The organism is Adlercreutzia sp. ZJ176 (genome assembly GCF_011038975.1).
In the GTDB taxonomy this organism is placed as follows: Bacteria; Actinomycetota; Coriobacteriia; order Coriobacteriales; family Eggerthellaceae; genus CAAEEV01.
Genome location: NZ_JAAKEC010000012.1, coordinates 1 through 57,671, shown reverse-complemented (window position 1 = coordinate 57,671; position 57,671 = coordinate 1). Strand labels below are relative to the sequence as shown.

General features: G+C 67.6%; 47 protein-coding genes (1 of these 47 running past the window's edge). 4 read left to right on the top strand and 43 right to left on the bottom strand.

What is annotated here, in order from left to right; genetic code table 11:
- From G7Y50_RS07770 to G7Y50_RS07755, 4 genes are all read right to left on the bottom strand, one after another.
- Positions 1–927, bottom strand: the 5' portion of a protein-coding gene (locus tag G7Y50_RS07770) for a heterodisulfide reductase-related iron-sulfur binding cluster (protein ID WP_165054424.1). Its footprint begins 3 nt before the window's first position; only the first 927 of its 930 coding nucleotides appear in the window; the start codon lies at positions 925–927; its stop codon lies off the left edge, out of view.
- Positions 928–1,286: 359 nt separating this feature from the next.
- Entirely contained in the window at positions 1,287–2,264 is a 978-nt protein-coding gene (gene nrfD, locus G7Y50_RS07765) for an NrfD/PsrC family molybdoenzyme membrane anchor subunit (RefSeq protein WP_165054427.1), read from the bottom strand.
- Positions 2,264–2,842 carry a 4Fe-4S dicluster domain-containing protein gene (locus G7Y50_RS07760; RefSeq protein WP_165054430.1) on the bottom strand — a complete coding sequence of 193 codons (579 nt, stop codon included), beginning with the start codon at positions 2,840–2,842 and terminating at the stop codon, positions 2,264–2,266. The genes nrfD and G7Y50_RS07760 overlap by 1 nt, the downstream gene beginning before the upstream one ends.
- Positions 2,843–2,854: 12 nt before the next feature.
- Positions 2,855–5,749 carry a molybdopterin-dependent oxidoreductase gene (locus G7Y50_RS07755; protein WP_165054433.1) on the bottom strand — a complete coding sequence of 965 codons (2,895 nt, stop codon included), beginning with the start codon at positions 5,747–5,749 and terminating at the stop codon, positions 2,855–2,857.
- Between the two features lie 429 nt (positions 5,750–6,178).
- On the opposite strand from G7Y50_RS07755, the gene G7Y50_RS07750 reads away from it, so the two are divergent.
- On the top strand, positions 6,179–7,015 hold the full coding sequence (locus G7Y50_RS07750) for an MBL fold metallo-hydrolase (RefSeq protein ID WP_165054436.1): 837 nt from the start codon (positions 6,179–6,181) through the stop codon (positions 7,013–7,015).
- A gap of 109 nt (positions 7,016–7,124) precedes the next feature.
- On the opposite strand, the gene G7Y50_RS07745 is transcribed toward G7Y50_RS07750, so the two are convergent.
- From G7Y50_RS07745 to recN, 11 genes are all read right to left on the bottom strand, one after another.
- Entirely contained in the window at positions 7,125–8,273 is a 1,149-nt protein-coding gene (locus G7Y50_RS07745; RefSeq protein WP_165054439.1) for a toxic anion resistance protein, read from the bottom strand.
- An 18-nt stretch (positions 8,274–8,291) separates the two neighbouring features.
- Complete coding sequence (locus tag G7Y50_RS07740; protein ID WP_165057019.1) at positions 8,292–9,581, bottom strand: 5-bromo-4-chloroindolyl phosphate hydrolysis family protein; 1,290 nt, start codon at positions 9,579–9,581, stop codon at positions 8,292–8,294.
- Between the two features lie 176 nt (positions 9,582–9,757).
- Positions 9,758–12,229: a phenylalanine--tRNA ligase subunit beta gene (pheT, locus tag G7Y50_RS07735; protein ID WP_165055795.1), complete on the bottom strand. Its 2,472-nt coding sequence runs from the start codon at positions 12,227–12,229 to the stop codon at positions 9,758–9,760.
- A gap of 218 nt (positions 12,230–12,447) precedes the next feature.
- Positions 12,448–13,509, bottom strand: a complete 1,062-nt coding sequence (gene pheS / locus G7Y50_RS07730) for a phenylalanine--tRNA ligase subunit alpha (protein WP_165055793.1) — start codon at positions 13,507–13,509, stop codon at positions 12,448–12,450.
- A 608-nt stretch (positions 13,510–14,117) separates the two neighbouring features.
- Entirely contained in the window at positions 14,118–14,564 is a 447-nt protein-coding gene (locus G7Y50_RS07725) for a type II toxin-antitoxin system HicB family antitoxin (RefSeq protein ID WP_165057016.1), read from the bottom strand.
- Between the two features lie 91 nt (positions 14,565–14,655).
- Positions 14,656–14,808 (bottom strand): type II toxin-antitoxin system HicA family toxin, encoded by a 153-nt coding sequence (locus G7Y50_RS07720; RefSeq protein WP_165055789.1) that lies wholly within the window; start codon positions 14,806–14,808, stop codon positions 14,656–14,658.
- A gap of 285 nt (positions 14,809–15,093) precedes the next feature.
- A complete protein-coding gene (locus G7Y50_RS07715) occupies positions 15,094–15,864 on the bottom strand; it encodes an energy-coupling factor transporter transmembrane protein EcfT (RefSeq protein WP_241156534.1) in 771 nt (256 codons plus the stop codon).
- Positions 15,861–16,715 carry an energy-coupling factor ABC transporter ATP-binding protein gene (locus G7Y50_RS07710; protein WP_165055787.1) on the bottom strand — a complete coding sequence of 285 codons (855 nt, stop codon included), beginning with the start codon at positions 16,713–16,715 and terminating at the stop codon, positions 15,861–15,863. Before G7Y50_RS07710 ends, G7Y50_RS07715 begins: the two co-directional genes overlap by 4 nt.
- Positions 16,712–17,551 (bottom strand): energy-coupling factor ABC transporter ATP-binding protein, encoded by an 840-nt coding sequence (locus G7Y50_RS07705; RefSeq protein WP_165055785.1) that lies wholly within the window; start codon positions 17,549–17,551, stop codon positions 16,712–16,714. Before G7Y50_RS07705 ends, G7Y50_RS07710 begins: the two co-directional genes overlap by 4 nt.
- 23 nt (positions 17,552–17,574) lie before the next feature.
- Positions 17,575–18,162, bottom strand: a complete 588-nt coding sequence (locus G7Y50_RS07700; RefSeq protein ID WP_241156532.1) for a tryptophan transporter — start codon at positions 18,160–18,162, stop codon at positions 17,575–17,577.
- 606 nt (positions 18,163–18,768) lie between these two features.
- A complete protein-coding gene (gene recN / locus G7Y50_RS07695) occupies positions 18,769–20,403 on the bottom strand; it encodes a DNA repair protein RecN (RefSeq protein ID WP_165055770.1) in 1,635 nt (544 codons plus the stop codon).
- A gap of 85 nt (positions 20,404–20,488) precedes the next feature.
- Here recN and dtd point away from each other — a divergent pair, with 85 nt between their 5' ends.
- The gene (gene dtd, locus G7Y50_RS07690) at positions 20,489–20,935 is read left to right on the top strand and encodes a D-aminoacyl-tRNA deacylase (RefSeq protein WP_165055768.1); all 447 of its coding nucleotides are present in this window, start codon (positions 20,489–20,491) and stop codon (positions 20,933–20,935) included.
- A gap of 86 nt (positions 20,936–21,021) precedes the next feature.
- Here dtd and G7Y50_RS07685 read toward each other — a convergent pair whose 3' ends face one another.
- The 6 genes from G7Y50_RS07685 to G7Y50_RS07660 form a co-directional block, all read right to left on the bottom strand.
- A complete protein-coding gene (locus G7Y50_RS07685) occupies positions 21,022–21,354 on the bottom strand; it encodes a DUF1002 domain-containing protein (protein ID WP_165057014.1) in 333 nt (110 codons plus the stop codon).
- Between the two features lie 43 nt (positions 21,355–21,397).
- On the bottom strand, positions 21,398–23,548 hold the full coding sequence (gene uvrB / locus G7Y50_RS07680; RefSeq protein ID WP_165055764.1) for an excinuclease ABC subunit UvrB: 2,151 nt from the start codon (positions 23,546–23,548) through the stop codon (positions 21,398–21,400).
- 7 nt (positions 23,549–23,555) lie between these two features.
- Positions 23,556–24,152, bottom strand: coding sequence for a dephospho-CoA kinase (gene coaE / locus G7Y50_RS07675; RefSeq protein WP_165055762.1), 597 nt, complete (start codon positions 24,150–24,152; stop codon positions 23,556–23,558).
- Positions 24,153–25,187 (bottom strand): tRNA 2-thiouridine(34) synthase MnmA, encoded by a 1,035-nt coding sequence (gene mnmA, locus G7Y50_RS07670; protein ID WP_241159502.1) that lies wholly within the window; start codon positions 25,185–25,187, stop codon positions 24,153–24,155.
- 138 nt (positions 25,188–25,325) lie between these two features.
- Positions 25,326–26,552, bottom strand: coding sequence for a 30S ribosomal protein S1 (rpsA, locus tag G7Y50_RS07665; RefSeq protein WP_165055760.1), 1,227 nt, complete (start codon positions 26,550–26,552; stop codon positions 25,326–25,328).
- Between the two features lie 301 nt (positions 26,553–26,853).
- Entirely contained in the window at positions 26,854–27,105 is a 252-nt protein-coding gene (locus G7Y50_RS07660; RefSeq protein WP_165055758.1) for a TIGR03905 family TSCPD domain-containing protein, read from the bottom strand.
- A gap of 395 nt (positions 27,106–27,500) precedes the next feature.
- Between G7Y50_RS07660 and G7Y50_RS07655 the strand changes: the two genes are divergently transcribed.
- Positions 27,501–28,043, top strand: coding sequence for a GNAT family N-acetyltransferase (locus tag G7Y50_RS07655; protein WP_165055756.1), 543 nt, complete (start codon positions 27,501–27,503; stop codon positions 28,041–28,043).
- A gap of 124 nt (positions 28,044–28,167) precedes the next feature.
- Here G7Y50_RS07655 and dxs read toward each other — a convergent pair whose 3' ends face one another.
- From dxs to accB, 6 genes are all read right to left on the bottom strand, one after another.
- Positions 28,168–30,048 (bottom strand): 1-deoxy-D-xylulose-5-phosphate synthase, encoded by a 1,881-nt coding sequence (gene dxs, locus G7Y50_RS07650; protein WP_165055754.1) that lies wholly within the window; start codon positions 30,046–30,048, stop codon positions 28,168–28,170.
- A gap of 20 nt (positions 30,049–30,068) precedes the next feature.
- Positions 30,069–30,389: an exodeoxyribonuclease VII small subunit gene (locus tag G7Y50_RS07645; protein WP_165055801.1), complete on the bottom strand. Its 321-nt coding sequence runs from the start codon at positions 30,387–30,389 to the stop codon at positions 30,069–30,071.
- Positions 30,389–30,940, bottom strand: coding sequence for a transcription antitermination factor NusB (gene nusB, locus G7Y50_RS07640; RefSeq protein ID WP_165055752.1), 552 nt, complete (start codon positions 30,938–30,940; stop codon positions 30,389–30,391). The genes G7Y50_RS07645 and nusB overlap by 1 nt, the downstream gene beginning before the upstream one ends.
- Before the next feature lie 90 nt (positions 30,941–31,030).
- Positions 31,031–31,384, bottom strand: coding sequence for an Asp23/Gls24 family envelope stress response protein (locus tag G7Y50_RS07635; protein WP_165055750.1), 354 nt, complete (start codon positions 31,382–31,384; stop codon positions 31,031–31,033).
- Entirely contained in the window at positions 31,381–32,733 is a 1,353-nt protein-coding gene (gene accC, locus G7Y50_RS07630; protein WP_165055748.1) for an acetyl-CoA carboxylase biotin carboxylase subunit, read from the bottom strand. The genes G7Y50_RS07635 and accC overlap by 4 nt, the downstream gene beginning before the upstream one ends.
- Positions 32,733–34,619: an acetyl-CoA carboxylase biotin carboxyl carrier protein gene (accB, locus tag G7Y50_RS07625; protein WP_165055746.1), complete on the bottom strand. Its 1,887-nt coding sequence runs from the start codon at positions 34,617–34,619 to the stop codon at positions 32,733–32,735. Before accB ends, accC begins: the two co-directional genes overlap by 1 nt.
- Before the next feature lie 477 nt (positions 34,620–35,096).
- Between accB and G7Y50_RS07620 the strand changes: the two genes are divergently transcribed.
- Positions 35,097–35,951 (top strand): DegV family protein, encoded by an 855-nt coding sequence (locus tag G7Y50_RS07620; protein ID WP_165055744.1) that lies wholly within the window; start codon positions 35,097–35,099, stop codon positions 35,949–35,951.
- A 95-nt stretch (positions 35,952–36,046) separates the two neighbouring features.
- Here G7Y50_RS07620 and G7Y50_RS07615 read toward each other — a convergent pair whose 3' ends face one another.
- From G7Y50_RS07615 to G7Y50_RS07540, 16 genes are all read right to left on the bottom strand, one after another.
- Positions 36,047–39,601, bottom strand: a complete 3,555-nt coding sequence (locus G7Y50_RS07615) for a response regulator (RefSeq protein WP_165055742.1) — start codon at positions 39,599–39,601, stop codon at positions 36,047–36,049.
- A gap of 246 nt (positions 39,602–39,847) precedes the next feature.
- Positions 39,848–40,420, bottom strand: coding sequence for an elongation factor P (efp, locus tag G7Y50_RS07610; protein ID WP_165055740.1), 573 nt, complete (start codon positions 40,418–40,420; stop codon positions 39,848–39,850).
- Between the two features lie 116 nt (positions 40,421–40,536).
- Positions 40,537–41,748, bottom strand: a complete 1,212-nt coding sequence (locus G7Y50_RS07605; RefSeq protein ID WP_165055738.1) for a Xaa-Pro peptidase family protein — start codon at positions 41,746–41,748, stop codon at positions 40,537–40,539.
- Entirely contained in the window at positions 41,729–42,157 is a 429-nt protein-coding gene (aroQ, locus tag G7Y50_RS07600) for a type II 3-dehydroquinate dehydratase (RefSeq protein ID WP_165055736.1), read from the bottom strand. The genes G7Y50_RS07605 and aroQ overlap by 20 nt, the downstream gene beginning before the upstream one ends.
- The gene (gene aroB, locus G7Y50_RS07595; RefSeq protein WP_165055734.1) at positions 42,154–43,263 is read right to left on the bottom strand and encodes a 3-dehydroquinate synthase; all 1,110 of its coding nucleotides are present in this window, start codon (positions 43,261–43,263) and stop codon (positions 42,154–42,156) included. The genes aroQ and aroB overlap by 4 nt, the downstream gene beginning before the upstream one ends.
- Entirely contained in the window at positions 43,245–43,808 is a 564-nt protein-coding gene (locus G7Y50_RS07590; RefSeq protein WP_241156529.1) for a shikimate kinase, read from the bottom strand. The genes aroB and G7Y50_RS07590 overlap by 19 nt, the downstream gene beginning before the upstream one ends.
- A gap of 66 nt (positions 43,809–43,874) precedes the next feature.
- The gene (aroC, locus tag G7Y50_RS07585) at positions 43,875–45,044 is read right to left on the bottom strand and encodes a chorismate synthase (protein ID WP_165055731.1); all 1,170 of its coding nucleotides are present in this window, start codon (positions 45,042–45,044) and stop codon (positions 43,875–43,877) included.
- Between the two features lie 189 nt (positions 45,045–45,233).
- Positions 45,234–46,469, bottom strand: a complete 1,236-nt coding sequence (locus G7Y50_RS07580) for an ATP-binding protein (RefSeq protein ID WP_165055723.1) — start codon at positions 46,467–46,469, stop codon at positions 45,234–45,236.
- Between the two features lie 245 nt (positions 46,470–46,714).
- Positions 46,715–47,647: a shikimate dehydrogenase gene (locus tag G7Y50_RS07575; protein WP_165055719.1), complete on the bottom strand. Its 933-nt coding sequence runs from the start codon at positions 47,645–47,647 to the stop codon at positions 46,715–46,717.
- Positions 47,644–48,213 carry a YqeG family HAD IIIA-type phosphatase gene (locus G7Y50_RS07570; RefSeq protein ID WP_165055715.1) on the bottom strand — a complete coding sequence of 190 codons (570 nt, stop codon included), beginning with the start codon at positions 48,211–48,213 and terminating at the stop codon, positions 47,644–47,646. Before G7Y50_RS07570 ends, G7Y50_RS07575 begins: the two co-directional genes overlap by 4 nt.
- A gap of 16 nt (positions 48,214–48,229) precedes the next feature.
- The gene (mltG, locus tag G7Y50_RS07565) at positions 48,230–49,372 is read right to left on the bottom strand and encodes an endolytic transglycosylase MltG (protein ID WP_165055707.1); all 1,143 of its coding nucleotides are present in this window, start codon (positions 49,370–49,372) and stop codon (positions 48,230–48,232) included.
- Positions 49,373–49,377: 5 nt separating this feature from the next.
- Complete coding sequence (gene ruvX, locus G7Y50_RS07560) at positions 49,378–49,806, bottom strand: Holliday junction resolvase RuvX (protein WP_165055703.1); 429 nt, start codon at positions 49,804–49,806, stop codon at positions 49,378–49,380.
- Positions 49,807–49,968: 162 nt separating this feature from the next.
- A complete protein-coding gene (gene alaS / locus G7Y50_RS07555) occupies positions 49,969–52,605 on the bottom strand; it encodes an alanine--tRNA ligase (RefSeq protein WP_165055701.1) in 2,637 nt (878 codons plus the stop codon).
- 135 nt (positions 52,606–52,740) lie between these two features.
- Entirely contained in the window at positions 52,741–54,336 is a 1,596-nt protein-coding gene (locus tag G7Y50_RS07550) for an AI-2E family transporter (protein WP_206214806.1), read from the bottom strand.
- Positions 54,337–54,341: 5 nt separating this feature from the next.
- Positions 54,342–54,998 (bottom strand): DUF948 domain-containing protein, encoded by a 657-nt coding sequence (locus G7Y50_RS07545; RefSeq protein ID WP_165055699.1) that lies wholly within the window; start codon positions 54,996–54,998, stop codon positions 54,342–54,344.
- A gap of 100 nt (positions 54,999–55,098) precedes the next feature.
- On the bottom strand, positions 55,099–56,538 hold the full coding sequence (locus G7Y50_RS07540) for a replication-associated recombination protein A (protein ID WP_165055697.1): 1,440 nt from the start codon (positions 56,536–56,538) through the stop codon (positions 55,099–55,101).
- Between the last annotated feature and the right edge of the window lie 1,133 nt (positions 56,539–57,671).

Here is a 57,671-nt window from a genome sequence, read left to right as displayed (position 1 = left end):
CCTCCCCAGGCCCTTGAAGGCGCGGCCGCTTCCCTCGTCCTCGACCACGCCCATGGTGTCGTCGAACAAAAAGCGCAGCTTCATCCACGCGCCCACGGTCGCCCAGTTGACGCGCCACGCGTAGAGAAGCTCGAGGAAGTGCACCACCTGCACGGAGCTCTGCGCCATGTTCAGCTGGAACGTGCAGCTCATGCACGCCGTGACGATGGCGTCGGCGCCCACCGCGAGCGCCTCCTCGCCGTTTCGGCGCGCGCACTTGTCAGCCGCCTCGAACTTGCCCGCCGCGCGCGGGAGCGACCCGCAGCACAGCGAGCGGGAGCGCGCGTGCTCGGGCTCGGCGAAGAGCCCCTCGGGCAGAAGCGCGCGCAGGCCGCGGGCGAACTCGCCGGTGGCGCGGTCGGGGCACGAGTCGTGCGTGCAGAGGAGCACGGGCGCGGAGGCGTCGCCCTTCACCTGCTCGGCCACGGTGGCGCGGTCGATGCGGTAGCCCAGGTCGGCCAGCACCTGCGGCAGGGCCACGATCTCGACGCCCTCCACGCGCTCATCGCCCGAAAGCGCCTGGCGCAGCGCGGTCACGCAGTTCGGGCACGCCGCCACGATGCGCGAGATCGCGCTCTTCGCGAGGTGGTCGCGCAGCTGGGCCTCGAAGCCCGCGCGCACCTCGTCGCCGTCGGGCTCGTAGGACAGGATCTTGCCGCAGCACAGAAGCGAGATGCCGTCGACCGCGCCGGACGACTTGAGCGTGTCGTACACCGCCGCCACGAGCGGCATCGCGTAGTTGATGAACGAGCAGCCCGGGAAGAAGAGCGTCGTGCACGCGGGCAGCTCCTCGCCCTCCGCGCGACGCGCCAGGCGCGCCTCGCCCGTCTGGTAGTCGAACGTGACCGCGTTGCCCGTCAACGCGTCCGCAAACGTGTAGTCCTCCATGAAGCCTCCCCTTCGTTGCCTTCCCGGGAAGCGCGCCGCGCGACGTCAGCCGCCGCTTGCGGGCAGCGCGCCGCGCGCCTCTCGGGAACGCAACAGGTGGGGCCCGACAGAAAACCTGCCGAACCCCACCAGATTAGATCAACAAGACCTGACGATGACGAATGTCACGACAAGGATCGCAGCTCCCCTGTCGTTCGTAACGTCAGCGAGAAGCCCTGAGGTGCTTCGGATAGCCCCGCCTTGGGGCCAAGCGGCCTTCGCGCCGCGCCGCGCCCCAAACAAGGGGCTAGGCGAAGTGCATCAGGGCTTCACAGCGTCAAGCAGTTCCGCCCGTTCCGTCAGAACGGGCGGAACGAACGCTAAAAGATGTTCTCGCCGTAGGTCCACTTGTGCACGAACTCGGCGTCGGGCTTCGCCACGCGCTCGTAGTAGCGGATCTCGCCCGGGATGGGGGCGCGATCGTCGGTGTTGACCACGAGGAAGCGCAGCAGGCAGCCGCCGATGAGCACGAGGATGGGGGCGATGAGCTGGGACGCGGCGCCCGAGCCGCCCACGTACAGGGCGAACGGGATGACCAGGCCCACGAGCACCATGCCGATCCAGAACAGCGGCGCGTAGGAGCCGCACACCCAGCGCTTCGCAGCCTTCTTGGCAGTGACGTTGCCGGCGCCCAGGAAGGAGAGCACCATGGTCATCAGGATGATGAACTCGGTGATGACCAGGATGATGTCGACCACGTGCAGGATCTCGAGCACGACCTCGGACACGATGAGCGTGCCGAGCGTCACCTCAGCCGGCCAGCCGCCGATGGACAGCACGACAGCCGCGCAGCCCGTCGAGATGGCGGACACGGTGAACAGCACCGGCAGGGCCGGGGTCGCCCAGAACGCATGCGCCTTCAGAGTGGAGAGCATGATGCCGGTGTACATCATGATGCACAGGCCGAAGAAGCCCGCCACGCCCAGGAAGAAGCCGGCAGCCGGCTTGAGCAGGTCAGACAGGCCCGCGAAGATCGGCCAGGCGTCGCCCAGGTAGGCCAGGAAGAACAGCAGCGCGAACACCGCGGCGATGACCAGGAAGGTCGCGCCCCACTTGATGATGGAGGTCGCCGTGGTCCACACGCGCCAGAACACGCCGGGCTGGCCCAGGTCGATGACGAGGAACACGCAGCCGATGGCGATGCACACGAGCGAGACGAGCACGGGCATCGCGAAGACCTCGGCAAAGCCCGGCACCACGAAGGTGTTGAAGATGGCGGACAGGAACAGAATGCCGCCAGCCAGACCGCCCAGGAAAAGGTACAGGGCGATAGGCGGTTCCCAATAATGATGCTTCATTATGCCTTGCCTCCCAACTCAGGAATGTAGTAGATCTGAGGCTCGGTGCCGAACTCCTCGAAGAGGCGCTCGGTCTTCACAGAGCCGATGAGCTTCGAGACCTCGCTCTCGGGGTCGTCCAGATCGCCGAACACGCGCGCCTTCTGATGGCAGGTGAGCACGCAGTACGGCTGGGCGTCCGGGTCGAGCTGGCGCTTGTCGCGGCAGAAGGTGCACTTGCGCACGAAGCGGTGCAGGCGGGACTCGAGGTGGGACGCGTCGCGCATGCCGTAGGGGCAGGCGTTCACGCACACCTTGCAGGACAGGCACTTCTTGGGGTCGACCCACACGGTGCCGTCCGGGTCCTGCTGGCTCGCGCCCGACGGGCAGCAGGGAACGCACTCGGGGTTCTCGCAGTGCATGCACAGAAGCGGCGTCCAGCTCTTGTGGACATGCGGCCACGTGCCCTGCGCGCCCTCGGTGACGACCGGGTTGTAGATGATGTCGAGCGGCAGCTTATTCCAAGTACGGCAGGCAACCGTGCAGGAATGGCAGCCGATGCAACGGCGCTGGTCGATGACCATTACGTAACGTGTCATGTTCAGCTCCTCCTATTCTGCCATCTCTTGGTATTCCATGGTGTAGCGCTTGCCAGTCTCCATGTCGATCAGGCAGTTCGCCGTGGGGTCGTACGCCCAGCCATAGTAGGCGTCGTAGTAGACGTTGGTCTCGGGATTGATGAGCCAGCCGGAGTTGTTGTCGTAGATCAGCTCGTCGCGGCCGGGAAGCGTGGCGTAGCCCTCTTCCTTCCACACCAGCTGCTCGGGAACCGCGTACGGAGCCTCGGCGCCGGGATAGAGGCGGTAGGCGCCCATGTACTTGATCTCCTCGCGCTCCATGGTGTAGCGCTTGCCCGTCTCGTCGTCCACGAGGCACTCCTCGCCGGCGTCGTAGCGCCAGCCGGTGTACGCGTCGTAGTACGCCTTGTTGCGCGGGTTGATGAGCCAGCCGGAAGCGTCGAGCTTGTAGTTCGTGCCCTTCTGGTACAGGGTGTTGTTCTGCCACACCCAGTCGTAGCCCTCGGGAACCTCGCCGCCCTCGTACTGGGGCATCTCGAACGGGATGTCCTCGCGAGCCAGCGGGCGAGAGCTCGGCATCTCGTGGATGCCCGGCTCGGCGACGCTGCCCGGGATGGAGAACTGGGTGTCCTCGGGCTTGTAGTCATGGTCGAGCTCGGTGCACTTGTACACCTTGCACAGCAGGCCGCGGTTGGCCCACGAGCCGCCCATCGGGTCGCAGTGCTCCTCGTCGACCGAGGTCAGCACGTTGACGTTGGACTCGAGGCAGCCGAACGGGTTGTCGAGGTCGGCCGAGCCGTCGCGCTCGGGGAACCACCAGCCGCGCGGCGCGAACACCACGCGCGGATCCACCTCGGGCTCCACGTTCGCGCGCATCTTGATGCGGCCGCGGCGCGTCTCGATCCAGCACCAGTCGCCGTACTCGATGTCGAGCTTCTCGGCGAGCTCGGGGTTGATCGAGAAGTACGGGTCGGGGTACAGGTAGCGGATGCCCTGCATCTGGAAGTGCTCGGAGTGGTGGTACGGCATGAAGCCGCCGCCGGTGGTGAGCACGATCGGGTACTCGTCGAGCAGCTCAGGCGTGTCGATCGGGTTCTCGATGGTGCCGATGTAGGTGGGCATGCCCGGGAAGCCGAGCTGGCGCATGATGGTGGAGTTCAGCTCAACCTTGCCGGACGGCGTCCAGAAGCCGCCGTTCTTCTCGAACTTGCTCTGGTGCAGCGGCGGGTAGTACATGCGCACGTTGTCCACGAACTCGTTGTAGTTGGAGACCGGCAATCCGATGCCCTTGAGCACCTCGTAGTAGGCCTCCTCCTCGGTCTCCCACGGCCAGTTCGCCGGATCCTGGCCGCAGGCCAGGCCGAGCTTGCGCCAGAACACCATGTCGGTGTGGCGGTCGAACTTCGGCTGGATGGCGCGGCGGCCGCCCATGAGGGAGTCGGTGGCGCCGTAGTGGGTGACGATGGTCGGACGCTCGAGCGCGCCGGCGGCCGGGAAGACGTAGTCGGCGAACAGCGCCGTCGGGGTCATCCAGTAGTCGACGACTACGAGGAACTCGCAGGCCTTGAGGGCGGCCAGCGTCATCTTCGCGTCGCCGTAGGAGTTCACCGGGTTGGTGGCGTTGCAGATGAGGGCGCGCACCTGGTACGGGTCGCCCGTGAGGATGGCCTTGAACACGCTCGGGCCGTGGGCCTCGCAGAACCACTCGGTGGGCAGCGTCTTGCCCCACGTGCGGCGCGCGGTGTCGGAGATGATCTGATAGCCGGGCCAGGAGGTCAGCTTGTAGCGGCTGATCTGCTTGGCCTTCTGCTCCTCGGGCAGGCACTCGTTGAGCTCGAGCTCCTCGTCGGTGAGGAAGTTCAGGGCCGGGCCGGGCATGCCGTCGCCGCCAGGGACGTCGAGGTTGCCGGTGACGGCGCGCAGAAGCGCGATCGCATGGGAGCCGGTGGTCGACGCGCGGCCGATCTGGTCCCACGTGCAACCCCACTGGATGCAGCCGGGCTTGTTGGTGGCGTACATCATGGCAGCCTGGCGGATCTGCTCAGGCTCGAGCCACGTGATGGGGGCAGCCCACTCGGGCGAGTACTGCGCCAGGTGGTCCATGAGGTCATCGAAGCCGTCGCACCACTTGCCGATGAAGTCGTAGTCGGCCATGCCGCCGTACACGATGGTGTGCAGCATGGCGAGCGCCAGCGCGGCGTCGGAGCCGGGGCGCAGCGGCAGCCAGAGGTCGGCCTTCGAGGCCGTCTCGGAGTAGCGCGGGTCGACCATGATGATCTTCAGACCCGCCTTCTGCAGGTCGGTGTAGCCGTGCATGCCGCCCAAGGTGGAAGCGCCCGGGTTCATGCCCCACAGGATCAGCGACTTCGCGCCGCCCAGGTCGGTCTCGAACGGCGACCAGCCGGCCACGCAGGTCTCAGCCATGAACGTGGGGATCCAGCACAGAAGCGCGTTGTGGAAGCCGTTCGGCGTGCCGAACTGGTTCAGGAAGCGGCGGCGCGCCCAGTCGTCGGTGCGCGTGGTGCCGCCGGCCGAAGCCACGGCCTCGGCGCCGCTCTCGGCCTTGATCTGGTTGAGTCGGTCGGCGACCTCCTGGATGGCCTGATCGTAGTCGATCTGCTCCCACTTGCCCTCGCCCTTCTCGCCGACGCGCTTGAGCGCGTGGTTGATGCGAGCCGGGTGGTTCACATGCAGAAGCGCGCTGGTGCCGCGGCAGCACAGGCCGCCCTGGCTCGAGTAATTAGGATCGCCCTCGATCTTAATTACGTCGCCGTCCTTGACGTAGGCAAGAACGCCGCAGTTGGCATGGCAGAAGTAGCAGAGTGACTTGATCATCTCAACGCCGTCGGCGTGGATGTCAACCTCAGTCGACTCGGTGTCAGGACACAGGATGTCCTTGAGGCCCGTCGACGTCTTGGAAATTTCCATCTACCTTCCCCTCTTCTTCTCGTCTCTTACTTGCATCACCAATGAATGAGCGCACCGCGAGCGCGAGCGCGCCCTCATGTCCGCAAATTGCCGCAACAGTGTAGCCGAGAAGAGGGCTCGGGGCATCGAACCCGTAGGATGGAAAAGGCCGGAAGGCCTACACCCTAAGGTACGAGCCGGGATGCCCGCCGCTTGGGCGCTGAGCGCGGCGGTCAGGCTTATCCCCTGCTCAGACGCTCTCTCCCAACGTCACGGCACAGGACGCACCTAACCAAGTACGGGATTATACCGATTGCGTTCAGTAGTTGCCACCACCCTTTATTCTTTTCCGACAAGTGGAGCTCAGGCGGCTATAATCGAGATGGGTGCGCGATGGGCGAACGCCGTCGACCCGCCCGTGCAGACTGTTCCACCCTAAGGAGAAAGCGCATGCCCCAGCACACCTTCACCTTCATGGGCACCGCCGCCGGCTGCGGCGTGCCCTCGTTCTTCTGCGACTGCCCCGCCTGCGAGGAGGCGCGCGCGAACCCGGCGCTGCGCCGCGGCGACTGCGGCGTCATGGTGCGCGGGCAGGCCGACGAGGAGGGGCACGTCCCCACGCTCGTGATCGACACGCCGCCCGACGCGCGCCACCAGCTCCTGCGCGAGGACGTGCGCCACGTCGACGAGATCCTGTTCACCCACGCGCACTTCGACCACATCGGCGGCCTCGGCGAGTACGAGTACCTCGTGCAGCTCGTCCAGAAGCGAGAAATGCCCGTCTTCGGCTCCGAGGCGGCGCTCTCGGGGATCGCGGGCGAGTTCCACTACATGACCTACTGCCTGGACCTGCACGTGATGGAGCCCTTCGACGTCCACGAGTTCGACGGGGTGCGCTACACCGCCTGCCCCGTGACGCACGCGCCGGGAACCTACGGCTACCTCATCGAGACGCCGGGCGACGCGGCCGCGGGCACGCCTGGCACGCGGATGTTCTACGCGTCCGACACCGCGCGTCTGCCCGAGGAGACGGCCGCGCGCGTGCGCGGCTGCGACGTCCTGGCGCTCGACGCCACGTTCTGGAAGCGCAACTGGAGCCCGAACGACCACCACTCCATCCAGGAGTGCATCGAGGAGGGGCTCGCGCTCGGCGCGAAGAAGATCTACCTCACGCATATGTGCATGCACTACGACGAGCCCATCACCTACGCCGAGCTGGCAAGATGGCTCGAGCAGTACGAGGGCCGCGTGGAAGCGGCCCTCGACGGGATGTCGTTCGAGATCTGACGGCGGCTGCGGGGCGGGAGCGATCGCGGGGCGACCGCGGGACGCGCCGCGCGCAGGGGCGCTGCCCGCCGTCCCGCCGCTGCGCGTCCCCGCGGCCCGCCGCGCGCGACTACCTCAGCTGCAGCAGCTTGTCGCGCAGCTCGGCCTCCATCTTGCGCATCTCGCCTTCCGCCTCGGCGCGCTTGGCGCGCCCCTCCTCCTGGATGCGCATGACCTCGTCGAACGTCTCGATGAGGCGCTCGTTGGTGACGCGCAGCGTCTCGATGTCCACGATGCCGCGCTCGCTCGCCTGCGCGACCTCCACCGTGGAGGACTTGAGCTTCTCGGCGTTCTTCCGCAGAAGCTCGTTGGTCATGTCGGTCACCGCCTCGTGCGCGCGCAGGGCCGCCTCGTTGTTGGCGAGGCCGAGCGCGAGCACCATCTGCCCCTTCCACAGAGGGATCGCGTTCACGAGCGTCGTCTGGATCTTCTCGATCATGAGCATCTCGTTGTTCTGCACCAGGCGGATCTGCGGGGCGGTCTGCAGGGCGATGGTCCGCGTGAGGTCCAGGTCGGAGAGCTTCTTCTCGAAGCGGTTGCACGCCGCCTCGAGCTTCTGCGCCGCCTCAGCGTCCTCGGTGCGCCCGGTCTGGCGCGCGCGTGCCACCAGCTCGGCAAGCTGCCCGGCACGCACCTCCTCCAGGCGGCGGCGCCCCGCGATCAGGTACATGGTGAGCTCCTTGAAGTACGTCAGGTTCAGCTCGTAGAGCTTGTCGAGGGTGGCGGCGTCCTTCATGAGCGTCATCTGGTGGCCTTCGAGCGCGTGCGTGATCTTGTCGATGTTCGCCTCGGTCTTGTCATAGCGCGCCTTCATGGCGGCGAGCTTGTTCGTCTGGCGCTTGAAGAGGCCGAGCAGCCCCTTCTCCTCCTCGACGTCAAAGCCCTTGAGCTCGGTGACCACGCCCGTGATGAGGTCCCCCACCTCGCCGAGGTCCTGCGTGCGCACCTTCTCGAGCGCCATCTCGGAGAAGTCCGCCATCTTCTTCTGCGCGCCGGCGCCGTACTGGAGCACCTGCTGGGAGTTGGCGACGTCGATCTGCCGGGAGAACGCCTCCACCTGCGCGCGCTCCTCGTCGGTGAGCACGTCGTCGAGCGCGGGGGCGGCGGCGGGGGCCTGGGCGAGGGTGGCCTCGAGCACCTGCGCGGGCTTCTCGTCGGCAAGCGGCTCGAGCGTGAGCTTCGGGGCGGGGACGCCGTCGAAGGTGAGGTCGTCGGTCATGGGGAGGTTTCCTTTCTCTTATCTCTTCCCGAAGGGGCCCTCGGTCAGGCCCTCCTGCGCGAGCACGGCATGCAGCACGCTGACGTCGGAGGACACGTCGAGGGTGAGGTCCTGGAACGTCTCGTCGAGGAGCTTCTCGAAGGCGCCATGCAAGGTGTCGAGGGCACGCTCAATCTCCTGGCGCGAGCTGGCGACGTTGCCGAGCTGGGAGGGCTGGTCCTCGAGGTCGTCGTAGGCTTCCAAGAGCTTCACGGTGGTGGGCAGGTAGTAGCTGTTCAGGCGCTCGAGGCCGCCTGCCGCCGACGGCTCGTCCGCCACGCGCGCCAAGATGCGCTCGACCACCTCGGCGAGGGCGGCGATCTTCGCGCTCACCGCCGCGTCGTCGATGCGCGCGTCGAGCTCGCGCATCTGGCCCAGGAAGCCGCCTCCCTGGCTGACGAACGCCCGCGCCTCGGCCGGCAGCTCGCCTCGCGCGCGCGCAGCCTCGGCCTCGAGGCGCGAGCGCTCGCGCGCCGCGCGCTCCTCGGCGAGCTGCTGCGCGCGGGCTTGCTGCACCTGGCGGTAGAGGAGGTAGGCGTCGTCGGTCACCATGAGGCAGGTGCCCTCGTCGTCGAGGTGCCCCTGGGGAAGCAGCCCGCGCTTCAGCATCTGGCGCGCCGCGGCGAGCGCGCGGGCGTCGCTCATGCCGAGCTGCCGGGCGAGCTCGGAGACGTCGCACACCTCGCGCGAGCCGAAGACGCGCTGGAACGCCTTCGCGCGGCTCGCGAGGCGCAGGCGCCCCACGCCCGCGGCGAGCAGCCAGCCGGAGAGCGCGGCGAAGGCCGCGGAGAGCCCCGCGACGGCCACGCCCGCGCCCGCCAGCGGCACCACCAGCGCGATGACGAGCGCCACGAGGAACGAGACGGTGAGCATGCCGCCGAAGGCGGCCATGACGACGCCCGACGCCGTGAGCCCCGCGGTGGAGCGGAAGCGCGCGCTCGCGAGGGCGGATCCCGCGCGCTCCCTCAGGACGCGCGCGAGGTCCGGCTGCGCGGGGCGCGCGTTTGTCTGGGCGGCCTCCCGGTACGCCTGCTGGCAGGCGTCAGCTGCCTGGACCGCGGCGCTGCCGGCTTTGCCGAGCCCCACCCCGACGAGCTTGGCCACCTGGGAGACTGACTCCTCGATGGTGTGGCACATCTGGGCGAATTCCTCGGGCGACATGCCGCCGGTCGGCGCGCCGGCGCCGCCGGGCTGCCGGCCGCCCGCGGGCTGCCGCCGCCGGCCGTCGGCGTTCGGGCCGCGGCCTTCGTAGGGGTTCTGCAAGCTCACCAACTGCCTCTCACGCGGGCGCGCCGAGGCGCCGCCCGCATCAATCGTCTGACCTGCTTGGGATTCTACCACGACAAGCAGGGAGGGGCCGCAGGCGCGGCCCCTCTCCAAATACCCCCTATCAAAGGGACGCGCAGGCTCAAAGCGCCCGCGCCGTCCCCGCGCGAGCCCGCCGGCTAGCCGCGCACCTCGGCGCCGGTCGCCTTGCACACCTTGGTCACGAGGCGGTTGTGCGCCTTCTCCACCTCCTCGCTCGTGAGCGTGCGGTCCGCGGCGCGGTAGGTGAGCGCGTAGGCCATCGACTTCTTGCCCGCGCCGACGCGCTCCTCGTCGCGGTACACGTCGAACAGCTGCACGCTCTCGAGCAGCTTGCCGCCCGCCGACGTCATGCACTGGAGCATCTTCTCGTGCGCGACGTCCTCGGCCACCACGAACGCCTGGTCAACCGACACGGCCGGGAACGTGGGCACGTCCACGTAGGGGCGCGCGGGGCATGACGCCTTCACGAGCGCGCCCAGGTCGAGCTCGAAGGCGACCACGGGCGCCGTGGCGTCGAACGCGTCGACCGCGAGCGGGTGCAGCTCGCCCACCCAGCCGATCACCGTGCCGCCGGAGAGCATCTCGGCGGCGCGGCCGGGCTGCAGGTGCGGCGCGTCCTCGGACGCAAGCGCGCGGAAGCGCACCTTGGGCAGCGCCAGCTCGCGCGCGAGGCTCTCGAGCACGCCCTTGCCGTCGAAGAAGTCGAACGGCACCGCGGCGGTGTTCCAGCCCGCCTCGTGCATGGCGCCGGCCATCACCGCCGCCACCTTCTTGCGCTCCTTGGGCTTCTTGCGGCCCTCGGCGGTGGAGAACACCGTGCCGATCTCGTAGAGCTGCACGTTGTGCACGCCGCGGCTCTGGTTGTAGGCCACGCTGCGCAAAAGGCCGGGGATGACGGACTGGCGCATCACCGACTGGTCGGCGTTGAGCGGGTTGAGGAGCTCCACGGGCGCGCCGAGGCCCTCGGGGCTCATGCGCAGGCGCGCAAGGTCACCCGGCTCGGCGAACGAGTAGGTCATCGTCTCGTTCAGGCCGCACGCGCGCAGGGTGTCGTTGATGACGTCGCGCTTGCGCTGCTCGTCGGTGCGCACGCCCACGCGGTCGGGGCTCGCGGGCAGCGTCGGCGCGATGCGGTCCATGCCCCACAGGCGCAGCACCTCCTCGTACAGGTCGATCTCACGCTCGAGGTCGGGGCGGAACGTGGGGGCGACGACCGCGAGCACGTCGGCGTCGGCGGTGTCGGCCACCTCGCAGCCCAGGCGGGCGAGGACGTCGACCACGAAGTCGCGCGGGATGTCGGCGCCCATCATGCCGCAGAAGCGCGGGATGCGGAAGGCGAGGCGCGCCGGCTCAGACGGCGCGGGCCACACGTCCACGCAGCCGCTCTCGTTGCCGGCCGCGGCGCTCACCGTGCCGCCCGACACCGCGGCGATGAGCGCGGCGGCGGCCGCCGAGCGCTCCACCATGCCCTGGTCGTCCACGCCGCGCTCGTAGCGCAGGGAGCTCTCGGAGATGAGCCCCAGGTTGCGGCTCGTGCGGCTCGTGCGGCCGGCCTCGAAGGTGGCGGCCTCCAGGAAGATGTCGCACGTCTCGTCGGTCACCTCGGTGTCGAGCCCGCCCATGACGCCCGCGAGCGCCACCGCGCCGCGCTCGGGCGTGGCGATGACGGTCATGTCGGGGGTGAGCACGCGCTGCTCCCCGTCGAGCGTCGTGAGGCGCTCGCCGTCGCGCGCCGCGCGCACCACCACGTGGGCGCGCCCATCAGCGCCTGTGAGCTTGCCCAGGTCGAACGCGTGCAGCGGCTGGCCGAGCAGGAACAGGACGTAGTTCGTGACGTCCACGATGTTGTTGATGGAGCGCTGGCCGATGGCGGCGAGGCGCTCGACCATCCAGTCGGGCGAGGGGCCCACCTTGCAGCCGCGGATGACGCGCGCGGTGTAGCGCGGGCAGCGCACGGCGTCCTCGACGGTCACGCTCACGGCCTCGTCGACGGGCGCGCCGCTCGCGTCGAGCGAAAGCTCGGCCGCCATGGCGCCAAGCGGGTCGCGCCAGTTTTGCCGGTACATGGCGCCCACCTCGCGCGCGAAGCCCACGACGGACAGGCAGTCCGGGCGGTTCGGCGTGATCTCGAGGTCGAGCACGGTGTCGGTCATCTTCAGGTAGTCGGCGATGGGCTCGCCCACGGGCGCGTCCTCGGGCAGGACCCAGATGCCGGAGTGGTCGGAGCCGAAGCCGAGCTCGCGCTGCGAGCAGCACATGCCGCAGCTCGCCACGCCGCGCAGCTTCGACTTCTTGATCTTGAGGTCGCCGGGCAGAACCGCGCCGACGGTGGCCACCGGCACCTTGATGCCGGCGGCGATGTTCGGCGCGCCGCACACGATCTGCACGGGCTCGCCCGCGCCCACGTCCACCGTGACCACGTGCATGTGGTCGCTGTCGGGGTGCGCCTCGCACGTGAGCACGTGCCCCACGACGATGCCGTCGAGCGCCGCGCCCGTCTTCTCCACGCCCTCGACGCCCGTGCCCGTGAGGTCGAGCTTGTCGCAGAACGCCTTTATGTCAGTCGGCACGTCCACGTACTCGGACAGCCACTTCAAAGATACCTTCATGTGTGTTCTTCCTTCTTCTCCAACCCGCCTGCCGAAGCATGCGGGCAAAGGGGGACTTGCATCCGGAAAACTCCTGCGTTGGCAAGCGTCGCAGCCAGCTGAGGGCTGAGGCGGTGCTCACCAAGCGAGTTCCGCACGAGCCGAAATGCTCGGCGAGCATTTCGAGCGAGCAGGACTGTCTGAGCGACTGGGCTCCGCCTCAGCCCTCAGCGCCCGGCTTAGAACTGACGCAGGAAGCGCATGTCGCCTTCGAGGAGCATGCGCAGGTCGGGGACGTTGTACTTCAGGCAGGCGATGCGCTCCACCCCCATGCCGAAGGCGAACCCCGCATACACCTCGGGGTCGATGCCGCTCATCTCGAGCACGTTCGGGTCCACCATGCCGCAGCCGAGGATCTCGAGCCAGCCGGTGCCCTTGCACATGCGGCAGCCCTCGCCGTGGCAGATGCCGCAGCTCACGTCCACCTCGGCCGACGGCTCGGTGAACGGGAAGTAGTGGGCGCGGAAGCGCGTCTTGCGGTCGGGGCCGAACACCTGCTTGCACACGTAGTCAAGCGTGCCCTTGAGGTCGCCGAAGGTGATGCCCTTGTCCACCACCAAGCCCTCGATCTGGTGAAACTGCGGCAGATGCGAGGGGTCGGCCACGTCACGGCGGTACACCTTGCCCGGCGCGATGATGTAGATGGGCAGCTCCTGGTCCTCCATGACGTGCACCTGCACGCCCGAGGTCTGCGTGCGCAGAAGGACGTCCGACTCGCCGCGCACCTGGGAGGTGTCGCCGGAGAGGTCGTGCACGTAGAACGTGTCCTGCATGGAACGGCTGGGGTGGTCGGCCGGGGCGTTCAACGCCGTGAAGTTGTAGTAGTCGGTCTCCACCTCGGGGCCCTTCGCCACCGAGTAGCCCAACCCGAGGAAGATCTCGGAGAGCTCGTCGATGATGCCGTTGATGAGGTGGCGCGTGCCCATCTGCTGGGCGCGGCCCGGCAGCGTCACGTCGACGGCCGCCGCGTCGATGGCCGCCTCGAGCTCGGCGGCGTCGAGCGCGGCCTTGCGGGCGCCGAGCGCCTCCTCGACGGCCACGCGCGCCTCGTTCACGGCCTTGCCGACCGCCGCGCGCTCCTCCTTGGGCACGCTGCCCATCGAGCGCAGGTACCCGGTGAGCGTGCCCGACTTCCCGAGCACGGCCACGCGCACGGCCTCGAGCGCCGCCGACGTCTCCGCCGCGGCGATGCTGGCAAGCGTGGACGCGCGCAGCGCGCTCAATTCGTCTGTGATCGCCATAGTTGCTTTCTGCCTTTCTTCTTCCAACAAAAAAAGAGCCCTCTCGCGTCCCTGGTTCCCGAAACGCGTGATTTCGAGTCCAAGGACGAGAGAAGGCTCTCGCGGTACCACCTCGGTTGGCGCGCATCTGCGCGCTCCCCCGCCTCCGCCTGCGCCGCCGCGACGCTCATGGCGTCCGCGTGACTGCCGCTGGCAAAGGGCGGAGGCGCCGCATGCCGCGCCCGCTCATTGCGCCCTGTGACGGGAGCACCCGTCATGCCCTACTCGACATCTCGCGCCGCGTCTGCTTTCAGGCATGCTGCTCGGAAGGGAATTGGCGTGCGCGATGGGCCCGGACCCTTTCAGCCGGTGAGGTCCGTCTCTGGGGGCGTCGCCTGCGCGCCACTGTCTTCGTCAACGCATGTAACAGCGCAGTATAGCACCTTTTTCCCCGCGCAGGGCGTCAAAGCTACAGGAAGCGGTACTTCACGGTCCTGAGGCCCCAGGCTCCCTAAGCAGCGTGCTCCCGCGCCTCGAAGCTTGCAGCCAAGAGCACCGAATCACCTGAGCTCAATCCCAGGGATCCTAAAGCCAGCATCCACCGACTCCCAAGCAAGCTACGTCCATGGCTATGCGCATACCTTGTCCTTCCTCGGCCGACCCGCCTTCGGCTTCTCTGCTATGCGCGCCTTAATGCTGTCAAGCGTCACGTACACGTCACGCCCCACGCGGAAGCTCGTCAGGAGTCCCTCCTTCGCCATTCGAGAGACCCGCGACGGCGTCACCCCGAGAAGCGCCGCAGCCTCCTTGGCGCTCACCTTCTCAATGGCGTCGAGGCTCACGTCAACTGCCACGAGAAGCATGCGCCCCCCTCTTCGAGGGTCGGCGCCAAGCGAAGGGGAAGGTATAGCCTCGCCGTTCATCAGGCGATATTCAAGCTCAGTCCTGAGCCAGTCTGCCGCCATATCCGAAGCCTCCGCCAAGCTCTTCCCTTGCGTCGCACCGTCGAAGTCAAGGGGAACAGCGACGAACCACCCCTCGCTCTCTACCAACTCGAACTCAAACACATAGCGCACAACGCACCTCCTCGACATCAGCCCGCCAAACTGGCGCCTCATTCCGTTCCGCACACGGCGTCTGGCCCCAACCCGCGACCCAGCCCTCGCATCATTTGAGACCGGCTTGCTTCCTTATCTCGCTCGCCGTAACTTCCCTGAGTTCGCGATGATGCGGAACCACCGTCCTAAAACCAGGCTTGACGAACACCTCGTGATTCCTTCCGCCCCTGCTTACGAACCCCGCTTCGATCAGCTCCCTCACGAGATCACGCCTCTTGACCATAATCGCCTCTCTAAATTATACATTTAAGTTGATAATTTAGAAGCATCCGCAAGGAAACCGTAAAAGACGCATGGCGATCCTTCCCTGCAGAAAAAACGCGCTTCGCAAAGGCTGTCCCCCGATACACGAGGTTAGGACCGATCATCCAGCCGCAAGAGCATTATATCAAACATTTGTTTGGCATACAAGTGTTTTACTCCATAGCGCAAACTGATTCCCCAAGCGGGAGCGCTTGACCTCATCGCCCCGCGCAGGGCGTCAAAGCTACAGCAGCAGGCCCAGCGCGACGGCGGCCGCCACGAGCGCGGCGCTCGCCGCCATCGCGGCCACGTCGATCGTCGCGAACGGGTAGTCCTTGTAGCCGCTCTCGCGCGTGCGCAGGTTGAACCCGCGCACCTCCGCCGCGATGGCCGCCGAGTTCGTCTTGCGCACCGAGCTCACCAGCAGCGGCACGCACAGCGGCACCATCAGGCGGATCCGCTTCGCGAGCGAGCCGTCGAACTCCACGCCGCGCGCCGTCTGCGCCTCCATGATGCCCGCCATGTCGTTCATGAACACGGGGATGAAGCGCACCGTGGAGGTGAAGGCGAAGGCGTACTTGTAGGGCACGTGCAGCACCTTCACGATGGCGTTGGCCATGTCGGTGAGCTTGGTGACGTAGAACACCAGGAAGAGCGGCACCGCGCAGGCCACGAGCCGCACCACGATGAGCACGGCCGCGCCTATGCTCCCCGTGCCGACGTACCCCCACGGCAGCGCCACGAGCACGTCGCCTGAGGGCGTGAACAGAAGCGCGATGAGCGCGAGCAGCAGCGAGAAGGCGCACACCGCCTTCGCCAAGCCGATCGTCTGCGCCACCATGTCGCACCGCGCGGCCAGAACGGCGTCTACGACGAGCACGAGCGCCAGAAGCGCGGGGCTCGACGTGGCGAAGCAGGCGATCACCAGCAGAAACGCCGACGCCAGCTTGGCGACGGGGTTCATGCGGTGCAGGAAGCTGTCACCGGGTACGTACTCCAGAAAGCCGCCGCTCATCGCGCGTCCTCCCCTCTCGTCGCGCTTGAGCCCACGGCGTCCGCGAGCGCGCGCTCCATCTCGTCAAGCGTGTTCGCCCATGCCACCGGCGTGCCCGCACAGCCCGCGAGCTCCTCGCCCAGGCGCATCGACACCCCCGCCACCTGGGGCGGGAGCAGATGCGCGCGCTCGAGCACCGCACGGTCCCTCAGCACCTCGAAGGTGGGGCCGTCGGCCACCACCTGGCCGGCCGTCATGGCGATCACGCGGCGCGCGTAGTCGCCCACCACCTCCATGTCGTGGCAGACCATGATGACGGTGGTGCCGCGCGCGTTCATGGCGGCGATCGCGTCCATCACCTTGCCGCACTCGCGGAAGTCGAGGCCCGTGGTAGGCTCGTCGAGCACGACCACGGGCGGCTCCATCACGATGATGGAGGCCAGCGCCAGAAGCTGGCGCGTGCCGCGGTTCAGCAAAAACGGCTCGGCGTCGGCGTCGAAGCCGAAGCGCTCGATCATCGCGTCGACGCGCGCCTCCGCCTCCGAATCCGCGCGCCCGAGCACCTTGAAGCCGAACAGGAGCTCCTCGCGCACCGTCTCGCAGCAGATCTGGCGGTCGGGGTTCTGGAACAGAAAGCCCACCTTCGCCGCCAGCTCGCTGGTCTTGAGGTCGCGTGTGGACGCCCCGTCGATGAGCACTTCGCCCGACGTGGGCTTCAGAAGCCCGTTCACCAGGCGCATCGTGGTCGACTTGCCGGCGCCGTTCGTGCCCACGAACGCCACGAAGTCGCCGTCGGGCACCGTGAAGCTCACGTCGCGCAGGACCGGCAGCTCCTCGGCGTAGCTGGCCGACACGTTTCGAAACTCGATCATGCGAGCACCTCCTTGCAGGCGGCGACCGCCTCGTCGACGTTGCGCGCAGCCGGGCCCGCGTACAGGCCTCGGCGGCGCAGGCGGTTCACCAGGCTCGTGGCGCGCGGGCAGTTCACGCCGATCTCGAGCAGCTCGTCAGAGTGCGCGAGCACCTCGGCGGGCGCGCCCTTGAACACGACGGTGCCGCCGTCCACGATGAGCAGCTCGTCGGCGTACTCGGAGAGCAGGGCGATCTTCTGCTCCACCACGATGACGGTGGTCCCGTGCTCGCGCGCGTAGCGGCGCAGAAGCTCGAACACGCCCACCGACGAGGCGGGATCGAGCTCGGCCGTGGGCTCGTCGAGCACGAGCACGCGCGGCTCGAGCGCGATCACCGACGCCACCGCCACCTTCTGCTTCTGCCCGCCCGAGAGCCCCGCGATGCTGCGGTGGCGCAAATCGGCGATGCCCATGGCGTCGAGCGCCTCGCTCACGCGGCGGCCGATCTCGTCCTTCGGCACGCCGAAGTTCTCCAGCCCGTAGAGGATCTCGTCCTCGACCACCGACGACACCATCTGCGACTCGATGTCCTGGCACACGCTGCCCACGAGCCGGCTCACGTCGGTGAGCGAGGAGGTGCAGGTGTCGAGCCCGTCGATGACCACGCTGCCGTAGAAGTCGCCGGGGTAGCAGTGCGGGATGATGCCGTTGAACGCGTAGGTGAGCGTCGACTTGCCGCTGCCCGCCGCGCCCGTGATCCCCAAAAACGTGCCGTCGGGGACGGTGAGGCTGACGTCGCGCACCACCGGCGCGCTCCCCTCCCGGTAGCGGAAGGTGAGGTTTGAGATTTCGATCATGTTTCTCCTTACAAGAGCCCCGTTTAGCGCTTCAGCACCGCGCGCAGGACCGGGGTGAGGATGACGGCCACGACAGCGTTCATGACGGCGGTGCCGAACACCATGACCGCGTACACGCCGAACACGGCGATCGGGTCGAGATGCGCCACGGCCACGCCGACGATCAGGGCGAACGTGTAGCCGGACACCACCGTGGAGACGAACGTGATGACGGCGGGGAACACCGCGTTCTGGCAGGCCTTGTTGTCAGCGGCCACCTTGGAAAGAGCGCTCACCAGAACGCCGCACACGAGCGCGCCGAGCACCTCGGAGGCGATGTTCACCAAAGGCGTGGCGTTCAGCATGGGGATCTGGCTGACCAGGCCCACCAGAAGGCCGATGATCACCGACTGGTACACCTTCGGGCGCACGAGTATGATGGCCAGGCAGTACATGGCGATCATGAAGTTGGGCTTCATGCCGCCGAACGACAGGAAGCTCGACACCGTGAGCTTGAGCACGGCGCCTGCCGCGATCAGCACCGCCACCAGGATGAGGTCCTGGACCGCGAGCCCGCTCTTCTCCTGCTGGGCCACCACGCGCTTCTGAGCCGTTGCGTTCACGTCCGTCATTTCGATCATTCCTTTCTCGGCGGCTTCTCCCACCGCCCATCCTCGTCCGTCCCCGGACTCTTGCGTGCCTTCTACCTCTTGCCGAAGCGGGACGGGGCGAGGAACCCCGGGTGCCACCAACAAAAAAGAGGTCTGTCCTTTGGGAAGTGCTTCCCTTAAAGGACAGACCTCTCAAGAGATCTGCGGTGCCACCTTTAATTGGCTCGCTTGCGCGAACCCCCTCGCGAACATGCCAACACATGTCCTGCCACTAACGCGGGCTCACGGTCCAGATACTCAGCCAGCCGCCGCGGCATGCGCCACGTCGAGCCGACCTTTCCCCTTTCCCTCGGCGATCCATTTACCACCCAGCATTTCTGCGGGAATCTCAGCTGCACCCGCTCTCTGTGAGCGCTTGTGATGGCTTGACCTTCGCCTCAACGGTTTAAGGTATTCAATTGCGTTGCATACTTTAGCACAACGCAGCGGGCGCGCAAGGAGAATTTTCGCGAACGGGAAAAGCGCCTCCAGCGCCGCAAGCGGAGGGCGCCGGCGCCGCGTGGGCCACGCGAAGCAGGGCGCGCGTGCGCGTCGAACATCTCGCGCGCATGGGCGAGCGACACTGCCTCACGCGTACGCGCCGAGCATCTCGCGCGCATGGGCGAGCGACGCTGCGGTGGCGTCGCCCGAGAGCATGCGCGCCACCTCGGCCACGCGCTCCTCCCCCTCCACCGCGCGCAGCGTGGTCTCGGGGACGTCGCCCGCGCTCTTCTCGACCACGTAGTGCGCGTCGGCGGCCACGGCCACCTGCGCGAGGTGCGTGACCACGAGCACCTGGTGCGTGCGCGCGAGGTCGGCGAGCACCTGCGCAAGCGCCGTGGCGGTGGCGCCGCCCACGCCGGCGTCCACCTCGTCGAACACGAGCGTGGAGGTGCCGTCGCGCTCGCCCATCACCACGTGGATCGCCAGCATCACGCGGCTCATCTCGCCGCCTGAGGCGATGCGCGCGAGCGGGCGCGCCTGCATGCCCGCGCCCGGGCGGAAGAAGAGCTCGACCGCCGAGGGGCCCGCCGCCGTCCAGCCCTCGCGCGCCAGGAGCGCAACCTCGCACGTCAGCTCAGCCGACCCCATCTCCAGGCGCCCCATGACGTCGCTCACCGCGCGCGCGAAGGGCGCGGCGGCCGCGGCACGCGCCTCGTGGAGGGCCTCCGCGGCCTGCGCGAGGGCGACCTCGGCCACCTCGAGCGCTGACGCGGCGGCGCGCTCGCGCTCCTCGGCGTCATCGACGAGCGACACCGCCTCGCGCGCGGCCTCGCGGGCGGCGAGCACGTCGTCCATGCGCGGGCCGTACGCGCGCAGAAGCCCCTGCATCGCCGCCGCGCGCTCCTGGGCGCTTGCCAGCTCGTCGTAGTCGCACTCCACGCCGTCGCGGTAGCTGAGCGCCTCGCGGGCTACGTCCTCGAGCACGTAGCCCGCCTCGCGCAGCGACTGGGCGAGGGGTTCGAGCGCCGCGTCGTAGCGCGCTCCCTCCTCGAGCGCCGCCATAGCGCGAGAGAGGCCGTCGAGCGCGCCTGCGTCCCCCGAGAGGCCCTGGTAGGCGCCGTCAGCTGCGCGCGCGAGCGCCTCGGCGTGCTCGGCACGGTCGAGGTAGGCGACCAGCTCCTCGTACTCACCCGGCGCCGGGTCGACCGCGTCGATCTGGCGCAGCGTGAAGCGCGCCTCGTCGAGCTGAGCCGCCGACGAGGTGCGCCCCTCCCGGATGCGCTCGAGCTCGCGCGACGCCGCGGCCGCCGCCGCGAAGGCCGCGCCGTACGCCGCGGCCGCAGGCCCCACCTCGTCGCGCGCCCAGGCGTCGAGGAGCCCCGCGTGCGCGGACGGCTTCGCGAGCACCTGGTGCTCGTGCTGGCCGACGAGGTCGATGCTCGGCGCCACCGCGCGCGCAAGCTCGGCGACGCTCGCCAGGGTGCCGTCGATGCTCGCGCGCGAGCGCCCGTCGGACGAGAGCCTGCGCGTGACCACCACCTCGCGCTCGCCCTCCCCGTCTTCGCCGCGCAAAAAGAAGCGGCCGCTCACCTGCGCGGCGGCCTCGCCTTCGCGCACCGCGCCCTTGTCGGCCCGCGCGCCCATGAGCAGCTTGCACGCCGAGAGGAGCGCCGTCTTGCCCGCGCCCGTCTCGCCCGAAAAAGCGGTGAGCCCTGCGGAGAAGGCGCACGACGCCTCGCGGATCAGCGCCAGGTTTGAAACTTGCATCTCGTCGATCATCTCTCGCGTCCTTAGAACGTCCCTGCATGCGCCAGCGTGTTTGTGGTATCGTCTCGCGAAAACGCAGACGACGAAAGGATACATCATGCGCGCAGTCATCCAGCGGGTCAGCCAGGCCCGCGTCAGCATCGACGGCAGCGTCGTCGGGTCGGTCGGACGCGGCTTCGCCATCCTGCTCGGCGTGGGACAGGGTGACGGCGAGGAGCAGGTGGAGCGCCTATGGTCGAAGATCTTCAAGATGCGCATCTTCGAGGACGCCGATGGCAAGACCAACCTCTCGCTCGCCGACGTGGGAGGCGAGGTGCTCGTGGTGTCCCAGTTCACCCTCTACGCCAGCTGCCGCCGCGGCAACCGCCCCTCGTTCACCGACGCCGGCGCGCCCGACGAGGCGAAGCGCCTGTACGAGGCGTTCGTCACACGCGCCCGCAGAGACGTCGCGCGCGTGGAGACCGGCGAGTTCGGCGCGATGATGGAGGTGTCGCTCGTCAACGACGGCCCCTTCACCATCGTGTTCGACACCGACGAGCTCTGAGGCACGGCACGCCGTCAGTCGCCCCGCCCTCATCGCACGTCCGCCGCGTGCCCTGGCGCCGGCGGCGCGCGTCAATCCCCGCGCCCTCAGAGGTCGACCAGGCCGAACGAAACCCCTCGCTCCTCCTCCCAGCGCCGGAAGAGGTCCTCGCACTCCGCCGCGCCCAAGGCGCCCCCCGCGCCTGCCGCACACGCGGGCACGAACCGGCGCAGCTCGCGCAGCGCCGCGCGCACCGCCTCCTCGGGCAGCTCGGCGCCGAGCGCGCGCTCGAGCGCGGCGTAGGCGCCAGGCGTCGTCCGCAGCTCGACGCAGCCCGCCAGCTCGAGGGCGCTCAGCACGTCCCAGCAGGCGCAGTCGCGCCAGCGCTCGCCTGCGTAGCGCGCGAGCACCGTCTCGTCAACCACGAGCCTCGTCGCCACGTGACCACCTCCCGTCATGCCCCGCGCGCAGGCAGCCGTCTTCCTACCCGCGACGCGAGCCGCCGTAGGCGGCGTGCTTGCGGTTGCCGTAGGCGCTGCCCTTGCGGGCCGTCTTCTTGAGGTCGGCGAGCACGTCGGCCTCGCTCTGCCCCTCCACGCTCGCGCGCAGCTTCACCACCTGGTCGCGCAGACGCGCGGCCTCCTCGAAGTCCATGCTCTCGGAGGCGGCGGCCATCTCGTCCTCCATCGAGGATATGATGCGCAGCACCTCCTCGCGCGAGAGCTCGGCGAGCTCGCGGTTCACCTGCTCGGCGCTCTTCCCCTCCACGTCCTCGGTCACGAACCCCATGATGTCGCTGATGGCCTTGCGGATGGTCTGCGGCTCTATGCCGTGCTCCTCGTTGTAGGCCATCTGGATCTCGCGACGGCGGCGCGTCTCGTCGATCGCGCGCCTCATGGAGTCGGTCACGCGGTCGGCGTACATGATGACCTGGCCGCTCACGTTGCGCGCCGCGCGCCCGATCGTCTGGATGAGCGAGCGGTGGTTGCGCAGGAAGCCCTCCTTGTCGGCGTCGAGGATGGCCACGAGCGACACCTCGGGCAAATCGAGCCCCTCGCGCAGGAGGTTGATGCCCACGAGCACGTCGAACTCGCCGCGGCGCAGGTCGCGCAGGATCTCCACGCGCTCGAGCGTGGCGATGTCGGAGTGCATGTAGCGCGCCTTCACGCCCTGGTCGAGCAAATGGTCGGTCAGGTCCTCCGCCATCTTCTTCGTCAGCGTGGTGATGAGCACGCGCTCGTCGCGGCCGACGCGCTCCTTCGCCTCGTCGATGATGTCGTCGATCTGGCTGGCGCTCGAGCGCACGATGATCTCGGGGTCGAGCAGGCCCGTGGGGCGGATGATCTGCTCCACCTGGTTCTGCGTGACCTTCTCCTCGTAGTCGCCGGGCGTGGCCGACACGTAGATGAACTGCGGCACGCGCTCCTCGAACTCGTCGAAGCGCAGAGGGCGGTTGTCCAGGCAGCTCGGCAGGCGGAAGCCGTGCTCCGCGAGCGTGATCTTGCGCGAGCGGTCGCCCTCGTGCATGCCGCGCACCTGCGGCACCGTCACGTGGCTCTCGTCGATGATGCAGAGGAAGTCGCGCGGGAAGTAGTCGATGAGCGTGTAGGGCGGCTCGCCGGGCTCGCGCCCGTCGAGGTGGCGCGAGTAGTTCTCGATGCCCGAGCAGAAGCCCATCGTCTCGAGCATCTCCAGGTCGTAGTTCACGCGCATCTCGAGGCGCTGCGCCTCGAGCAGCTTGCCCTCCTCCTTGAACTGCCCCAGGCGCTCGCGCAACTCGTCTTGGATGGTGGTAAGCGCGTGGTCGAGCTTCGGGCGCGCCGTCACGTAGTGCGACGCCGGCCAGATGGGCAGCGCCTCGAAGTCGCCGAGCACCTCGCCCGTGACGTGGTCGACCTCGGCGATGCGCTCGATCTCGTCCCCCCAGAACTCCACGCGGATCGGGTTGTCGGCGTAGGGCGGGAACACGTCGAGCGCGTCGCCGCGCACGCGGAACGTGCCGCGCGCCAGCTCGTAGTCGTTGCGGTCGTACTGGATGTCGATGAGGTCGCGGATCACGTCGTCGCGCTCAGAGGCGCGCTCCTTGTCCAGAAACACCGCCATGCCCGCGTAGTCTGCGGGGCTGCCGATGCCGTAGATGCAGCTCACCGACGCCACCACCACGATGTCGCGCCGCGAGAGCAGCGCGCTCGTCGCCGCGTGGCGCAGCTTCTCCACCTCCTCGTTGATGGAGGCGTCCTTCTCGATGAACGTGTCCGAGGAGGGCACGTAGGCCTCGGGCTGGTAGTAGTCGTAGTAGCTCACGAAGTACACCACGGCGTTGTTCGGGAAGAACTCCTTGAGCTCGGCGGCGAGCTGCGCGGCGAGCGTCTTGTTGGGGGCGAGCACGAGCGTGGGCCTCTGCACCGCCTCGATGACCTTGGCCATGGTGAAGGTCTTGCCCGAGCCCGTCACGCCGAGCAGGTTCTGGTAGCGCAGCCCGCTCTCGACCCCCGCCGCGAGGTCGGCGATGGCCTCAGGTTGGTCGCCCGCCGGCTCGTAGGGCGACACCACCTGAAACGGCGTGTTGGCCAGGCGCACCTCGGGGAGCTTCCCCTCCATGGCGACGCCCTCTAGGTTGGAGAGATGAGGCATGGACGGCCTACTGCGCGCTGTAGCGCAGCCACCAGGCGATCACCTCGTTGCGCAGCTCCTCGGGCGTGCCGTCGTTGTTGAACACCACGTCGGACGCCTCGATGCGGTCGGCGTCGGTGATCTGGCGCGAGATGCGGCGGCGCACGTCGGCCTCGTCGAAGCCCGAGGCCACCGCGCGCTCGATGCGCAGCTCGAGCGGAGCGAGCACAGCGATGACCACGTCAGCCGAGTAGGCCAGCGACGTCATGCGGTTCTTGAACACCGAGTACTCCACCACCACGGCCTCGCAGCCCGCCTTCTCAAGGTCGAAGAGCCGGTCGGTGTAGAGCTCCTCGATGCGCGGCATGGTGATGCGGTTGAGCTTGCGCGTCTCGGCGGGCGACACGAACGCCTTGGCGGCGAGCTTGCTGCGCACGATCTCGCCGTCCTCGTCGAAGACGTCCTCGCCGAACGCCTCGGCGATCTCCTCTTTGACGGTGTCCCACTTCAGAACCTCGTGCCCCACCTTGTCGAGGTCGATGTACTCCAAGCCCTGGTCGGTCAGCGCGCGACGGGCCGTGGACTTGCCCGCGCCCATGCCGCCGATGATGAACAGCTTCTTCATTTACGCTACCTCCTCGATCACGCCGCCGCCAAGCACGGTGGCACCCTGATAGAAAACCGCATGCTGGCCTGGCGCGGTTGCGGGCTGCGGCGAAGCCAGCTCGACTGCGACGCCCCCGCTGCTCATGCCTCTCATGATACACGCACATGGCTCGCTGCGGTAGCGAAGTTTCACCATGGCCTCAAGGGGGGCGCCCGGCGGCTCGATCGCCTGCCACGCCATCTGCCCGACCCGCACCCGGCGGATGAGGCTCTCCTCGCGCGTGCCGATGACGAGCTCGTTCGCGTCAGGGCGCTTGCCCACCACGTAGTAGGGCTCGGGGTCCGCCACGCCGATGCCGCGACGCTGGCCCGCCGTGTAGCACGCGAGCCCCGCGTGGCGCCCGCGCACCTGCCCGCGCACGTCCACGACGTCCCCCGGCTCGAAGGCGACGCCACGCTGCTCCAAAAGCGCGCGGTAGCCCTGCGGGGCGAAGCAGATGTCCTGGCTGTCAGGCGCGTCAGCCGCGGCGATCCCCGCCGCGCGCGCCACCTCGCGCACCTCGAGCTTGGTCATGCCGCCCAGAGGCAGGATGAGCCGCGCGAGCTGCTCCTGCGAAAGCTGGCTCAGCATGTAGCTCTGGTCCTTGGCATGGTCGAGCGCGCGCATGACGGCGTAGCGGCCGTCCTCTCCGAGGCGCCCCACCCGAGCATAGTGCCCCGTCGCCACGAAGTCGCAGCCGTGCGCGTCGGCCGCGCCCATAAGCGCCGGCAGCTTGCAGCGCGCGTTGCAGCCCACGCACGGGCTCGGCGTGAGGCCGCGCGCGCAGCCGTCCACGAACGGCGCCACCACGCGCTCCTCGAACGCGCCCGCGCAGTCGACCGCCACGTGCTCGGCGCCGAGCTGCGCGCACGTCTCCTGAGCGCCGCGCACCGCAGCCTCAGCCGCCGCGCCCGGCGCGAACACGCACGTCACGCCGAGCACCTCGTAGCCGTGGTGCTGGAGCATGAGCACCGCCGTCGAGCTGTCTACGCCGCCGCTCATGCCGAGCGCCACGCGCCTTCCTCGCTCCACCTTGCCTCCGAACGTCCGCGGTCCTTTAGAAAAAGCAAGGGGAGCGGAGCCCTCGCAGGCTCCGCTCCCCTGTTGCGCTTGCCTTCGCGCCCGCCTGCGCGGCGAGCCAGCGTGATAAGGCTACTCCGCCTTCTCCTCGGCAGGAGCCTCGGCCTTCTCGGCCTTGTCAGCCTTGTCGGCCTTCTTGGAGCGCTTGGCCGGCTTCTCCTCGGCCTGGATGGTCTCGTCGACCTCGATCTCGAAGCCGAGCTCCTCGGCGGCGGCCTTCATCGACAGGGAGATGCGGCGACGCTCGGGGTTGATCTCCATGACCTTGACCTTGACCCCCTCGCCCGGCTTGACGACCTGGGCAGGCGTGTCGATGTGGCGGCCGGCCATCTCGGAGATGTGCACGAGGCCCTCGATGGAGTTGCCCAGCTCGATGAACGCGCCGAACGGGACGATCTTGGTGACCTTGCCGTCGACGATGGTGCCGACCGGGTAGGACTCGACGAGCTTGATCCACGGGTCAGGCGTGGTCTGCTTGAGGCCGAGCGAGATGCGCTCGCGCTGCAGATCGACGTCGAGCACCTCGACCTCCACCTCGTCGCCCACCTTGACGACCTCGGAGGGATGGTTGACGTGGTTCCAGGAGAGCTCGGAGATGTGGACCAGGCCGTCGATGCCGCCGAGGTCCACGAAGGCGCCGAAGTCCACGATGGAGGAGACGGTGCCCTTGAGGCGCATGCCCTTCGAGAGCTTCGAGAGGATCTCGGCGCGCTCGTTCTTGCGGCCCTCCTCGAGCAGCACGCGGCGGGACAGCACGACGTTGTTGCGGTTGCGGTCCATCTCGATGACGCGGGCCTCGATCTCGGTGTTGAGGTACATGTCGAGGTCCTTCACGCGACGCAGGTCGACGAGCGACGCAGGCAGAAAGCCGCGCAGGCCGATGTCGAGGATCAGGCCGCCCTTGACGACCTCGATGACCTCGCCGGTGACGACCTCGCCGGCCTTGAACTTCTCTTCGACGCGAATCCAAGCACGCTCGTACTCAGCACGCTTCTTCGACAGGATCAGACGGCCGTCCTTGTCCTCCTTCTGGAGAACGAGCGCCTCGATCTTGTCGCCCAGGCTCACGATATCGGACGGATCGGCATCCTTGCGGATGGAGAGCTCGCGCGACGGGATGACGCCCTCGCTCTTGAATCCGATGTCGACGAGCACCTCGTCGTGCTCGAGCTTGACGACAACACCGTCGACGAGATCGCCCTCGTCGAAGTTGGTCAGCGTGCCGTCAATCATCTCGTTCATCTGCTCGTCCGTGATGTCGGAGAAGTCGATGACGGATGTGTTCTTGATTTCGGTCAAAACGGACCCCTTTCGAACCTTCTAGAATTCCGGGGACCCTTCGTCATGATTGATTGACACTTACCATGTTCGCATGCTAAAGCTGGCGATCTAAGCTGTACAACAAAACATGTCTCGGGGGCCTACAGATACCTTGCCTACGGGTTTTCCCATAGGCTCAGCTAGTATAACACGCGCCCCCGCTCCTTCCCCGTGAATTTTGGCCCGGCGTGATTAATTCGCAAGCCCGCCGTTACACGGTTGTTGAGAGAATCTGCCCGTCGTCCCGCCCGCGCACGAGCCGAATCTCCAGCGCAGGTCCTTAGGCTTGCGCGGCCTGGGCCTCGCGCAGGGCGCGCGTGAGCTGGTCAGCGCACGAGGTGGATCGGCGGCCGCAGGTGTTGCCCGCCAAAAGCGCCACCACCTCGTCGACGGGCTTGCCCGCCACCAGCTTGGAGATGGCCTTCAGGTTGCCGTCGCAGCCGCCCGTGAACTGGACCGACTCGATCACGTCTCCGTCAATCTCGACGTCGATGCGGCGCGAGCACACGCCGCTCGGGGTGTAAGTGTACATGGGGCTCCTTCCTCGCCAAATTGTCCGCGCCCATTCTAGCGCAACACGCGGACAACGAGGACGCGACCCGCCGAACGGAGCGGGGGGAGCCGCCGCCCCGCCCCGCATGGCCGTGGGGGCGGGGTGACCTTTGGCGGAGGAGCCGCAGAGGCGCACGCGGGCGCGCGGACGAGTGTTAGCGCGCTTGAAAACGCCTTTTAACACGGGGGAAGCGCCGGCGTTACACGCCGGAAACGTACGGGGAAGGAGTACAATCGAAAACCGGCGCGCGGCGAGGGCACTCGAAGACGCGGCGGCTCGCGAGCGCGCTCAAGGCACAAGGGCGCCGAGGAGGGCACGACGGCTCGCGAGCGCGCTCAAGGCCGGCGCGCGAAGGCGCCGAGAAGGAGGGTCGCATGGAAGTCGAGTTCGTCCCCGTGAAGACGGAGGAGCACGTTGAGCAGCTGGCCGCGCTGGCCGGCGAGATCTGGCGCGAGTACTGGCCCGCGCTCATCGGCGAGGGCCAGACCGAGTACATGATCGAGCAGTTCCAGAGCGCAGGCGCCATCAGGCGCGACATGGCCGAGAACGCCTACGAGTACTGGTTCGTGCGCGTGCGCGAGGACGGCGCGGGCGCGGCGGGCGAGCCGCGAGTCGTAGGGTACACCGGCGGGCACGTCGAGCCCGAGACGAACCGCTTCTTCATCTCGAAGATCTACCTCGCGGCCGCCGAGCGCGGGCGCGGGTTCGCAAGCCGCATCGTGGCGTTCTACGACGAGCTGTGCCGCGCGCGCGGCCTCTCCGCCCTGTACCTCACGGTGAACAAGCACAACGAGCTGGCCCTGCGCGCGTACCGGGCGAAGGGCTTCAAGGAGGTCGAGTCGGTGGTGACCGCGATCGGCGGCGGCTACGTGATGGACGACTACGTCATGGAGCGCCCGGTCGCGAGCCAGGCGTAGCGACGGCGGGCACGGGCGCGGCGGCGCAGGGCGGCCCGCGGGCGCGCAAGGCGCAGCCCACGCCCGCAAGCGCATCCGCGACCTGCGCGCACCAGCACGCCGACGCGCGCCCGGTCGCCCGCCCCTAGGCGCCGAGCGCGTCGACCACGGTGGCCGCGATGCCCTCGGCGTCGAGGCCCAGGTCATGCAGGAGCAGGTCGACCTTGCCCTGCAGCACGTAGTCGTCGGGCAGGCCAAGCACGCGCGTGGGCACCTGCGCCCCCAGCTCGGAGAGCACGCCGAGCACGCCCTCGCCCGCGCCGCCCGCAACGACGCCCTCCTCCACCGTGACCACGAGGCGCGTCGACGCCGCGCGGCGGATGGCCTCGCGGTCGAGCGGCTTCACCCAGCGCATGTCGACCACGCGCGCGCTCACGCCGCGCTCCTCCAGAAGCCGCGCCGCCTCCACGGCGCGCGGCACCATGTGCCCGAACGCGAGGATGCACGCGTCGTCGCCCTCGCGCAGCACGCGCGAGACACCCGGGGTGAGCACGCCGGGCTCCCCGGGGACCGGCACGCCCTCGCCCGCTCCGCGCGGGTAGCGGATGGCGAACGGGCCGCCGAGCACGAGCGCGGTGTGCAGCGCGCAGGCGAGCTCGGCCTCGTCGGAGGGGGCGAGCACGCGCATGTGCGGAATCATCCGCGCGTAGACCAGGTCGAACACGCCGTGGTGCGTGGGGCCGTCGTTGCCCACGAGGCCCGCGCGGTCGAGCGCGAACACCACGTCGAGCTTCGGCAGCGCCACGTTGATGATCATCTGGTCGACGGCGCGTTGCAGGAAGGTGGAGTAGATGGCCACCACGGGCTTGCTCCCGCCCGCGGCAAGGCCCGACGCCATGCCGACGGCCTGCTCCTCGGCGATGCCCACGTCGACGAAGCGCTCGGGGTAGGCGCGCGCGAAGGGCTTGAGCCCCGTGCCGCCCTCCATGGCCGCCGTGATGGCCACCACGCGCGGGTCACGCTCAGCCTCGCGCACGAGTGCCTCACCGAACACGCTGGTGTAGCTGGGGGCAGACGCAGGAGATGCGACGGAGGCGCCGGTGGCGATCTCGAAGGGGCCCACGCCGTGGAAGCGCTCGGGGTCCTTGCGCGCGGGGGCGTAGCCCGCGCCCTTCTTCGTCACCACGTGCATGAGCACGGGCGCGTCCATGGCGAGCACGAGCGACAGCGTCTCGCGCAGCTCGCGGATGTCGTGCCCGTCGATGGGGGCCGTGCACACGATGCCGAGCTGCTCGAAGATCATGGAGTGCGGGATGACGAACTGCTTCATCGACTCCTTGACGTTCTTGCCGAAGCGCGCCACGGCGTTGCCGAAGGCGCCGCCGCTCTCGAGGCGCTCCTGCAGAGCCTCGCGCGCGTCGCGGTACTGCGAGGTCGCGCGCATGTTGCCGAGGTGCCTCATGAGCGCGCCGACGTTGCGCGAGATGGACATCTCGTTGTCGTTCAGGATGATGACGAGCGGCAGCTGCTCCTGGCCCACGTAGTTCAGGGCCTCGAACGCCATGCCGCCCGAGAGCGCCGCGTCCCCGATGACGGCCACCACCCGCTCGTCGGTTCCCTTGATCTTGCGCGCCTTGGCCAGGCCCGCGGCCACCGACAGCGAGTCGGAGGCGTGCCCCGAGGGATGCACGTCGTACGGGCTCTCGCTCGGACGCGGGAAGCCCGAGATGCCGTGGTAGCTGCGCAGGGTGTCGAAGGCGTCGCGCCGCCCCGTGACAAGCTTGTGCGCGTAGGCCTGATGCCCCACGTCGAAGATGAGCTTGTCGCGCGGCGTATCGAGCACGCTGTGCGCCGCGAGGATGATCTCGACCGCGCCGAGCGACGAGGCCACGTGCCCGCCCGTCCTCGACGTGGTGGCGATGATCTGCTCGCGGATCTCCTGCGCGAGGATGTTGAGCTCCTCGCCGCTCAAGACCTTGAGGTCGGAGGGTGCGTTGATGGCGTCGAGTATGCGGTCGTCTCTCACGGGGATCACCTCGTCGCGCGCTAGCGCGCGTCCTCGTCCGCGGCCGGGGCTGCCTCGCCCTCCGCAGATGCTACGGCCTCGGCGGCGCCCGCGGGCTCGCCGGAGTCGGCCCCTGCTGCGCCGGCTTCAACGCCGGCGCCTTGTGCCGCGCGTGCCTCCTCGGCGGCTGCGGCCTCGAGCGCGCCCTGCTCGCTCAGGTCGCATGCGGCAAGTCCCAGCTTGACGGCCTCCTCGTAGAGCGCGAGCGCCTCGTCGAGCGTGACGCCCTCGGCGCTCACCTCGTCGACGATCTGCTCGAGGCGGCCCTTCACCTCTTCGAACGTGCCGAGCTGCGCGGCCATCACGCCTCAGCGCCCCCGGCCGCGGCCATGCCTTCGCCTGCCGTCGGCAGCGCGTCGTAGCCCGCGAACGGGTCGCGCGCCTCCGCGCCGGCGTCAGCCCCGGCAACCTCAGCAGCGGCAGCGGCCTCAGCCTCAGCCTCGAGCTGCTTGGCGATGCGCCCGAGCACGCCGTTCACGAAGCGCGGCGACTCGTCCTCGCCGCCGAAGTCCTTTGCCAGCTCGACGGCCTCGTTGATCGCCACCGACACGGGCACGTCCTTCACGTAGACCATCTCGAAGACCGCCAGGCGCAGGATGGTGCGGTCGACGATGGGCATGCGCGACAGCGCCCAGTTCTCCGACGTCGACTCGAGATAGGCGTCGATCACGTCGCGATGCGCCTCCACGCCGTCGATCAGCGTGAGCGCGTACTCGGGCAGCGGGCCGTCCTCGTTCAGGCAGCGGCCCGTGTCCAGGAGCACCGAGGGGCGCTCGTTCTGGATCTCGCTCGTGTAGAGCACCTGGACGGTGCTGCGACGCGCAAAGGTGCGCTCATGTCGTTTGGCAGACATAAAAGTTAACTCCGTCTATGACTAAGGGGCGAAACGGGCTTGCGGGCGTGGCGCCCCACCCGAGGGAGGACGCCGCGCCCGCATGACGCTCTACTGCTGGTCGAACTGGATGCCGTCGACGAACACGTCAACCGAGGCCACCTCGACGCCCACCTGCACGCGCAGGGCGTCGGCCACGGCCTCGCGCAGGCGCGCCGCCAGGTCGGGCAGCACGTGCCCGTAGTGCACCTCAACGTGCAGCGTGACGGCAAGCCTGCCCTCGTCGTCCACGCTCGTCTCGATGCCGGAAGTCGACGGCCTCGAGGCCAGCATGGAGCGCAAGCCACTCGTGGCGAACGAGCCCACCGAGGCGATGCCGTCGACCTCGTTGGCCGCGATGGAGATGATCGTCTCCACCACGCCGGGTGCCAGAGACATGCCGTCTACGTTAAGCTGGTTGCTCATAGTACATCTCCCATCTGGGTTTCGATGAAGTCGGTGGTGGCCTCGCCGGCCAGGAAGACCTCGTTTTCCAGCACGCGCTTGTGGAACGGGATGGTGGTGGCGATGCCCTCGACCACGAACTCGTCGAGCGCGCGGCGCGCACGCGCCACCGCTTCGGCGCGGTCCTGGCCGGACACGATCACCTTCGCCACCAGCGAGTCGTAGTACGGCGAGATGCGCGTGCCGGCGCGCACGTAGCTCTCCACGCGCACGCCCGGGCCCGCGGGGGGCTCGAACGCCGTGATGGTGCCGGGGCACGGGCGGAAGCCGTGCGCGGGGTCCTCGGCGTTGATGCGCATCTCGATGGCGTGGCCGGACGGCACGAAGGGCGCGCGCCCGGCGCAGCTCATGGGCTCGCCTGAGGCGATGCGCAGCTGCTCCTTGATGATGTCGGTGCCGGTGATCTGCTCGGTGACGGGGTGCTCCACCTGCACGCGCGTGTTCATCTCCATGAAGTAGAAGTGACCGCGCTCGTCGAGCAAAAACTCGATGGTGCCCGCGTTGCGGTAGCCCGTGGCGCGCACGGCCTTCACGGCGGCCACGCCCATGGCGCGGCGCACCTCCTCGGTCAGCGCCGGCGAGGGCGCCTCCTCGACGAGCTTCTGGTGGCGGCGCTGGATGGAGCAGTCGCGCTCGCACAGGGCCACGTTGTTGCCGAAGTCGTCCGCGAGGATCTGCACCTCCACGTGGCGCGGGCGCAGCACGAGCTTCTCGAGGTACACGCCGTCGTTGCCGAAAGCCGCTCCCGCCTCGGTGCGCGCGGCCTTGTACTGCGCCTCGAGGTCGGCTGGGTCGTGCACTTCGCGCATGCCCTTGCCGCCGCCGCCCGCCGTGGCCTTGATGAGCACGGGGTACCCCACGCGCTCGGCGAACGCGCGGGCCTCCTCGACGGTGTCGAGGCAGCCGTCGGAGCCGGGCACCGTCGGCACGCCGCAGCTCTTCATGGTCTCGCGGGCCGAGGACTTGTCGCCCATGCTCTCGATGCACTCGGGCGAGGGGCCGATGAACACGATGCCCTCCTCGGCGCAGGCGCGCGCGAAGTCGGCGTTCTCGGCCAGAAAGCCGTAGCCGGGGTGGATGGCCTCGGCCCCGGTCTGCTTGGCAGCCTCGATGATGTTGCCCATGACCAGGTAGCTCTTGTTGGCGGGCGCCGGGCCGATGCACACGGCCTCGTCGGCGTAGCGCACCGGGTAGGTATCGGCGTCCTCGGTGGAGTACACCGCGACTGTCTTCACGCCGAGCTCGCGCGCCGCGCGCATCACGCGCAGGGCCACCTCGCCGCGGTTCGCGATGAGAATCTTCTCAAACATTATGCGTTCTCCGGAATCGTGGGAACCACCTCATGGGGCTCGATGTAGAACAGCACCGTGCCGTACTCGACCGGCGTGGCGTCGGTCAGGCACACCTCGCGCACCGTACCCATCTCCTCGGCGGTGATCTCGTTCATGAGCTTCATGGCCTCGACGATGCACAGCGTCTCGTTGGCGGCCACCTCGTCGCCCACCTTCACGAACGGCGGCTCGCCGGGAGCCGGGGCCTCGTAGTAGGTGCCCACCATGGGGGCCGTCACGGCGCGCCACGTCGCCGGGCGCGTGGCCTCATCGGCTGCGGGCGCGGGAGCAGCGGCCTGCGGGGCAGGAGCCACCTGAGCTGCGGGCGCGGGTGCGGCCACGGGCGCGGGGGCCGCGCTCGCACCAGGCATGCGCACCGCGATGCGGACGCCCTCCTCCTCAACCACGATCTCGCCGACGCCGCTTTCCTCGGCGACCTTCACCAGCTCGCGAATCTGATTGATGTCCACGTAATCGTCCTCCTTGGTGCCGCTCGACTCCTGCTCCAGCATGAAGTCGACCTTCTCCGATGTGCGGTGCTTGCTCAGGTAGGTGCGCGCCTCGTTGGGGAACAGCGCGTACATGAGCACGTCTTCCTCGCTGTGGGCCAGATCCCCGATCTCGGCGGCCACCTCGTCGTAGGTGGTGGTCACGAGCGAGCCGGGCGCGATGCTCGGGTCGAGGATGTCGGCCCCGCCGGTCACCTTCGCCACGATCTCCTTGTCCATGCGGCCCGGCGCCTTGCCGTAGTAGCCGCAGACGTAGTCCTTCATCTCCTTGGAGATGACGCTCCAGCGCTTGCCGGTGAGCACGTTGAACACCGCTTGGGTGCCCACGATCTGCGAGAGCGGCGTCACGAGCGGCGGGTAGCCCACCTCGGCGCGCACCTTCGGGATCTCGGCCATCACCTCGGGCAGGCGGTCGGACGCCTTCTGCACCTCGAGCTGGCTCATGAGGTTGCTCATCATGCCGCCGGGCACCTGGTGCGAGTACACCTGCATGTGCGTGAGCGAGCTGACGCCGCGCTTGTAGTGGCCGCGCTTGCGCATCTCCTCCCAGTACTCGGAGATCTCGAAGAGCAGGTCGAGGTCGAGCCCGGTGTCGTAGCGGCTCTCCTGGAAGGCGGCGGCGATCATCTCGACGGCCGGGTGCGAGTTGCCGAACGCCAGCGGCGCATGCGCCGTGTCGGCGATGGCCGCACCCGACTCGGCGGCCTTGATGATGTTGGCCGGCGCCATGCCGCCCACGTAGTGGCAGTGGATGTGCACCGGCAGGCCGATCTCGGCGTTGAACGCCTTCACCATGCGCTCGGTGCGGTACGGCGTGAGCATGCCCGCCATGTCCTTGATGGCGATGGAGTCCGCGCCCAGGTCCTTCAGCTGCTGGCCGTACTCCAGGAAGCTGTCGAGCGTGTGGACGGGGGATATGGTGTAGGAGATGGCGCCCTCGAAGTGCGCGCCGCACGCCTTGATGGCCTCGGCGTTGTCGACCACGTTGCGGATATCGTTCAGCGCGTCGAACACGCGGAAGACCTCGATGCCGTTGCGGTGGGCCGCGCTGACGAAGCGGTGGACGATTTCACGTGAGTAATGCTTGTAGCCCACGAGGTTCTGGCCGCGCGAGAGCATGGCGAGCGGGGTGTTCGGCGTGTTGGCGTTGATGGAGCGCAGGCGCTCCCAGGGGTTCTCGTCCAAGAAGCGCAGGCAGGAGTCAAACGTTGCACCGCCCCACGCCTCGATGGCCCAGTAGCCTACCTTGTCCATCTTGGGAAGGATGGGAAGCATATCGCCGATCTGCATACGGGTAGCCCAGAGGCTCTGCTGGCCGTCGCGGATGGTCGTGTCCATAATCTGAAGCCGTGGCATGAACTCACACCTCCTTCTTGTCGCTAGTCAAAGATCGAATAACAGATTATAGGAGAAGAACGCGCGCGGCGCGTCCGCCCCCTCTAAATTCACGGACAAGAAACACGCAAGGCCGACGGGTGGCAACCGCCCGCGACACAGGGCTGCTGGCGGGCGCGTGGGCGACTGGTGCGCGGGCGGCGGCGGCATGCGAGCGAGAGCACAGCGCAGCACCCCACCCCATCCCGGGCAAAGCGCCCGCGGGGCTTCCTCCTCCCTGTCATCCTGAGCGGAGCGCCCGCAGGGCGCGCAGTCGAAGGATCTGGCCGCGAGCCCAAGACGACCGCAAGCGCAGCGGGCGCCCGCAGCCGCGGGCGCAAGCGGCACCCGCCTCACCCGATGCGTAAATAGTTTGATAATCTAACTTTTTTGGGCGAGTCAACGGTTCCCGCCGCTAGAATAGCGGCCGTCATTGCAACCGACCAGAAAGGCATGCGCATGAGCGTGCACATCATCGTCGACTCGGCAGCCGACTACACCGCAGGGGAAGCCGCTGCGAGAAGCCTCCGCGTCGTCCCTCTCAAGACCATCTTCGGCGACGTGGAGTACGCCGACGGCGTCGATTTGCCCGGCGTGCGCTTCTACGAGAAGCTCGTGGAGTCCGACGTGCTCCCGCACACGAGCCAGGTGACCCCCTTCGAGTTCGCAAGCGCGCTCGGCGAGGTCCCCGCAGGCGACGAGGCCGTGGTCATCACGTTGTCGAGCAAGATCTCGGGCACCCACGAGAGCGCGTGCGCCGCCGCGGCCGATCCGGCGTTGGCGGGGCGCGTGTTCGTGGTGGACTCCGAGAGCGCCACCATCGGCGAGCGCCTCCTTACGGAGCGCGCCTGCGCCCTGCGCGACGAGGGGCTATCGGCGAGCGCCATCGCCGCGGCGCTCGAGGAGGAGCGGCGCGACATCCGCCTCGTCGCCGTCCTCGACACCTTGGAGTACCTCAAGCGCGGCGGGCGCGTGTCGGCCGCGGCGGCCGCCATCGGCGGGGCGCTCTCCATCAAGCCCGTCATCGGCCTCGTCGACGGCGAGGTGGCCGTGCTCGGCAAGGCCCGCGGCTCGAAGCAGGGCAACAACCTGCTGCGCAAGAGAGTCGCCGAGACGGGCGTCGACTGGGAGCGCCCCGTTCACCTGGGCTACACGGGCCTGTCCGACGCGCTGCTGCGCAAGTACGTGGAGGACAGCCGCGATATGTTCGAGGCGCACCGCGACCAGATCGACGTGAGCATCGTGGGCTCGACCATCGGCACCCACGTGGGCCCCGGCGCCATCGCGCTCGCCTACTTCGCCCCGCGCGGGTAGCCGAAGGTGAGCGCAAAGCCCCCGCGCCTTCAGCTTCTAGCCGATAGGTGCCGCGATCGCCACGACCTGACGGCATGCAGAGGCTCGCGCGCCGCTTAAGCCTTCTCGCCCCCCAGCCATGTCCCTATGCACCTCATCAGGTGGTCGATCTCCAACGGCTTGGTGAGGTGCTCGTTCATGCCGGCAGCCTTGCTGCGCTGAACATCCTCCGAGAAGGCATCCGCGGTCAAGGCGATGATCGGAACTTCGGCAGCGTCCTTGCGGGGCAGCTTCCTGATGGCCTCGGTGGCCTCATACCCGTTCATGATCGGCATCTGGATATCCATCAGGATCATGTCATAGTAGCCCTCCCCCGATGCTTCGAACTTCTCCAGGGCCTCCCGTCCGTTTTTCGCGCTCTCAACCGTCACGCCCGTCTCGCCGATGATGTCTTCCGCGATTTCCCGGCTCAGCACATTGTCCTCGACCAGGAGAATCCTCTTTCCCTCCAGCTTCATGTCCGCGAACGAGGGCTCCTCCGGAAGATCCTTGCCGCGATCGTCGTCCAGGATCTGATTGAAGAGATACACCAGGCGGGATTTGAACAGCGGTTTGGAAATGAACCCGTTGACGCCTGCACGGCGCGCCTCTTCCTCCACGGCGCTCCAATCATAGGCCGAGAGAATGATGATGGGCACGTCATCGCCAACCTCTTCGCGAATCGCGCGCGCGGTCTCGATGCCGTCCATTCCCGGCATCTGCCAATCAAGAATCACGGCAAAATAGTCCTGGTTCCTTCGGTGGCGCTCACCCACCCGCTGCACGGCCTCCCCTCCGCTCAGAACATATTCGCCCTTCATTCCGATGTTCTCAAGGATCAGGCAGGACGTCTCGACGGCGTTTTTGTCGTCATCCACCACCAGCACCGGCAAGTCCGCGAGTTTCTCCGTATCAGGCGCCTGCGTGTCCACAAGCTTGAGGATCAGCGTTACCGTGAATTTCGTGCCCTTGCCCAGCTCGCTCTCCACCGCGATGTCGCCGCTCATCCTGCGGGCGATGTTCCTCGCGATGGCCATGCCGAGCCCCGTGCCCTCGACCTTGCTTACCCTGGAATCCTCCGCACGGCTGAAGGGCTCGAACAGCTTCTCCTGGAACTCCTTGCTCATGCCGATTCCGTTGTCCTGGAAAACAAACTCATAGCAGCCGTAGCCATAGGTGCTGAACGGCTTCTCGTTGATTTCCATCTCAATAGTTCCGCCTGGATTCGTGTACTTCGCCGAATTTCCCAATATGTTCATGAAGATCTGCTGCAGCCTCATGGCGTCGCCGATTACGCACTCGTGCTCCACGTTCGCAATATGCACGTCAAAGCGGTGATTTCTTTCCTGCATGGAGGGCCGGATCATGGTGACCAGGCTTCCGATCAAATCGGAGAGATTCACCTCCTCCTCCATCATGTCGATTTTCCCGGATTCGATCTTGCTCATGTCGAGAACTTCGTTGATCAGCGAGAGAAGATGCCGGCTGGAGATCGTGATCTTCTTCAGGCAATCCTCGACGCGCTCCTTGTCCTCCAGGTGCTTTCCCGCGATGGCCGTCATTCCGACGATGGCGTTCATGGGCGTTCTGATGTCATGGCTCATTCTCGACATGAAATCGCTTTTGGCCGCGTTGGCGTAGTTGGCGGCGTCGCAGGCTTCCCTCAGCGCCTGCTGCTCCCGCTCCTCCCGCAGCTTGCTCTCCGTCACGTCCTGCGCCGCATACAGCGCCCGCTTCGGCCGGCCGTCGTCGGTGGTCTCAGCCAGCACGATGCTGGCGCGAATCCATGCCCTGCGGTTGTTCTGATCGGGCACCATGCGATATTCGAAGGCAACCACCGGCTGCTCCGCGCTCAGGGTGCTCAGCAGTCTGCGGTAGCTGACGTATTCCAGGTATTCCTCCCTGTCGTCAGCGGAGACGAAGTTCTGGGCGTAGAGGCGGATCGCCTGGGTGTAGTTCCTCTCTTCGCCCAGAACGCGGCTGACCACTTCCTTCTGCCTGACGGGCCTGAGGGTCTCGTTCTCAAGGTTGATATAATAGGTGGCGAAGAACATGCTGCTCAGGCTGTTGATGATGGAGGCCTTTTCGATGGACTCCCGGTAGGCCTGCTCCTCCGCCAGCTTCTCCGCCGTAATATCCCGTCCCAATACGTTGACCAGGGTCTTACCCCCCTGTCGGATGTAGAGTACGTGCTCCTCGGTCCACAGCGGGGATTTTCCCCGGTGCCGGTACTGGCAGACATCCTCCCGAAAATCCTGCACCGCTTCAGCGTTCTTTCGAATGTTCTCGAGGAACAGCGTCTTTTCGAACGCCTCTCTGTCCGCCTCTACGACCGTTTCCTCATAGGCCTTTCTGACATGATGATCGTAGTCGCCCTCTACGCGTCTGCCGGCAACGCCCTCCCGCAGATAGACCCTCTCGCAGATTCCGGTCTCCAGGTCGATGGTGCTCAATATGCTGTACCTGGATCGGATGATGGCCGCCATTCTCTGGTCGTTGCGCATCTGCTCCATGTCTTTTTTCGTCTGCTCGTCCACATCCTGAAAAGTCAGGATAGCGTAGCCACCCTGCTTCTTGTTCTCTTTCAGATAGGCTGATATGGAGACATACCGCCAGTTGCCATACAGGAACACCTGGCACAGAATGGTCCGCTTCTCCTCTCCGTTCTCCCACGCCGTTCTCATGGACTCCAGGGAGAACTGGCTGTACACCCGCTCCCGGTCCTCGGGGGATATGTAGCCGGCGCCGATGCCCTGAAAAGTGTCGTCCCAGAGGGAGTTCTCCGTGTCCGCGTTCCGTCTGATCTTTTCCGTGGCCTGCACGATGTTTACGCGGCCTGTCTGCAGGTCCACGACGTAAATCGCGAAGTTCGTCTCTCCCAGCGCGTTGATGATCTCCTGGTTGCGGACATTGACCTCTTCTCTTTCAAGCCCCTCCCTGAAGGCATCGTGGATGTCCTTCAAGCAGATCATGACCTTCTGGTCGTCGTCGGCATAGTCAAAATCCGGAACGACCTCCAGATGGTGCCACCGGTAGGTATCTCCGTATTTGCGGCGATAGATGCAGCTCAGCTTCTTTGCGCCCTTCTTCAATTCGGCTTTCGCATGGTCGAAGCGGACGAAGCTCTCGTATCGCTCGATATCCTCCTCATAGACATAGCCGCATTGGGAAACGCCTAGGAACCAGTCGGAGAGAGAGGCCATGTGTCCGCGCAGCTCCTGCATCTCCTCCTCGTCGGCTTTCACGATCATGTAGCTGTCCGTCGTCAAATTCCCCCGCAAAACCTTGTGGTAAATGTGATTGGCCACCTCCGCGTAGGGCGTGACGGCGATCACAAACGCCGGAACCTCCTCTTCCCAGAGAATGCGGGTGGCCGCAATCTCCACGACATCGCCAAAGGGATCACCATAATTCACCGAGCGGGCTTCGTCTTTGTCTCCGATGTACAGCAGCGGGCAGTTGTCGCAGGCGCCTTCCCACAGCTCATGGCAGATCATGCCCTTCTCGATGTTCGGTGCAACCTCTCTGACCCGCTTGTTGTAATATAAGATTTTATGATTGTCCTCCCGGATGACATAAACCGCCGTCATCTGAAGCGAATCCAGGATCAGTTCATACTCCCTCGTTGCCATGCAAGTTCTCCCGCGTTTTCCATAGGTTCAAAGCGTTGAGCTTCTTCTGCAAAGCTCCCGATCATTGTATCAAACGCATCTTTTTTTCTGTTTCGAATTCCGCCGCTGCCGTATTACGCGGTTATCGGCTCCCGCAACGTGAACTCGACGGCGAACCCGAGCGCATCGCCAGCCGCACCGCCCGCCCATGACGAAAAAAGCGCCCGAAGGCGCTTTTTCGCTGTGCGTTGTCGATTTGGCTGCGGGCTAGACGCGCTTGATGAAGCGGCCGTCGCGAGTGTCGATCTGCAGGACGTCGCCGATCTCGATGAACATGGGCACCTGGATGGTGACGCCCGTCTCCATGGTGGCCGGCTTGGTGGAACCCTGCACGGTGTCGCCCTTGAAGCCCGGCTCGGTCTCGGTGACCTCGAGCTCCACGAACATCTGCGGCTCGAGCGAGATGAGCTCCTCGCCCGCGTAGAGCAGCGACGCCTCGTCGTTCTCCTTGAGCCAGTCGGTCGCCGCGCCGACGGTCTCGGTGGGAATGGACATCTGCTCATAGGTATCGTTGTCCATGAAATAGTAGTCAGCGCCGTCGTTGTAGAGGTACTGCATCTTCTTCGTCTCGAGGCGCACGGAGTCGAACTTGACGCCGGAGTTGAAGGTGTAGTCGACCACACGGCCGGTCTTGATGTCCTTGAGCTTGGTGCGCACGAACGCGCCGCCCTTGCCCGGCTTCACGTGCTGGAACTCGACGATGGTGCACATCTTGTTGTTGTAGATGATGCACATGCCGTTGCGGAAATCCGCGGTAGAGACAGTTGCCACTTTGAACATTCCTTTCGTTTCGCACGCGCTCGCGGGCTGCTCGACCCCCGCCGCAACCGACGATGAGCGCACGTCAGCTTCTAAACTGCACTATTATAGCCACGCGGACGGCGTTATGCAAAGCCTCAGAGCACCACCATCTCATGGGTGGATCGGGCGAACACCTCGAAGCCGTCCTGCGTCACGATGCCGAAGTCCTCCAGGCGCATGCCGAACGCGCCGGGCAGGTAGATGCCGGGCTCGACCGTGACCACGTTGCCCGGCTCGAGCGCACACGTGTTGCGCGGCGCGAGCACCGGCTCCTCGTGGACGTCGAGCCCCACGCCGTGCCCGAGCCCGTGGCCCATGCGCCCGCCGAAGCCGCCTTCGGCGAGTATCCGCTCGGCCAGCTCGTGGGCCTCCCTGCCCGTGACGCCCGGGCGCAGCATGCCCTCGACCTCCTCGTTCGCGCGGCGCAGGGTCTGCCACGCGTCGAGCATGGCGCCCGACGGCGCGCCGAGGAACACCGTGCGCGTCATGTCGGAGCAGTAGCCGCGCGCCTTCGCGCCGAAGTCGAGGACCACGCACTGCCCTGACTCGAGCACCGTGTCGCCGGGTATGGCGTGCGGGTTCGCGCCGTTGGCGCCCGCAGCCACGATGGAGGAGAAGGCCAGGCCGCTCGCCCCGTGGGAGAGCATGAAGCCCTCGAGCTCGAGCTGCACCTCGCGCTCGGTCATGCCGGGGCGCATGAAGGCGATGATGTGGTCGAACGCCGCGTCGGTGACGGCCTGCGCCGCACGCATGCGCGCCACCTCGCTTGCGTCCTTCACCGCGCGCAGGCCGAGCACGACCTCGGAGGTCTCGGCGAGGGAGCCGGGGGCGAACGCGCGCTCGAGCCGGCGGAACTCCGCGAGCGTGATGGAGTCCTCGACGGCCAGCCACTCGCCTGCGCGCTGCGCAGGAGCGGGCGCGGGAGCGTCGCCTTCCGCGGCTGATGGCGCAGGCGCGGCCGCTTCCCCGTCGGAGTCGGCAGCCGCTTCCGCGCGGCCCTCCGCGTTCCCCCACAGCCGCGCCGCGAACGCCGCATGCGTCTCGCGCGCCGCGTCGACCTCCACCGCGCCGCCGCCCGCACAAGCGGCGCGCTCGCAGGCCGCGGCGTAGCGCGAGTCGGTGTGCAGCACCGCGAGCCCGTCGTCCACGAAGAGCGCATGGGCCTGCTCCTCGTCGAACACGCCGTCGAACGCCGTGAGCCAGCAGACGTTGGAGGTCGCGCGCACGAGCATGCCGCCCGCGCCGGCTGCAGCGTACGCCGCGCGCAGGCGCGCGAGGCGCGCGGCGCTAGCGGCTGAGCAAGACATCGACGGCCTCCAGGTACCCCGCTTTGCCCTTGCCCTTGATCTGGGCGATGCACGCCGGCGCGATGACCGACGTGCGGCGGAACTCCTCGCGCTGGGAGATGTCCGAGATGTGGATCTCGACCACCGGCACGTCAATGCACTCCACCGCATCATGCAGCGCGTAGGAGTAGTGCGTGTGCGCGCCCGGATTGTAGACGATGCCGTCGTAGACGCCGTGAGCCTCGTGCAGCTTGTCGATGAGCGCGCCTTCGTGGTTGGACTGGAAGCAGTCAACCCGCGCGCCCCGCTTGGCGCCGTAGGCGACGACCTCGGCCTCGATGGAGGCCAGCGTGTCCGTGCCGTACATGGCGGGATCCCGCACGCCCAGCATGTCGAGGTTCGGCCCGTTCATCAGCAGAATCTTCTTCACTTCGACTCCTCCCACCTCGCGAGGTGCTCTTTGAGCACCTCGTCGTCCACGTTGACGAGCTCCCAGGCCCCCACGTCGCGCGGCAGCACGAAGCGCACCACGCCCGCGCGCGCCTTCTTGTCGCGCTTCATAGCGTCGAGCATGTCCGCGGCGGGGGCCGACCACGCAAGCGCAGGCAGGCCGAGCGCGTCGAGCAGCTCGTCCTGGGCGGCCACGAGCTCGGGCGAGGCGCCCACGAGCTCGACGCCCAGGCGCGCCGCGAAGCGCATGCCCTCGGCGACCGCCGCGCCGTGGCTGTACGTGCCGTAGCCGGAGAGCTTCTCCACCGCGTGCCCGAGCGTGTGCCCGTAGTTCAGGCACTCGCGCACGCCGCGGCTCTCCGTCTTGTCCTCGGCGACCACGCCCGCCTTGAACACCACCGAGCGCGCGACCGCCTCGGCGACCACGCCCGCCTCGCGCGCCGCGAGCGCGTCCGCGTTCTCCACGAGCCAGAAGAAGAAGTCATCCGAGTCGATGACCGCCGACTTCGCGATCTCGGCGCAGCCGCACGTCCACTCGCGCTCGGGCAGCGTGGCCAGCGTCGAGGTCGACGCGCACACGTAGGAGGGCTGCTTGAACGTGCCGACGAGGTTCTTGCCCGCGGAGAGGTTCACGCCGGTCTTGCCGCCCACCGAGGAGTCCACCATGGAAAGCAGCGTGGTGGGCACCTGCACCACGGGGATGCCGCGCATGTAGGTGGAGGCGGCGAACCCCGCCAGGTCGCCCACCACGCCGCCGCCGAGCGCCACCACGCAGCAGTCGCGCCCGAGCGCGAGCGCGCCCATGGCCTCCCACACCTCGCCGATGACCGCGAGCGACTTGGAGTCCTCGCCCGCCGGCACCACGATGTCGCTCACGCGGAAGCCCGCGCCGCGCAGCGCGTCCTTCGCGCGCTCCAGGTACAGCGGCGCCACGTTCGAGTCGGTCACCACCAGCACGCGCGGAGAGTGCGCCACGTCGGCGACGCGCTTCAGGTACGCGCCGAGCCCTTCGAGCACGTCGGCCCCGATGCGCACGTCATAGGGCGCTTCGCCCGGGATGTTCACCACTACCTTAGTCGTCGGCACAGCACGCCCTCCTTCTCGAGCAGGCGAGCCACCTCCCGCGCGAGGGCGGGGACGCTCTTGCCTGCGGTGTTCACGGTTATGTCGGCGACACTCTCGTAGAGCGGCAGCCGCTCCTCGCAGCGCCGCCGCGCCGCCTCGATGTCCTGAAACAGCGGGCGGCTCGAGGTGTCGCTGATGCGCGACGCCGCCTCGTCGGCGGTGACCTGCAGGTACACCACGACGCCCTTCTCGGCCAAGATGGCGCGGTTATCCGCGCGCGTCACCACGCCGCCGCCGCACGACACCAGAAGCGCGTCGTCCTTGCTGGCCAGCTCGTCGAGCACGTCGGTCTCCACGGCGCGAAAGCCCTCCTCGCCCGCCTCGGCGAAGATCTCCTTCACGCGCCTGCCCTCGCGGCGCTCGAGGTAGGTGTCCATGTCGACCGAGGCCACGCCACACGTGCGCGCCAGCCGCCGCGCGACGCTCGTCTTGCCCGCGCCCATGAACCCGATGAAGAACACCGGCCGGGCGAGCTCGTATCTCTCGACGTCACGTCTCTCCGTCACGTTGAAGCTCCTTCTCTTGAGAAAGGGCCGAACCCCTCAGAGTACGGCCCGTGCAGGCGAGGCGCCCTACCGCGACATCGTCCTCAGGCGCTGCTTGTAGGCGCGGATGCTGGCCTTGATGTCGGCCATCGACGTGCAGCCGAACGCCTCGGTGTAGGCGTTGGCCAGCGCGAAGGCCACTTCGCCCTCCGCGACCACCGCCGCGGCGGGCACCGCGCACACGTCCGAGCGCTCGCGCGACGCCTGCTCCACCTCGAGCGTGTCGAGGTTCACCGTGTCGAGCGGCCTCATGAGCGTGGGGATGGGCTTCATGGCCGCCGTGACCACGAGCGGCATGCCGCTCGTCATGCCGCCCTCGAGCCCGCCCGCGTTGTTCGACGTGCGCGTGAACCCGCCGTCCGAAAGCACGATGGGGTCGTGCACGCGCGAGCCGGGACGCCGCGCCGCCTCGAAGCCCAGCCCGAACTCCACGCCCTTGATCGCGGGGATGGAGAACAGCGCCGCGCCGATGCGCGAGGTGAGGCGCTCGGGGCCGCTCGCGTAGCTGCCCAAGCCCGGGAGCAGGCCCGTGACCACCACGCGGAAGGTGCCGCCGAGGCTCTCGCCTGCGTCACGCGCCGCGCGCACGGCCGCCTTCATGGCCTCGGTGGTGCCTGTATCAGGGCAGCGCATCTCCGAGAACTCGATGTCGAGCGGGCTGTACGTCGGCGCCGCCGCCATGGGGTCGTCCTCGGGCAGGGCCACGTCCCCCACCGAGGTGACGTACGAGAGCACCTCGACGCCGAGGTCCCCCAGAAACTCGCGCGCGATGCCGCAGGCCGCCACGCGCGCCGCCGTCTCGCGGGCGCTCGCGCGCTCGAGGATGTTGCGGCAGTCGTCGGTGTTGGTCTTGAGCGCGCCTACCAGATCGGCGTGCCCAGGGCGCGGCGTCACCTCGCGCACCAGGTCAGACGGGGCGCTGCCGAAGGCGGCCATGCGCGCAGACCAGTTCTCCCAGTCGCGGTTGCGCACCACGAGCGTGATGGGCGAGCCCATGGTGCGCCCGAAGCGCACGCCGCTCGCGATGACGGCGCGGTCGCGCTCGATGGTCTGACGCCCGCCGCGCCCGTAGCCTGACTGGCGGCGCGCGAGGCTGTCGTTGATCTGCTCTTCGGAGATGGCGAGGCCCGCCGGCACCCCCGACACGATGGCCGTGAGCTGCGGCCCATGGCTCTCGCCCGCTGTGATGTACTGCATATGCGCCCGCTTTCGAAGACGGCCGAGCAAGGCATCGCGTCTATGCGCAAGGCGCATTGCCCGAGAATGTATCAAACTTCTTTATTGTAGCGCAGGGATCAATTGCCGACGGGCGCAAGCCCGTCGAGGGCAAAAACGCGCCGCGTTGCGTGACTCAGCATGGCGCGGGCGCGGCGCGCAATTCGTCCCTCACAGCTCCAGGCTGTTCGGATCGAGCAGGAACTGTTTGAGCCCCATGGTCACGATGCCGTGCTCGTCACGGCTCGGCCTCGCGCTGCCGCCCACCACGATGATCTTCTTGAAAAAGTCCTTCACGGCGAGCAGCGGGCGCTCCTCTTGGGCGCGCTTCCCTGCGTCAGGCAGGGCGAACGCCGACTGTATGTAATAGCGCCTGCTTCCCTCGTTTGCGATGAAGTCGATCTCGAGACGCTTCCGCTTGCCCCCCTCGCTTATGCCGACCACGCCGACGTCTACCTTGAAGCCACGTACGACCAGCTCGTTGTAGAGCACGTTCTCCATGATATGCGTCTCTTCCTGCTGTCGGAAGCTCAGGCGCGCATTGCGCAGCCCCACATCTTCAAAGTAGTACTTGAGCGGCGTGCTGATATACTTCTTCCCCTTCACGTCATACCGCTTGGCCTCGCTGAGTAGGAAGGCGTCCTCCAGGTACCCGAGGTACCGCTTGATGGTCGGAGCAGATATCGAAGAACCCTTGAGACTGCGGAAAGCCCGTTCGAGCTTGTCGGGGTTGGTCAGCGAGCCGACGGCTGAGGCGACAACGTCCACCAACTCCCCCAGTTCCGCTTCATGCTGCACCTTGTTTCGCTCCACGATGTCACGCAGATAGGTCTCGCGGAACAGAGCCTCCAGGTAAGCGGCCTTGTCGCGATCTGCCTTCAGCTCGGCCACGTGGGGCATGCCGCCGAACGTCAGGTAGTCGTTCCACGCATCGTCCCAATCTCCTCCAACAGCGCTGTAGTACTCGGCAAAGCCGAGCGGATGAATGCGAACCTCGTCACCGCGGCCCCTGAACTCCGTGATGACGTCATGCGAGAGAAATCGGGAGTTGCTGCCCGTAACGTACACGTCGAGGTTGTCGATGTGGAGAAAACCGTTGAGGACGTCTTCGAACTCGTCCATCATCTGCACTTCGTCAATCAAAGCATAGTGCTGTCCTGCGCCAACGCGCTCCCTTACGTAAGCGTCGCACGCATCGGGATCTCGAAGCGCTTTGTTCTTGCGGTCGTCGAGCTGGATCTTGATGATACGGTCAGGAGACACGCCCTCATCCAGCAGGTGTTCGCGAAACAGCTCGAAGAGCAGATATGACTTCCCGCAGCGCCGCGCCCCCGTGACCACCTTCACAAGCCCGTTGTGCTTGCGGGCGATCAGCTTGTCCAGATAGATGCTTCGCTCTATTCTCATGCCCTCACCTGCTTTAGAAAACTGCCTGCTATGACGCATTTCTAAAATGAATTATAGGGCATGGCTTCACAGTTCAGCAGAGCCAGAAGCTGTTTGTTTTAGAAAATTGCATATCTTGACAATTCTCTAAAACAGAAGAACGTCGCATCAGCAGGAGAGAGCATGCCGATTGATGGCCCTCTCGCCGGCCTGCGTGCGTGCGCCCCGCCGCGCGCACGGCCCTCGCGTCGCGGACGCGTGCGCGCCTAGAGCCCGTCGAAGCCGGCAGCGTTCGCCATCACGTCGAAGAGCTCGTCGAACCCGCACACCGCGTCGACGCCCGCCACCTCGCACACGATGTTGAACGTCGCCACCGCCTGCGCCACGAGCATGCCCGCGCCGTCATGGGCCGCGCATCCCGCCGCGCGCGCCGCGGTCACGAGCGACGTGGTGCCGTGGCCGTACACCACGTCGAACACCACCTGGCGCGCCGAGAGCAGGCCCGTGTCGAAGGGCGCGGGGTCGCCCGCGTGCATGCCGAGCGGCGTCGCGTCGATGATGACATCGGCGGCGGCGATGGCCTGCGTCGAGGTGGCGTAGCTGCCGAACTTCAGGCTCACGTGCTCGTACGCCGCGCGGAAGCTCAGGTGGTGCTCCTGGGGCGCGGGCAGGTCCACCGTCGCCTCGGCGAGCTTGCGGTAGGCGTCGGCGTAGGCGCGCAGCACGCCGGCCGCGCGCTCCTTGTCGCGCCCCACGAGCACGACCTCGGCGGCGCCCGCCTGCGCCGCGGCATGCAGGATCGCCAGCGCCGTGGGGCCCGTTCCGCACACCGCCACGCGCTTGCCCGCGAAGCGCACGCCCGTCCGCTCGAGGTAGCCCACGCAGCCCTGGCCGTCGACGTTGTAGGCGATGAGCGTGCCGCCCTTGTTCACGAGCACGTTCGCGCCGCGCGCGAGCTGCGCCGACGCCGCGCGCACGTCAGCCGCCTCGAAGGCCGCGGGCTTGTAGGGCGTGGTGACGTTGACGGAAAGGAAGTCGCGCGCGCGCAGGAAGGTCTCGGCCTCCTCGAGCGTGGGCAGGTCGGCGAAGCCGTAGTGCCAGTCCAGGCCGAGGCGAGCGTACACGGCGTTGTACATGGCGGGCGACTTGGAATGCGCGATGGGGTGTCCCAGTATGTAGAGGTTCTTCTGCGCGCTCATGCGCCCTTCCTTTCACTTTCCCGGCCGCTGCCTTCCCGGCAGCTCTGCTGGCAGCTCGCGGGCGCCGGCTCGGGCTCGGGCTGCAGCTCGCCCAGCATCACGTGCTCGAAGTTGCGCATGAGCAGCGTGTGCGGCAGATCCTGCTCCACGAGGGGCCTCAGCATGTAGGCCTTGCAGCCCACCAGGTGCGCGGCCAGCACATCGGTCATGAGCTGGTCGCCCACCATCACCGTGTTCTCCCGGCGCCCGCCCGCCTTGCGCATCCCCAGGACGAGGCCGTGGGGCGAGGGCTTGCACGCCTTCGCCACGATGGGCAGGTCGAGCTCGCCCGCCAGCGCGTGCACGCTCGCGTGCCAGTTGTTCGACACCAGGCAGAACGCCACGCCCGCCTCGCGCGCGCGGCCGAGCCACATGCCCACGTCACGCGGCACCTCGCGCGTGTCGCGCGTGAGGATGGTGTTGTCGACGTCGAGCAGCACGCAGGTCAGGCCGCGCGCGAGCAGGTCATGTTCGACGCTGATGTGCGTGACGCGCGAGAAGTACCTGTCAGGCTCGAGCAGCGGCATCCGGCACCCCGCGGCCCTATGAGAACGAGCTCATGTGCTCGTCATACGTCGCGCTGAACGAGTAGTTGCCCTCGGCGTCGAAGTAGAAGAAGTAGTCCCGCCCGAGCGCTTCGGCGTCAGGCGCGCACACGGCCTGCAGGCACGCGAGGCCCGGCGAGCAGATGGGCGTCGGCGGCAGGCCCGCATGCGCGTACGTGCTGTACGGCGTGTCGGCGTGCACCTCCTCGGGCGTGGGGTCGTGCCCCACCTCGTACGCCGTGGTGGCGTCGCTCTGCAGCAGGCCGTAGCTCGGCTCGCCCTCGGTGGTCAGGCGGTTGTAGAACACCGCGGCCACCCGCGCGCGGATGCCCTCGTCGCCCGTCGACTCCTTCTCCACGATGGAGGCGAGCTTGAGCGCGTCGTACAAACTCAGGCCCTGGCTCTCGGGGTAGCTCCAGTCAAGCGACGCCGTCTCGGCCGCGAACTGGTCGAGCATCATGCGCACGATAGACTCGGCCGCAGCGTCGGCGGGGACGTCGTAGGTCTTGGGGAACAAAAAGCCCTCGAGCGAGCTTGCGCCTGCGCCCGCGAGGAACGCGTAGTCCGCCGCGTAGGCGCTCGCGTCGCTCGCCGCCTGCGTGAACGCCTCGGCGGTGACGCGGCCGCCCGTGACCTCCTGCACGCGCGCGGCGATCTCGGAGAGCCTCAGGCCCTCGGGAACCGCGAGCGCGCCGGCGAAGGCGGGGCCTGCCTGCAGCGTGCGCAGGATCTCGTCAACGGTGACGCCGCCCGAGAAGGTGTAGGTGCCGGGGATGATCGAGGCATCCGCGTTCTGGCGCGACACCGCGTCGACGAACTCCTGCGCGCTCGCCACCAGGCGCGCCTCGGCAAGCGAGTTGCCCACGTCGCGCGCGCTCTCGCCCTGCTCGACCACCACCTGGGCCTGCTCGCCCTCAGCCAGAAGCTCGGGGCCGGCGCAGCTGCGCATGAGGAAGAACGCGCCGGCGCCCACCACCAGAAGCGCCAGGACCAGCGCGACCACCAGGGGCGTCTTGCTCTGCTTGGGGCGGATGTAACTCGTGTCGTACGTGCGGAACTCGCGGCTTCCGCGGGCATGCGCCGCGCGGGCGGCATGGTTCGGGTGGGAGGAGTAGGTCACTTGCCTTCTGCGGTGGGACACGGGTACTACCTTTCAGCGTTCGAGGTCGCGCGCTCGTCGAGCCACGCCTGCAAGAACAGACTTGCCGCTATCATATCGACTTTTCCGCGCATGTTCTTCTCGCTCAAGCCCGATTCACGCAAACTCCGCTTTGCCGCAGCCGAGCTCAGACGCTCGTCGGTAAACGCGCAGTCGATGCCGCACGCGGCACTGACCTGGGCCGCAGCGGCGCGGATGCGCGCGGCCTGGGGGCCTTCCTCACCCGAGAGCGTATAGGGCAGCCCGCACAGGAAAAGCTCGGGTTCCCAGTCCTCGAGCACGCGCCGAAACGGCTTCGCGCAGGCGAGCACCTCGGACGCGGGCAGCACGCACACGGGGCTCGCGACGCGCTCGCCCGGGTCGCACACCGCGATCCCCACGCGCACCTCCCCGATGTCCAGGGCCAGAACCCTCATCGCTCCCCCTTTCCCGAGAAACGCCCTCCCTCGCCGCCAGGCGCCGCAGCGGGCCCGGGGCCTGATGACGAAAAAGGCCCTCGCGGGCCTTTCTCCAACGCAGCTGCGACGCATCAGGCGCGCCTGACGCGCCAAGCACATCCGCCGCAGCCGCGCCCTTTCCTACAGCAGCGCCTTGCGCGCGATCTCGAGCGCCTCGTCGATGCCGGAGGCGTCCTTGCCGCCCGCCTGGGCCATGGTCGGCTTGCCGCCGCCGCCGCCCTTCACGGCCGGGCCCATCGCCTTGATGAGCTTGCCGGCGTCGAAGCCCGCGGCGACCGCCTCGTCGGTGCCGGCAGCCATGAGCACGGGCTTGCCGTCCTTCTCGCCGGCGATCACCAGGGCGCCCGGCGCGCTCATGCGGGCGCGCACCACGTCCCACAGGGCGCGCATCATGCCGCCCTCGCGCACCTCGGTGCGCGCGATGATGACCGGGTAGCCCGCAGCCGAGGTGACCGCGGCGTCGACGAGCTTGGTGATGCCGTCGTCGGACACCATAGACTTGCCGCGCTTGGCCTTCTGGTGGATCTCCTTCAGCGCCTTGACGTTGGCGGCCGTGCGCTCGGACACGTCGAACAGCGGCACGCGGAGCTCGGCGGCCGTCTCCTTGAGCTCGGACTCGACCTTGTTCACGTACTCGAGCGCGCCGAAGCTGGTGACCGCCTCGATGCGGCGCAGGTTCGCGCCCACGCTCGACTCGGACATGACCTTCACCAGGCCGATCTCGGCGGTGTTGCCCACGTGGCAGCCGCCGCACAGCTCGCGGGAGAACTCGCCGGCCTCCACGACGCGCACCTTCTCGCCGTACTTCTCGCCGAACAGCGCCGTCACGCCCGCGGCGCGCGCCTCGTCGAGCGACGTCTCGTAGATGGTGGTGGCCGTCGCCGCCATGACGTGCTCGTTGGCCACGCGCTCCACCTCGGCGATCTGCTCGGGCGTCATGGCCTCGAAGTGCGTGAAGTCGAAGCGCAGGCGGTCGGGGCCCACGTACGAGCCCGCCTGCTTCACGTGGTCGCCGAGCACGGTGCGCAGCGACGCATGCAGGATGTGCGTGGCGGTGTGGTTGCGCTCGATGGCGGCGCGGCGGCGCGCGTCGACCGAGGCCGTCACCTCGTCGCCCACGGCGATGCCGGCGTCGGCGCACTTCACCGCATGGACGTACAGGCCCTTCTCAGGGGCCTTGGTGTCGCTCACCTCAAGCGCGCCCGCCGGCGCGGAGATCTCGCCCGTATCGCCCACTTCGCCGCCCATCTCGGCGTAGAAGGGGGTGACGTCGAGGATGACCTCGCCCGCCTCGCCGGGGGCCAGCGCGGTGACGCGCGCGCCCTCCTTGACGAGGGCCAGCACGCGAGCCGCGGCCGTGGTGGCCTCGTAGCCCACGAAGCGCGTGGGGCCCACCTCGTTCAGCAGGTCGGCGTAGACGCCGCCGTAGGTGGACCAGGCGGCCTCGGCGTCCTTCGCGCCCGCCGCGCGCGCACGCTCGCGCTGCTCCTCCATGGAGCGCTCGAAGCCGTCCATGTCGACGGTCACGCCGCGGCCCTCGCAGATCTCGCTCGTGATCTCCACGGGGAAGCCGTAGGTGTCGTGCAGCGTGAACGCCTCCTCGCCGGGGAGCACCGTGCCCTCGAGCTGGGAGAGCGCGTCCTCGAGGAAGGCCTGGCCCTGGCGCAGCGTGGCGCCGAAGCGGTCCTCCTCGGCCAGGATCAGCTTGCGCTCGAGCTCGCGGTTCTCCACGATCTCGGGGTAGACGTCGCCCATGAGACGGACGATCTCGTCGACGTAGTCGTTGAGGAACGGGCCCTCCACGCCGATGAGGTGCGCCTTCATGATGGCGCGGCGCAGCAGGCGGCGCAGCACGTAGCCGCGGCCCTCGTTGGACGGCAGGATGCCGTCGGCGATCATGAAGGTGACGGCGCGGGAGTGGTCGGCGATGATGCGCAGCGCCAGGTCACGCTCGGGGTCGTCGCCGTACGTCACGCCCGCGAGGCGCTCGCCGACGGCCACGAGCGAGCGCAGCACGTCCGTCTCGTAGTTGGACTGGACGCCCTGCATGATGGCGGCGATGCGCTCGAGGCCCATGCCGGTGTCGATGTTCTTCTTGGGCAGCGGCGCGAGCGTGCCGTCCTCCTGCCCGTCGTACTGGGTGAACACGCAGTTCCAGTACTCGAGGAAGCGGTCGCAGTCGCAGCCCGGCGCGCAGTCGGGGCTGCCGCAGCCGAACTCGGGGCCCTGGTCGAAGTAGAGCTCGGAGCACGGGCCGCACGGGCCGGTGGGGCCGGCGCGCCAGAAGTTGTCGTCCTCGCCGAGCTTGGAGATGTGGTCCTCGGGCACGCCGAGCGACTTCCAGATCTCGATCGTCTCGTCGTCGTCCTCGAACACGGTGAAGTACAGGCGCTCAGGCGGCAGGCCGAGCTCGTTCACGGAGAAGTCGTAAGCCCACGAGCACATCTCCTGCTTGAAGTACTTGCCGAAGGCGAAGTTGCCGAGCATCTCGAAGAAGCTCAGATGGCGCCCCGTGGTGCCGATGATGTCGATGTCGTTGGTGCGCACGCACTTCTGCACGGTGGTGGTGCCGACGTAGGGCTCCTCGAGCTGCTTCTGCTGCAGGAAGTAGGGCTTGAACTGCACCATGCCGGCGCTCGTGAGCAGCAGCGAGGGATCGTCGGGAATGAGCGAGGACGAGGGCATGCGCTTGCATCCCTTCTCCTCGAAGTAGGAGAGGTACTTCTCGCGGATCTCGGCGGTTGTCATGTACTTCATGTTCGCTCTTTCGTCTTATCAATGGCAGAGCCGGCGAAGCCGGCCCGGTTTACCTTGGCAGCCGCCGGCACGCAGGCCAGCGGGGGTCATCCCGATCGGCCCGCAGGCCGACGGGGTCACATTATAGTATGTTTCCTAGCGCTTGTCGTGGGCGTCTGACGAGCGGCGCGCGCCCTTTTTCGCGTCGCGCGCCGCGCCAGGCGCCGCGTCGCGCGCCGCAGCAGGGGCCGCAGCCGAGGCGCCCCCGCCCTTGCCGCGTCCGACGAAGCGCGGACGCTTGCGCTTCCCCGTCGGCTGGCCGCCCTCGTCAAGCTCGACGGGCAAAAACGACGCAGTGGAGCCGGGGTGCGGCGAGGTGGCATCGGCCATGGGGTCGGGCACGTCGCCCTCGGCTGGGGTCCCCTTGAAGAACACGCCGTCTTCGGCCACCAGGCAGCGCCCCGTCCTCTTCTCGAAGTAGTACACGAAGCACGCCTTGACCACGGCCACCGCCGGGATGGAGGCGAGCATGCCCACGAGCGCGCCGAGCAGGCCGCTCATGGCGCCGCCGAGCGCCGATCCGCACATGAGGGCGATGAGCGTCAGCGCCGGGTGCACGTCGACGGAGTCAGCCATGATGCGCGGCGAGACGAACGTGTAGACGACCTGCTGGATGGCCACCGTGCCCACGAGCGCCACGAGGGCCGCGAACGGGCTCACGAACACCGCCGTGATGGCGGCGACCATGCCGCCCAGCCACGGGCCGATGATCGGGACGATGTTGAACACGCCGGTGATGACGCCGAGCGCCGCCGCGTTGGGGATGCCCACCACGGCGAACAGCACGCCGCATGCCACGCCGATCACCGCGCACTGCAGAAACGTCGCCTTGATGTAGCCGCCCATGACGCGCGTGAACGTGTAGTGCAGAAACTCCGCGTCCGCGGCGCGCTTCGGGCCGACGAGGCGCTTCACCTCGAACCCGAGGGCCGGCAGCTCCATGAGCACCCAGAACGCGATGACGAGCGCGAAGCCGAAGGCCATGAGGCTGTTGGCGACCGTCGCGCCCACGTTCACCAGGCCTGTAGCGCTCACCTGCGCGAACGACGAGGCCCATGCGGCGAGCGAGCCCTGCACGTCCTGGATGATGGACCTGACCGTCTCGTCCTCGAGCACGGGGGCGTAGCGCAGGTACACGTCGTTGCCCCAGGCGATGAGGTCGTTCGTCAGCTGGGGCACGCTGGCCACCAAGTCGGCCAGCTGGCTGTTGAGGCCGAACATCGGCGAGAACATGAGGAAGCCCACGAGCCCGATGACCGCAAACAGCACCGCGTAGGCGACTGCCGTGCCGATCGTGCGGTTGACGCCGCGCGCGTCGAGCGCGTTCACGATGCCGCGCAGGCAGAACACGAGGATGACCGTCCAGATGAGGATGGACACCGGCACGGACAGGATGTTGAGCAGGTAGACCACCGCGCCGGTGAGCAGGATGGCGCCCACGGCCGTCCACACGCGCGCGAGCCACAGGCTCGCGCGGTCCTTCGGCGCGGGCGCGGAAGCGGCGGCTGCGGGAGCCGCGGGGACGGGCGCCGACGCGGCGGGGGTTACCGGAACGGCAGGGGCGGTCGGAGCCGGCGGCGCTGGCGGAACGGGGGCCGGCGGGGCCGGGACGCCCGCCGGGGCGCTTGATGACGCCGCGGCGGGCGCATGCGGCTCGGGCGTGATGGCGGGGATGCGGGAGAGGTCAGGCATGGGCTTTACGCCCCGTCCGCGTTCGCGGCGGAGGCATCCGTTGCGCTGGCGGCGCGTGCCGCGTCGGCAGCGGCATCTGCGGCAGCAGCGTCGGCGGCAGCGGCGGCGCGGCGCTCGCGCCGGTCAGCTGCGGCGGCCTCAGCGGCGTCGGCGGTGGCGTCCACCAGATCGCGCACGGCACTCTGCTTGGCGGGCTTGCCCACGTTGCCCAGGCGCACCGACTCCTCGGAGGCGCCGCGCGCCTTCAGGCGGGCGCGCACCTTGTCAGTCACCGAGTTCACCAAATCGAGCGGCGCGCTCGTGACCGAGTCGACCGTGTCCATGGTCTTGGTGACCGAGTCGGTGATCTGCGTGACGTCCTCGAGGATCTGGTCGACGCGCATGATCTCCAAGTTGGCCGCGTCGACGGTGAGCGACACGCGGTCGACGAGCGGGTCGACCTTCGCCGAGACGGGCTCGAGCTGCGCGGTGATCTTCTCCACGTGGTCGAGCGTGGGCTTGATCTGCTCATGGAGCTCGCTCACCGTTTCGTTCACCTCGGACACCGCCTGGCGCGTCCTGCGGAAGGTGAGTGCGAGCTCCACGACGAGCCACACGAGCGCGATGCCGACGACGACGTACACGACGGGAAGCGCGATGTTGAGCAATTCACCAAATTCCATTGCCGTTCCTCCTGATCGAGCTATTGAAGGCAAACTATAACACTTCACCGTCCAATTCTACACAGGCAGGTCAGCGAATGCGCCAAGCGCCCACGCATCGTTACCCGCGCGTTGCGCCCCCTCCCGCGCGCTTCGCAGGCGCCGCATCATCTGCATCCGCCGCGCCCGTCGCCTTCGCGCTCGCGCGCTGCGCCTTCTCCGCGCGCGGGGCGGGCCGCGCGGGACGCGTGGCCTCGGCGCGGTCACGCGCGGCAGCCTCAGCGCGGTAGGCCTCCCAGCCGCGCTCGCTGGGGTGGTAGAAGCAGCCGCGCTCGAGTCCCTCGGGCAGGTAGCGCTGGTCAACCCAGCCGCCCGGGTAGTTGTGCGGGTACCGGTACGTGCCGTAGTTCTCCGATCCGGGGCGGTGCCGGTCGCGCAGGTAGTCGGGCACGTCACGCCGCGGGCCGTGGCGCACCTCGGAGAGCGCGGCGTCTATGGCGGCCTCGGCGGCGTTGCTCTTCGGCGCGAGTGCCAGGTAGATGGCGGCCTGGGCCAGGTTGATGCGGCACTCCGGGTAGCCGATCACCTCGGCGCTCCGAAACGCCGCCTCGGCCACCAGAAGCGCGTTCGGGTCGGCGTTGCCGACGTCCTCGGACGCGGCGATGAACATGCGCCGCGCGATGAACTTGGGATCCTCCCCGCCGTCGATCATGCGCGCGAGCCAGTACACGGCCGCGTCAGGGTCGCTCCCGCGCATGGACTTGATGAACGCCGAGATGACGTCATAGTGCATGTCCTTGTTCTTGTCATAGGGCAGCGAGCGGTGGGGCGTGGCGGCACGCACCATGTCCTCCGTGATGGTCACGGGCGCCTCCGGCGCGCCGGGACCCGTCATGCCCGCCGCGAGCTCGAGCGTGGTGAGCGCGCCGCGCCCGTCTCCCCCGGCCAGCGTGACGATGGCGTCACGTGCGGCGTCCTCGAGCACGTAGGCGCCGGCAAGGCCGCGCTCGTCCGCGAGCGCGCGGCTCACGAGCAGGGCGATGTCCTCGTCGGAGAGCGCGTGCAGCTCGACCACGCGCGAGCGCGAGATGAGGGCCGAGTTCACCTCGAAGAACGGGTTCTCGGTGGTGGCGCCCACCAGGACCACCATGCGGTCCTCCACGGCGTGCAGCAGCGCGTCCTGCTGGCTGCGGTTGAAGCGGTGGATCTCATCGACGAACAGGATGGTGCGCAGGCCGCCCATGACGAGGCGCTTCTCCGCTGCGTCGATCTCGCGGCGCAGGTCCGACACCGTGCCGCCGATGGCCGACACCTCCACGAACGTGGCCTTCGTGGTCTCCGCGACCACGTGGGCGAGCGAGGTCTTCCCCGTGCCGGCGGGGCCGAACAGTATCACCGAGCTCAGGTGGTCCTGCTCGATGGCGGCGCGCAGCCAGCTGCCCGGCCCGACCGCCTCGGTCTGGCCCACCAGCTCGTCAAGCGAGCGCGGGCGCATGCGCACCGCGAGCGGCGCCACCTTCGTGCGCTCGGCGTTCTCGAATTCTGTGAAAAGAGTTTCCATGCGACGCATCATACCATGTCTGCTCTTTACGAACAAATGTTTCTGTGAAAGATTTCGGAAAAGTTTGGGCTTGGACTTGAACCGAAATCCACAAGTTCGCCACTTGCGGTTCACGGGTTATTCAAGCCCGTCCTCTATACTGACGTCAGCAAGTTGATAGGCTCCCCTCCTACCTTGCTTGCCTGCTTTATCCCTTTAAAAGCAGAGCGGCGCAAAGCCGCATCATCCCCTCCTTTTGGCCTGGCGAGCTCCCCTCTCGCCAGGCCCCTTCTTTTCCAGGCGAAGCCGGGTTATGCGGGTTATAGGGCATATAGGCAGAAAAGTGTGTAAGGATCGATCGTTCACTGCCCGTAATTCGTGGGCATGTGGAACTCGTTCCAGTCGCTCCCCGAGTCGCCGCACGCAAGAGCGCAATGCCCCTGCATGCCATCCTGAGCGAAGCATGTGTGTCAGGCGCCCTCCCCTTCCATGTCACTGAGCGGAGCGCCGCCTAGGTTGTCCTCCCATGTCATCCTGAGAAGAGCTCCTGCCTAGATCGCCTCCCGTGTCATCCTGAGCGGAGCGCCCGCAGGGCGCGCAGTCGAAGGATCTGGTCGCGAGCGGGCTGCGCATGCGGGCGCGCCATGCCCAGGGCCGGATCCTTCGACTCGCTTCGCTCGCTCAGGATGACACGAGGGGAGGCTTGCCTGTTCAGGATGACATAAGGGGAGATTCGCCTGCTCAGGATGCACGCAGGAGGGATTCGCCTACCCAGGATGACACAAGGGGGCTTGCCCGCTCAGGATGAGTCACCGCGCCGTCCTCGCAACGCGGATTATCGCCCTCCGGCTTGAAGGGCGAAACCCGTAACGACTATCAGTGGCACAGGGGGCTCGCCCGCTCAGGATGGCATAAGCGGGGATATAGGCAGAAAAGTGTGTAAAGAATTACCCTATCTTCCCAGTTCAAGCTAGACATACATGCCTCCGGAGTTGTTGCCGACCAACTTCCCTATAGGCAAGAAAGCGTGTAACAAAAGCACTTGACACCCCTGTTCGGGGACACTTTTTCGAGAAAAAAGTCAGTCCGGGTCGGGGGTGAGCGGTGTCTAGCCCAAAATGCGGCGTCTGCGGCGCCAAGATGATGAAGAACGG

Bases quoted from the DNA above. Each gene is read 5' to 3' on its own strand.
- nrfD (WP_165054427.1), bottom strand. From the start codon at position 2,264: ATGAAGCATCATTATTGGGAACCGCCTATCGCCCTGTACCTTTTCCTG.
- G7Y50_RS07760 (WP_165054430.1), bottom strand. From the start codon at position 2,842: ATGACACGTTACGTAATGGTCATCGACCAGCGCCGTTGCATCGGCTGC.
- G7Y50_RS07755 (WP_165054433.1), bottom strand. From the start codon at position 5,749: ATGGAAATTTCCAAGACGTCGACGGGCCTCAAGGACATCCTGTGTCCT.
- G7Y50_RS07750 (WP_165054436.1), top strand. From the start codon at position 6,179: ATGCCCCAGCACACCTTCACCTTCATGGGCACCGCCGCCGGCTGCGGC.
- G7Y50_RS07745 (WP_165054439.1), bottom strand. From the start codon at position 8,273: ATGACCGACGACCTCACCTTCGACGGCGTCCCCGCCCCGAAGCTCACG.
- pheT (WP_165055795.1), bottom strand. From the start codon at position 12,229: ATGAAGGTATCTTTGAAGTGGCTGTCCGAGTACGTGGACGTGCCGACT.
- pheS (WP_165055793.1), bottom strand. From the start codon at position 13,509: ATGGCGATCACAGACGAATTGAGCGCGCTGCGCGCGTCCACGCTTGCC.
- G7Y50_RS07715 (WP_241156534.1), bottom strand. From the start codon at position 15,864: ATGAGCGGCGGCTTTCTGGAGTACGTACCCGGTGACAGCTTCCTGCAC.
- G7Y50_RS07710 (WP_165055787.1), bottom strand. From the start codon at position 16,715: ATGATCGAGTTTCGAAACGTGTCGGCCAGCTACGCCGAGGAGCTGCCG.
- G7Y50_RS07705 (WP_165055785.1), bottom strand. From the start codon at position 17,551: ATGATCGAAATCTCAAACCTCACCTTCCGCTACCGGGAGGGGAGCGCG.
- G7Y50_RS07700 (WP_241156532.1), bottom strand. From the start codon at position 18,162: ATGACGGACGTGAACGCAACGGCTCAGAAGCGCGTGGTGGCCCAGCAG.
- recN (WP_165055770.1), bottom strand. From the start codon at position 20,403: ATGATCGACGAGATGCAAGTTTCAAACCTGGCGCTGATCCGCGAGGCG.
- dtd (WP_165055768.1), top strand. From the start codon at position 20,489: ATGCGCGCAGTCATCCAGCGGGTCAGCCAGGCCCGCGTCAGCATCGAC.
- uvrB (WP_165055764.1), bottom strand. From the start codon at position 23,548: ATGCCTCATCTCTCCAACCTAGAGGGCGTCGCCATGGAGGGGAAGCTC.
- coaE (WP_165055762.1), bottom strand. From the start codon at position 24,152: ATGAAGAAGCTGTTCATCATCGGCGGCATGGGCGCGGGCAAGTCCACG.
- G7Y50_RS07660 (WP_165055758.1), bottom strand. From the start codon at position 27,105: ATGTACACTTACACCCCGAGCGGCGTGTGCTCGCGCCGCATCGACGTC.
- G7Y50_RS07655 (WP_165055756.1), top strand. From the start codon at position 27,501: ATGGAAGTCGAGTTCGTCCCCGTGAAGACGGAGGAGCACGTTGAGCAG.
- G7Y50_RS07645 (WP_165055801.1), bottom strand. From the start codon at position 30,389: ATGGCCGCGCAGCTCGGCACGTTCGAAGAGGTGAAGGGCCGCCTCGAG.
- nusB (WP_165055752.1), bottom strand. From the start codon at position 30,940: ATGTCTGCCAAACGACATGAGCGCACCTTTGCGCGTCGCAGCACCGTC.
- G7Y50_RS07635 (WP_165055750.1), bottom strand. From the start codon at position 31,384: ATGAGCAACCAGCTTAACGTAGACGGCATGTCTCTGGCACCCGGCGTG.
- accC (WP_165055748.1), bottom strand. From the start codon at position 32,733: ATGTTTGAGAAGATTCTCATCGCGAACCGCGGCGAGGTGGCCCTGCGC.
- accB (WP_165055746.1), bottom strand. From the start codon at position 34,619: ATGCCACGGCTTCAGATTATGGACACGACCATCCGCGACGGCCAGCAG.
- G7Y50_RS07620 (WP_165055744.1), top strand. From the start codon at position 35,097: ATGAGCGTGCACATCATCGTCGACTCGGCAGCCGACTACACCGCAGGG.
- G7Y50_RS07615 (WP_165055742.1), bottom strand. From the start codon at position 39,601: ATGGCAACGAGGGAGTATGAACTGATCCTGGATTCGCTTCAGATGACG.
- efp (WP_165055740.1), bottom strand. From the start codon at position 40,420: ATGTTCAAAGTGGCAACTGTCTCTACCGCGGATTTCCGCAACGGCATG.
- G7Y50_RS07605 (WP_165055738.1), bottom strand. From the start codon at position 41,748: ATGTCTTGCTCAGCCGCTAGCGCCGCGCGCCTCGCGCGCCTGCGCGCG.
- aroC (WP_165055731.1), bottom strand. From the start codon at position 45,044: ATGCAGTACATCACAGCGGGCGAGAGCCATGGGCCGCAGCTCACGGCC.
- G7Y50_RS07580 (WP_165055723.1), bottom strand. From the start codon at position 46,469: ATGAGAATAGAGCGAAGCATCTATCTGGACAAGCTGATCGCCCGCAAG.
- G7Y50_RS07575 (WP_165055719.1), bottom strand. From the start codon at position 47,647: ATGAGCGCGCAGAAGAACCTCTACATACTGGGACACCCCATCGCGCAT.
- G7Y50_RS07570 (WP_165055715.1), bottom strand. From the start codon at position 48,213: ATGCCGCTGCTCGAGCCTGACAGGTACTTCTCGCGCGTCACGCACATC.
- ruvX (WP_165055703.1), bottom strand. From the start codon at position 49,806: ATGAGGGTTCTGGCCCTGGACATCGGGGAGGTGCGCGTGGGGATCGCG.
- alaS (WP_165055701.1), bottom strand. From the start codon at position 52,605: ATGAAGTACATGACAACCGCCGAGATCCGCGAGAAGTACCTCTCCTAC.
- G7Y50_RS07550 (WP_206214806.1), bottom strand. From the start codon at position 54,336: ATGCCTGACCTCTCCCGCATCCCCGCCATCACGCCCGAGCCGCATGCG.
- G7Y50_RS07545 (WP_165055699.1), bottom strand. From the start codon at position 54,998: ATGGAATTTGGTGAATTGCTCAACATCGCGCTTCCCGTCGTGTACGTC.
- G7Y50_RS07540 (WP_165055697.1), bottom strand. From the start codon at position 56,538: ATGGAAACTCTTTTCACAGAATTCGAGAACGCCGAGCGCACGAAGGTG.